The 57,671-nt window shown below is 65.7% G+C and carries 46 protein-coding genes (1 of these 46 running past the window's edge); 25 read left to right on the top strand and 21 right to left on the bottom strand.

Annotated elements, in window-relative coordinates; translation table 11 throughout:
• A protein-coding gene (locus I6F38_RS27515; RefSeq protein ID WP_225162543.1) for a DUF6502 family protein crosses the window boundary here: on the bottom strand, positions 1-761 show its 5' portion. Its footprint begins 115 nt before the window's first position; the window shows 761 of its 876 coding nt (coding positions 1-761); it begins with the start codon at positions 759-761; its stop codon lies beyond the left edge, outside the window.
• 162 nt (positions 762-923) lie between these two features.
• On the opposite strand from I6F38_RS27515, the gene I6F38_RS27510 reads away from it, so the two are divergent.
• The 6 genes from I6F38_RS27510 to I6F38_RS27485 all read left to right on the top strand — a co-directional run bounded on the left by I6F38_RS27510 (position 924) and on the right by I6F38_RS27485 (position 7,281).
• Positions 924-1,355, top strand: a complete 432-nt coding sequence (locus I6F38_RS27510; protein ID WP_225162542.1) for a hypothetical protein — start codon at positions 924-926, stop codon at positions 1,353-1,355.
• Between the two features lie 294 nt (positions 1,356-1,649).
• Positions 1,650-1,862 carry a hypothetical protein gene (locus tag I6F38_RS27505; RefSeq protein ID WP_225162541.1) on the top strand — a complete coding sequence of 71 codons (213 nt, stop codon included), beginning with the start codon at positions 1,650-1,652 and terminating at the stop codon, positions 1,860-1,862.
• 17 nt (positions 1,863-1,879) lie between these two features.
• Positions 1,880-3,820 carry a glycosyltransferase gene (locus I6F38_RS27500; protein ID WP_225162540.1) on the top strand — a complete coding sequence of 647 codons (1,941 nt, stop codon included), beginning with the start codon at positions 1,880-1,882 and terminating at the stop codon, positions 3,818-3,820.
• Between the two features lie 3 nt (positions 3,821-3,823).
• Complete coding sequence (locus I6F38_RS27495) at positions 3,824-4,564, top strand: ABC transporter ATP-binding protein (RefSeq protein WP_225162539.1); 741 nt, start codon at positions 3,824-3,826, stop codon at positions 4,562-4,564.
• On the top strand, positions 4,561-5,988 hold the full coding sequence (locus I6F38_RS27490; RefSeq protein ID WP_225162538.1) for a glycosyltransferase family 1 protein: 1,428 nt from the start codon (positions 4,561-4,563) through the stop codon (positions 5,986-5,988). Before I6F38_RS27495 ends, I6F38_RS27490 begins: the two co-directional genes overlap by 4 nt.
• A gap of 6 nt (positions 5,989-5,994) precedes the next feature.
• Complete coding sequence (locus tag I6F38_RS27485) at positions 5,995-7,281, top strand: O-antigen ligase family protein (protein WP_225162537.1); 1,287 nt, start codon at positions 5,995-5,997, stop codon at positions 7,279-7,281.
• Between the two features lie 218 nt (positions 7,282-7,499).
• On the opposite strand, the gene I6F38_RS27480 is transcribed toward I6F38_RS27485, so the two are convergent.
• On the bottom strand, positions 7,500-8,735 hold the full coding sequence (locus I6F38_RS27480; protein ID WP_225162536.1) for an ABC transporter substrate-binding protein: 1,236 nt from the start codon (positions 8,733-8,735) through the stop codon (positions 7,500-7,502).
• A gap of 160 nt (positions 8,736-8,895) precedes the next feature.
• Between I6F38_RS27480 and I6F38_RS27475 the strand changes: the two genes are divergently transcribed.
• The gene (locus tag I6F38_RS27475; RefSeq protein ID WP_225162535.1) at positions 8,896-11,049 is read left to right on the top strand and encodes a carbamoyltransferase C-terminal domain-containing protein; all 2,154 of its coding nucleotides are present in this window, start codon (positions 8,896-8,898) and stop codon (positions 11,047-11,049) included.
• On the opposite strand, the gene I6F38_RS27470 is transcribed toward I6F38_RS27475, so the two are convergent.
• The 6 genes from I6F38_RS27470 to I6F38_RS44270 all read right to left on the bottom strand — a co-directional run bounded on the left by I6F38_RS27470 (position 11,009) and on the right by I6F38_RS44270 (position 19,532).
• The gene (locus tag I6F38_RS27470) at positions 11,009-11,944 is read right to left on the bottom strand and encodes a DMT family transporter (RefSeq protein ID WP_225162534.1); all 936 of its coding nucleotides are present in this window, start codon (positions 11,942-11,944) and stop codon (positions 11,009-11,011) included. The genes I6F38_RS27475 and I6F38_RS27470 overlap by 41 nt on opposite strands.
• An 84-nt stretch (positions 11,945-12,028) precedes the next feature.
• Positions 12,029-12,898 (bottom strand): NAD(P)-dependent oxidoreductase, encoded by an 870-nt coding sequence (locus I6F38_RS27465; protein WP_225162533.1) that lies wholly within the window; start codon positions 12,896-12,898, stop codon positions 12,029-12,031.
• A gap of 3 nt (positions 12,899-12,901) precedes the next feature.
• Positions 12,902-14,033, bottom strand: a protein-coding gene (gene prfB / locus I6F38_RS27460; protein WP_143029616.1) for a peptide chain release factor 2 whose coding sequence is annotated in 2 segments (ribosomal slippage) — positions 12,902-13,963 and positions 13,965-14,033 — 1,131 coding nt in all. Because the reading frame shifts where the segments join, the coding sequence is not laid out codon by codon here.
• 106 nt (positions 14,034-14,139) lie between these two features.
• Positions 14,140-16,641 (bottom strand): penicillin-binding protein 1A, encoded by a 2,502-nt coding sequence (locus I6F38_RS27455; protein WP_137483477.1) that lies wholly within the window; start codon positions 16,639-16,641, stop codon positions 14,140-14,142.
• Between the two features lie 236 nt (positions 16,642-16,877).
• Positions 16,878-18,191 (bottom strand): N-acetylmuramoyl-L-alanine amidase, encoded by a 1,314-nt coding sequence (locus I6F38_RS27450; RefSeq protein ID WP_225162532.1) that lies wholly within the window; start codon positions 18,189-18,191, stop codon positions 16,878-16,880.
• A gap of 615 nt (positions 18,192-18,806) precedes the next feature.
• On the bottom strand, positions 18,807-19,532 hold the full coding sequence (locus I6F38_RS44270) for a hypothetical protein (protein WP_346657135.1): 726 nt from the start codon (positions 19,530-19,532) through the stop codon (positions 18,807-18,809).
• A gap of 69 nt (positions 19,533-19,601) precedes the next feature.
• Between I6F38_RS44270 and I6F38_RS27445 the strand changes: the two genes are divergently transcribed.
• Positions 19,602-22,082 (top strand): ribonuclease E/G, encoded by a 2,481-nt coding sequence (locus tag I6F38_RS27445; protein ID WP_346657137.1) that lies wholly within the window; start codon positions 19,602-19,604, stop codon positions 22,080-22,082.
• A 106-nt stretch (positions 22,083-22,188) separates the two neighbouring features.
• Positions 22,189-23,421, top strand: a complete 1,233-nt coding sequence (locus I6F38_RS27440) for an FAD-dependent oxidoreductase (RefSeq protein ID WP_225162530.1) — start codon at positions 22,189-22,191, stop codon at positions 23,419-23,421.
• A 10-nt stretch (positions 23,422-23,431) separates the two neighbouring features.
• Here the strand turns inward: I6F38_RS27440 and I6F38_RS27435 are convergent, their stop codons facing one another.
• The gene (locus I6F38_RS27435) at positions 23,432-24,766 is read right to left on the bottom strand and encodes a dicarboxylate/amino acid:cation symporter (protein WP_225162529.1); all 1,335 of its coding nucleotides are present in this window, start codon (positions 24,764-24,766) and stop codon (positions 23,432-23,434) included.
• Between the two features lie 219 nt (positions 24,767-24,985).
• Positions 24,986-26,173, bottom strand: coding sequence for an aminotransferase class I/II-fold pyridoxal phosphate-dependent enzyme (locus I6F38_RS27430; RefSeq protein WP_225162528.1), 1,188 nt, complete (start codon positions 26,171-26,173; stop codon positions 24,986-24,988).
• Positions 26,174-26,400: 227 nt separating this feature from the next.
• Here I6F38_RS27430 and I6F38_RS27425 point away from each other — a divergent pair, with 227 nt between their 5' ends.
• The 10 genes from I6F38_RS27425 to I6F38_RS27380 all read left to right on the top strand — a co-directional run bounded on the left by I6F38_RS27425 (position 26,401) and on the right by I6F38_RS27380 (position 36,608).
• Positions 26,401-27,807, top strand: a complete 1,407-nt coding sequence (locus tag I6F38_RS27425; protein ID WP_225162527.1) for a M48 family metalloprotease — start codon at positions 26,401-26,403, stop codon at positions 27,805-27,807.
• An 87-nt stretch (positions 27,808-27,894) separates the two neighbouring features.
• Positions 27,895-28,662 (top strand): DsbA family protein, encoded by a 768-nt coding sequence (locus I6F38_RS27420; RefSeq protein WP_016840097.1) that lies wholly within the window; start codon positions 27,895-27,897, stop codon positions 28,660-28,662.
• Between the two features lie 391 nt (positions 28,663-29,053).
• Positions 29,054-29,872, top strand: a complete 819-nt coding sequence (locus tag I6F38_RS27415; protein ID WP_225162526.1) for a DUF1236 domain-containing protein — start codon at positions 29,054-29,056, stop codon at positions 29,870-29,872.
• Between the two features lie 336 nt (positions 29,873-30,208).
• Positions 30,209-30,682, top strand: coding sequence for a type II 3-dehydroquinate dehydratase (aroQ, locus tag I6F38_RS27410; RefSeq protein ID WP_225162525.1), 474 nt, complete (start codon positions 30,209-30,211; stop codon positions 30,680-30,682).
• 52 nt (positions 30,683-30,734) lie between these two features.
• On the top strand, positions 30,735-31,232 hold the full coding sequence (gene accB, locus I6F38_RS27405; RefSeq protein ID WP_057019993.1) for an acetyl-CoA carboxylase biotin carboxyl carrier protein: 498 nt from the start codon (positions 30,735-30,737) through the stop codon (positions 31,230-31,232).
• A 24-nt stretch (positions 31,233-31,256) separates the two neighbouring features.
• Positions 31,257-32,615, top strand: a complete 1,359-nt coding sequence (accC, locus tag I6F38_RS27400) for an acetyl-CoA carboxylase biotin carboxylase subunit (RefSeq protein WP_225162524.1) — start codon at positions 31,257-31,259, stop codon at positions 32,613-32,615.
• 99 nt (positions 32,616-32,714) lie between these two features.
• Positions 32,715-34,244, top strand: a complete 1,530-nt coding sequence (locus I6F38_RS27395; protein WP_225162523.1) for a CHASE3 domain-containing protein — start codon at positions 32,715-32,717, stop codon at positions 34,242-34,244.
• Complete coding sequence (locus tag I6F38_RS27390) at positions 34,241-34,681, top strand: response regulator (protein ID WP_092084305.1); 441 nt, start codon at positions 34,241-34,243, stop codon at positions 34,679-34,681. Before I6F38_RS27395 ends, I6F38_RS27390 begins: the two co-directional genes overlap by 4 nt.
• Positions 34,678-35,769: a response regulator gene (locus I6F38_RS27385; RefSeq protein WP_225162522.1), complete on the top strand. Its 1,092-nt coding sequence runs from the start codon at positions 34,678-34,680 to the stop codon at positions 35,767-35,769. The genes I6F38_RS27390 and I6F38_RS27385 overlap by 4 nt, the downstream gene beginning before the upstream one ends.
• 203 nt (positions 35,770-35,972) lie before the next feature.
• A complete protein-coding gene (locus I6F38_RS27380) occupies positions 35,973-36,608 on the top strand; it encodes a hypothetical protein (RefSeq protein WP_225162521.1) in 636 nt (211 codons plus the stop codon).
• A gap of 25 nt (positions 36,609-36,633) precedes the next feature.
• Here I6F38_RS27380 and I6F38_RS27375 read toward each other — a convergent pair whose 3' ends face one another.
• The 7 genes from I6F38_RS27375 to I6F38_RS27345 form a co-directional block, all read right to left on the bottom strand.
• A complete protein-coding gene (locus I6F38_RS27375) occupies positions 36,634-36,960 on the bottom strand; it encodes a BA14K family protein (protein ID WP_225162520.1) in 327 nt (108 codons plus the stop codon).
• A gap of 11 nt (positions 36,961-36,971) precedes the next feature.
• The gene (locus tag I6F38_RS27370) at positions 36,972-37,280 is read right to left on the bottom strand and encodes a hypothetical protein (protein WP_225162519.1); all 309 of its coding nucleotides are present in this window, start codon (positions 37,278-37,280) and stop codon (positions 36,972-36,974) included.
• Positions 37,281-37,288: 8 nt separating this feature from the next.
• Positions 37,289-38,761, bottom strand: coding sequence for an efflux transporter outer membrane subunit (locus I6F38_RS27365; RefSeq protein WP_225162518.1), 1,473 nt, complete (start codon positions 38,759-38,761; stop codon positions 37,289-37,291).
• Positions 38,762-42,046 carry an efflux RND transporter permease subunit gene (locus I6F38_RS27360; protein WP_225162517.1) on the bottom strand — a complete coding sequence of 1,095 codons (3,285 nt, stop codon included), beginning with the start codon at positions 42,044-42,046 and terminating at the stop codon, positions 38,762-38,764.
• 3 nt (positions 42,047-42,049) lie between these two features.
• A complete protein-coding gene (locus tag I6F38_RS27355; protein ID WP_225162516.1) occupies positions 42,050-45,157 on the bottom strand; it encodes an MdtB/MuxB family multidrug efflux RND transporter permease subunit in 3,108 nt (1,035 codons plus the stop codon).
• On the bottom strand, positions 45,154-46,371 hold the full coding sequence (locus tag I6F38_RS27350) for an MdtA/MuxA family multidrug efflux RND transporter periplasmic adaptor subunit (protein WP_225162554.1): 1,218 nt from the start codon (positions 46,369-46,371) through the stop codon (positions 45,154-45,156). Before I6F38_RS27350 ends, I6F38_RS27355 begins: the two co-directional genes overlap by 4 nt.
• A 277-nt stretch (positions 46,372-46,648) precedes the next feature.
• Positions 46,649-48,094, bottom strand: coding sequence for a DASS family sodium-coupled anion symporter (locus I6F38_RS27345; protein WP_225162515.1), 1,446 nt, complete (start codon positions 48,092-48,094; stop codon positions 46,649-46,651).
• 223 nt (positions 48,095-48,317) lie between these two features.
• Here I6F38_RS27345 and aat point away from each other — a divergent pair, with 223 nt between their 5' ends.
• The gene (aat, locus tag I6F38_RS27340; RefSeq protein ID WP_225162514.1) at positions 48,318-48,998 is read left to right on the top strand and encodes a leucyl/phenylalanyl-tRNA--protein transferase; all 681 of its coding nucleotides are present in this window, start codon (positions 48,318-48,320) and stop codon (positions 48,996-48,998) included.
• A gap of 101 nt (positions 48,999-49,099) precedes the next feature.
• Here the strand turns inward: aat and I6F38_RS27335 are convergent, their stop codons facing one another.
• A complete protein-coding gene (locus I6F38_RS27335; RefSeq protein WP_225162513.1) occupies positions 49,100-50,101 on the bottom strand; it encodes a DUF2155 domain-containing protein in 1,002 nt (333 codons plus the stop codon).
• Between the two features lie 246 nt (positions 50,102-50,347).
• On the opposite strand from I6F38_RS27335, the gene I6F38_RS27330 reads away from it, so the two are divergent.
• The 4 genes from I6F38_RS27330 to I6F38_RS27315 all read left to right on the top strand — a co-directional run bounded on the left by I6F38_RS27330 (position 50,348) and on the right by I6F38_RS27315 (position 54,116).
• Positions 50,348-51,127, top strand: a complete 780-nt coding sequence (locus I6F38_RS27330) for an SDR family oxidoreductase (protein WP_225162512.1) — start codon at positions 50,348-50,350, stop codon at positions 51,125-51,127.
• Positions 51,128-51,238: 111 nt separating this feature from the next.
• Entirely contained in the window at positions 51,239-52,180 is a 942-nt protein-coding gene (locus I6F38_RS27325; RefSeq protein ID WP_225162511.1) for an alpha/beta hydrolase, read from the top strand.
• A 163-nt stretch (positions 52,181-52,343) separates the two neighbouring features.
• Positions 52,344-53,567, top strand: coding sequence for an SLC13 family permease (locus I6F38_RS27320; RefSeq protein ID WP_225162510.1), 1,224 nt, complete (start codon positions 52,344-52,346; stop codon positions 53,565-53,567).
• A gap of 9 nt (positions 53,568-53,576) precedes the next feature.
• Entirely contained in the window at positions 53,577-54,116 is a 540-nt protein-coding gene (locus tag I6F38_RS27315) for a hypothetical protein (RefSeq protein ID WP_225162509.1), read from the top strand.
• Positions 54,117-54,362: 246 nt separating this feature from the next.
• On the opposite strand, the gene I6F38_RS27310 is transcribed toward I6F38_RS27315, so the two are convergent.
• Entirely contained in the window at positions 54,363-54,581 is a 219-nt protein-coding gene (locus tag I6F38_RS27310; protein ID WP_016844520.1) for a hypothetical protein, read from the bottom strand.
• 122 nt (positions 54,582-54,703) lie between these two features.
• Positions 54,704-55,642 (bottom strand): GlxA family transcriptional regulator, encoded by a 939-nt coding sequence (locus I6F38_RS27305; RefSeq protein WP_225162508.1) that lies wholly within the window; start codon positions 55,640-55,642, stop codon positions 54,704-54,706.
• 155 nt (positions 55,643-55,797) lie between these two features.
• Here I6F38_RS27305 and I6F38_RS27300 point away from each other — a divergent pair, with 155 nt between their 5' ends.
• Positions 55,798-56,484, top strand: coding sequence for a DJ-1/PfpI family protein (locus I6F38_RS27300; protein ID WP_225162507.1), 687 nt, complete (start codon positions 55,798-55,800; stop codon positions 56,482-56,484).
• Between the two features lie 371 nt (positions 56,485-56,855).
• Here I6F38_RS27300 and I6F38_RS27295 read toward each other — a convergent pair whose 3' ends face one another.
• Positions 56,856-57,266 carry an NADH:ubiquinone oxidoreductase subunit NDUFA12 gene (locus tag I6F38_RS27295; protein WP_225162506.1) on the bottom strand — a complete coding sequence of 137 codons (411 nt, stop codon included), beginning with the start codon at positions 57,264-57,266 and terminating at the stop codon, positions 56,856-56,858.
• Positions 57,267-57,671 lie beyond the last annotated feature (405 nt).

Below are 57,671 nucleotides of genomic sequence, written 5' to 3'. Positions count from 1 at the left end.
CGGTTGGCCTCGCGGTTGGCGACCTTGAGCGCCTCCATCGCCAGTTCGCGCGAGCGGCCTTCGAGCCGCTTGGCGAGCTTTGCCGACAGGCCGTCGTAATGCACCGCGCGTTCGAGGAAGCGCGGCGCGGCCGAGGATACGTTGAGCTCGGCGGCCGCGACATGGTCGTGCAGGTTGCGGCCGAGATAGTGCCATTTGCGGTCGTCGTCACCATGCGGCACGAAGGCCTCCTCGACCAGCATGATCTCGTCGTCGTCATTGATGGTGACGAGCTTGCGGTCGAGCCATTCGTCCAGCACGGCGCGCGGCCGCACATCCTTGGTGATCGATTCGACCAGCGTCTCGAACGACGGGGCGCCTCCGTCCGCGGTGCGCGGCAGCGGCAGCGGATCGCCCTTGGCATCGGTGAACTCGGGCGCCGCCAGCCAGCGCGCGATGATCGCGCTGGTGCGCGACAGCGTCGCCGGCACCGCATTGACCGGCGCGCCGGCGCCGCGCAGTCGCGCCACCTCCTTGCGGTGGATGCCGGTCAGCAGGCTGACGCGGCTGTCGGTCTGCTCCTTGCCCTCGAGCGCGAAGTCGTGCTCGGCGACGTTGACATAGAGCTCGCGCAGCAGCTGGGTCAGCGCCGGAAACGTCATGCCGCCGCGGATGCAGAGCCGCACCAGCGGACGCAGCATCCGCGCCAGCGGCGCATGCAGCTTCGCTGCGGCGATCGGCGCGGACGATCCCACCTTCGACTTCGGGCCCTTGGCATTCATGCCTAACTTTTAGCCGTCCGCGCCGTGGGACACAATCCCACCTCACTTGACGTGTGACATTTTCCCACTTATGGGAAACAAAATCACCTCCGGACACAGCTCGCGCGCTCGCCAGCGGGTGTCACGGAGTCCGGCACTGCCGCCATCGCCACGGACCGCTCCATGACGTCTGCCCGATTCGACCTAGCGATCGCGGAAGCCTGCCGGATCGCCCAGGTTCCCTTTGAGGAGTTCGTGTCGACGGTGATGGCGGGCGGCTATCCCTGTCTGCCGGGCGTTGCGCCCGGATCGCCGCGCCGCTTCGACGAAACCGACCTCCTCGCGCTCTACATCTACGGCCGCCTGCTCGCCTTCGGCTTCGGCGGTCTGCGCGCCGGCGAATATGCCTGCCGCGCACATGCCGGCCTCCGCGCCGAGCCACGCGCGCAATCGATCTCGATTGCGCTGACCTCCGACGGCGGCAAGCGCGTCGTGATCGAGCAGGATCTGCAGCGCCCGGCAGCGGCAATGCTGCCCGAGCGGATTCATTTCGACATCGCCGCGATCAGGCGCCAGATGCAGCCGATCGAACGCAGCACCGCCGAGCCGGCCTGACGCTCCCGCTAGAGCACGCATCTGACGATGCGTTCCGACCTCTCCCCGCACGCGGGGCGAGGTGAAGCGGAGGCCGTTGCTCGATCCACAAGTAGGCTCATGGCGCTTTAGATACGCCCGCATTCGCTCGCCCGCGCCGTCGCGGCGCGATCGCACCGTCATGCGTTCCGCCGCCGTCCGCAAAAAGTTGTCCACCGCCATACGTGGGACATAATCCCACATTTTAGTCCGCCGCCATTGACGTGTGAAATTTTCCCACGTATCCAGAATTCATCCAAAAGGGAATCCGACCCAATGTCTCTTCGTTCGGCCCGCGAAACCTGTTCGTTTCACGAACCCGGTCGGTTCGCCGCCACCGCACTCCGTTTCACGCCGCAGGCGCCATTCTGTTTCACGCCGCAGGTGCCTTGCGGCCCGATCGAGCCGGTGTTTCCGGCGCTGCTGCGCTCGCTGGTGTTCGCCGCCGCGCTGGCGCTGCCGTTCATCGTCGCCCTGTTCGTCGCATGATCCGGATCGAGCCGCCCATGATCGTCGTCAACGAGCCGGCCCGGCGTCCGTCGGTGCTCCACATCTTCAAGGTCTACTATCCCGACCTGTTCGGCGGCACGCTGACGGTGATCCGTGATATCTGCGCCGGACTGAAGGACACGTTCAACGCCGCCGTGCTGGTCTGCTCGCGCTCCGGCGGCGAACGGCAGATCGTGGTCAATGACGTTGCGGTCGAGCGCGTGCACTCGTTCGGCGACGTGCTCTCGCTGCCGGCGGCGCCGACCTATCCGTGGCGGCTGTGGCGCCGCATCGCCGAGCACGATCTGCTGGCGCTGCACGCCCCCTTCCCGCTCGCCGACCTCGTCTTCGCATTCGGGCTCGGCCGCACCCGCCCGTTGGTCGTGCACTGGCACGCCGACATCGTCTCGCACGCGGCCTTGCGCTTCCTCGTCGAGCCGATGATGCGGCGAACCCTGCGCCGGGCCGCCGCGATCATCGTCTCCGATCCGGTGCTGATCGAAACCACGCCGCTGCTGCAGGAATTTTCCGACAAGTGCCACGCCGTTCCGTTCGGCGTCGATGTCGCCAAATATGACCGGCCGGCCGCACAGGCCGACGACGTCAACGCCCGCGGCCGTCTCGTGCTCGCCTGCGGACGCCTCGTTCCGTACAAGGGCTTCGACGTGCTGGTGCGCGCCGCGCATGCCCGCAATTTCGAGGTCTGGATCGTCGGCGAGGGCCGCGAGCGCGACAACCTCGAGCAGCTGATCCGCGACTATGGCTTGCAGGACCGCGTCCGCCTGCTCGGCTCGGTGTCCGAGAGCGAACGCGTCAAGCTGATGCGCATCGCCGATGTGTTCGTGATGCCGTCGGTGACCAATGCGGAGACCTTCGGGCTGGCGCAGCTCGAGGCGATGGCCGCAAGCCGGCCCGTCGTCAACACCGCGCTCGACACCGGCGTTCCGCATGTCGCCCGCGACGGCCTCGAGGCCATCACGGTGCCGCCCGGCGATCCCGCCGCGCTCGCCGACGCCGTCGAAACGCTGATCAACGATCCCGAGCGGCGCCGCCGCATGGGTCAGGCCGCGCGCCATCGCGCGCTGACGAAATACTCAACCGCAGCCTTCAAGGAGGGAGTCGAGACGGTGTATCGCAAGGTCGTTACCGAGGAGGCCGCCGCAAGGGACGCGGGGTCGTCAGCCCCAGCCCTGCGTCCCCGAACGGCAGGTTTCGTCGGCGCGATCCAGATCGCGGCAACACTGGCCTGGTCCGACGTGCGCCATCGCTACGTCCGCTCCCTCCTTGGACCCTTCTGGATGTCGATCCAGATGGCGATCATGGTGGCCGTGCTCGGCTCGGTCATCGGCCATCTCTCCAACGCCAGCGCAGTGGCGCGGCTGCCGATGCTGGCGGCGAGCCTCACCGCCTGGACCTTCCTCAACGGCGTGGTGCTCGACGCCACCACCGCGCTGCAGGGCTCGGCCAGCCTGATCAAGGATCGCGCGCTGCCGCCGGTGATCTTCCTGCTGCAATGTACCTTCCGGCAGGCGCTGTTCGCGGCCCATAACGCGATCGTGCCGCTGCTCCTGTGGCTCGTGCTGACGCCGCGCGATGTCGGCGGCGCCATTGCCGCCCTCCCCGGCCTCGCCCTGTTCGTGGTCTGCACGCTGGGGCTGAGCCTCGTGCTCGGCGCGCTGGCGACGCGTTACCGCGACATCAAGCCGATCATCGAGTCCTCGCTGACGCTGGCCTTCCTGGCCTCGCCGATCATCTGGACATCCGAGATGATCGATCGCGGCTCGACCGTGATGCGGCTCAATCCGCTGACGCATCTGTTCGCGATCTGGCGCGACCCGCTGGCGACCGGTCATGTCGCAACGGCAAGCGTGATCTACGTGCTGGCGTGCCTGGCCGCGCTCGCAGTCGCCGCGACCATCACCGTCGCCCATCTGCGCAAAGCGGCATTCTGGATCTAGGGCATGGCAAGCATCCACCTCCGCGACGTCTGCCTGGATTATCCGCTGTACGGTGCTTACGACTTCTCGCTGAAGCGCCGCCTGCTCGGCCGCCTGTTCCGCCAGGCCAGCGAGATGCGCACCATCCGCGCGGTCGACAGCATCTCGATCGAGGCGAAAGCCGGCGCCCGCATCGGCCTCGCCGGCCCGAACGGCTCCGGCAAGTCCACCCTGCTGCGGCTGATCGCCGGCGTGTTCCCGGCGACCAGCGGCCGCGTCGAGATATCAGGCAACATCGTGCCGCTGCTCGGCCTCGGCGCCGGCGTCAATCTCGATTTCGTCGCCGCCGACAATATCAACCTGCTGCTGCGGATATCGGGGCGCAAGCCGACGCCGGCGATCCTGGACGAGATCTGGGCGTTCACGGAACTGGAGGAGCGCATGCGGCGGCTGCCGCTGCGCATGTTCTCGTCAGGCATGCTGATGCGCGTGCTGTTCGCGACCGCGACCGCGTTTCCCGCCGATATCCTGCTGCTCGACGAGTGGCTCAGCGTGGTCGACGAGAATTTCTCGGCCAAGGCCGAGCAGCGGCTGCGCAAGATGGTCGAGACCGCGGCGATCGTGATCATCGCCTCGCACGACCACGCCCTGCTGCGCCGGACCTGCAACAGCATCATCAATCTCGATCACGGCCGCATCGCCAGCACCGTCGCGCTGGATGCGCCCGCCCCGCATCACCTCGAGCTCAGAGAAATCAGCGCATGACAAAGATCCTGGTCGTCAGCGAGGCGCTTGGCGAGCCCAACCACAAGCGCGGCATCTTCCATTTTACCCGTGAATTGATCCGCTCGCTGGCCGGCGACGGACATGCCCTGACCCTCGTCGTGGAGACCACGCGCCGGTACCGGAAGCTGCGCCGCAGGCAGCAGCGGACGCGCCTGCTGCCCGAGGACTCCCGGCTGATCGAGCTGCTCGCGCTCTATCGTTACCTCGATGAAACCGACATGAACTCGCCGATCATGCGCGGCGGCCTGCGCCGCACCGTCAACTGGTTCAAGCACAAGCTCGACGCGGCGACCTCGCTCGAATTCATCATCGCCTTCCTGCGCTCGATTCGTCTGCTGCCGACCAGCGTCAAGCTGATCGAGAACCGGACCGAAGGCCTCGAATACATTCCGACCGATTTGCGCCATCTCGAATTGTTCGGCGATTTCCTGCTCGAGCCCGGCTTCTACAGCTATCAGGACACGTCGGCCCTGACCCGGTTGCCGCCGCCGCGGGTCGATGCGCGCGACTACGACGTCATTCTCGTCGACACCCCGACCCGGGTTGCGATCCAGCGCCGCCCGGGCGCAAAGGTGATTTGCGTCGTGCACGACCTGTTGCCGATCACCGATCTCAAGCTGGACGACATCGCAACACGCCTGTTCCTGTCGCGCCTTTTCACCAGCGTGAATCAGGCTGACGAGCTCGCTTTCGTCTCGAACTACAGCATGAACCGCTTCCGCGCCCTGCTCCCGCAATATGCGCACATTCCGGCGCGGGTGGTCTATCCGCGGACCCGTTTCGACGTCGCGGAAGCGCCGCTTGCGGCGGTGCCAACCGCCGTCCCGGCACGGCCGAGCTTCGTCGTCATTGTCTCGAACGAGCCCCGCAAGAACCTCGCGGCCGTCATCCGCGCCTTCCGCAAGCTGCCGGAGGCCGATCTCGTCGTGATCGGCTATGCCGGCGGCGCCAACCAGGCGCGCAACCTGCCGAAGAACGTCCGTTTCTCCGGCTATGTCGACGAGCACGAGAAGGCGGCACTGATCGCGGACGCGCACGGCCTGATCATGCCGAGCCTCGCCGAAGGCTTTGGCGTCCCGACCATCGAGGCATTCGCGGCCAACACACCCGTGCTGTGCTCCGATATTGCCGTGTTCCGCGAGGTCGCGGGCGAGCTTGCCGACTATTTCGATCCGTTCTCGACCGACTCGATCTGCGCCTCGGTGCGACGCCTGCTGGCGCAGCAGGAGCAATGGCGCGACCGGATCCGTGCGCGGCGGGTCGAACTTGCAGAGCGCTTCGGCCACCACACCCAGGCGCGCGACCTGCTGTCGCATCGGGCTGCCCCGGACGTCGCGGCCGCCGCCGAGGCGCTCACCGCCGCGATGGCGACCTTCAACGGTGCAACCGCGCACGGCGTGTAACCGGTCATGAGCACCGATTCCGACGCCATTGGTCTCGCAATCGAACCGCCAGCACGATGGCGCGATCGCGTCCGCACCTGGTCCGGCTCAGTCCCCTATGTCCGCGCCACCGATACCCTGATCGTCTTGGCCGCGGCGTCGCTACCCTGGTCGACCACGGCACTCGCCGTCTTCATGCTGCTGTGGCTTGTCGCCGTGATCCCGACCATCGACTGGGAGCAGTTCATTCTCGACCTCGCGCAACCGGCCTTTGCCTTGCCGATCGCGCTGGTCGCACTCGCGGTGATCGGCGTGGCGTGGTCGGAGACGAGCTGGGCCGAACGGCTGCAAGGCATCAAGCCGCTCAGCAAGCTGCTGCTGCTGCCGTTCCTGCTCGGCTATTTCCAGCGCTCACAGCGCGGGCTCTGGGTATTCGTAGCCTTCCTGGTATCGTGCACGCTGCTGATGATCCTGTCCTGGATCGCGCTGGCGGTGCCGCAGCTCAAGCTCGCGCACACCGCCTCCGACGGCGTGCCGGTCAAGAACTACCTCGACCAGAGCCAGGAGTTCGCGCTCTGCGCGTTCGCGCTGGCGCTGCCGGCATTGACGGCGCTGCGGGCCCGGCAATGGCGCTTCGCGGCCGGCGCCATCGCGCTGATGCTGCTGTTCGTCGCCAACATGCTCTACGTCGTCTCGGCGCGGACCGCGCTGGTCTACATGCCGGTGCTGTTGATCCTGTTCGCCTCGCTGCATCTGTCGCGGCGGGCCACGCGGCTGCTGTTCGCCGGCGTCGCGGTCACCAGCCTTGTGGTCTGGACCACGTCCCCCTACCTCCGCCAACGCATCGCCGACGTCGGCATCGAGTATCGCGCCCACGACACCTCGGGCATCGCCTCGACCGCGCAGCGCCTGACCTATTGGCGGAAGTCGGTGAAGTTCATCGCCGAGGCGCCTTGGCTCGGCCACGGCACCGGCTCGATCAGGCACATGTTCACGCAGGATGCCGTCGGACAAGCCGGCCTTGAGGCCGAGGTGATCAACAACCCGCACAACCAGACCCTCAATGTCGGGGTCCAGTGGGGGCTGATCGGCATCCTGCTGCTCTACACGATGTGGATCAGCCACGTCAGGCTGTTCGCCGGCCGCGATCTCGTGAGCTGGATCGGACTCGCCGTGGTCGTGCAGAACATCACAAGCTCGCTGCTCAATTCGCATCTGTCCGATTTTCACGAGGGCTGGATGTACGTGATCGGCGTCGGCGTCGCCGGCGGCATGGCGCTCCGCGCCCGCCGGCTGGAGAAGATTTTGGCGTAGATTTGTGCCTCACGCCGCGCAGCACATTCGGTGTCGTCCCTGCCTAGTGCGCAATTGCGCACGGGAGCAGGGACCCATAACCACAAATGCTGATTGTTGCGCGACGCTGGAACGACGAGTCCCTTCAACAACGTCCGCCGCGGAGTATGAGTCCCGGCTTCCGCCGGGACGACGGCGGTGTTTGCGGCGCCAGCAACGCCCTTCTAACAACCGGCCGCCTACCGCGACGCCTCGTGCCCGACCTCGCCGGTGATGACGTCACCGAACAGCTCCCATGCCTCGCCGTTGAAGCGCATCAGCTGCATCTGCTCGATCGGGAAGTAGTCGTCGGGGGAGGTGTTGACCATGACTCCCGGGAGCATCAGGTCGGAGTGGAAGTTCTTCAGGCTGGCGGCCTGCTTCATCACGTTCTCGCGCGTGAGATTGTCGCCGCATTGCTTCAGCACCTGCATCATCGCCTCGGCCTGGACATAGCCATAGAGGTTGTTGGCGTTGGCCTTGTCGCCGTCGGGATAATACTTGTCCATGAAGGCGCGCCAGCTTTGCACCGCCGGATCCTTGTCCCAGGTCGGATCCGTCGGGTCCTTCAGATAGGCGGTCGAGATGATGCCCTTGGAGAACTCGAGTCCGGCCGGCTTCAGCACCGAGGCGACCGAGGTCGCGGTGTTGGCGAGAAAGAATTTCGGCTTCCAGCCGAGCTCGCCCACCTTCCGGATCGCCTGCGCCGAGCCCTTCGGCGCCGCCCAGGAGAAGAAGATGTCGGCGCCGGAATCGTGCAGCGCGACGATCTGCGAATCGATCGAGGGATCGGAGACCTCGTACGACTTGTCGGCGATGATCATGCCGACCTTGTCGCCGAGCCCGTCCTTCAGGCCCTTGAACTGATCCTTGCCGGCATCGTCATTCTGCCAGAACACCGCGATCTTGCTGTCGGGGAATTTGTCGCGAATGTACTTTGCGTAGATGCGGCCCTCGCTCTGGTAGTTGGGCTGGAAGCCCATCGTCCAGGGAAAGTTCTTGGGATCACCGAACTTGGTGCCGCCGGAGGCGACGAACAATTGCGGCACCTTCTTGGCATTCATGTATTTCATGATTGCCGAATTGGACGGCGTGCCGAGCGGCTGGAAGATCAGCAGCACCTCGTCGCTCTCGACCAGCTTGCGCGCCTGCTCGATCGCCTTCGGAGGCGAATAGGCGTCGTCGTAGCTGATGAAGTTGATCTTGCGGCCGTTGATGCCACCCTGCTCGTTGGTCATCTTGAAGAACGCGGCCTCGGTCTTGCCGATCACCCCATAGGACGACGCCGGGCCGCTGTATGGCATGATGTTGCCAATCTTGATTTCGCCATCACTCGCGCCGGGATCGTATTTCCTCTGCGCGGTGGCCGAGGTCGCGATCAGTGCGGCACTTGCGAACGCCGCGATTGCGCCAATATATCCGAAACGAGCCGGCATCGTTTTCTCCCAATTTTTGTCGTTGGTTTTGGCGGCAAGTCTCGCAAGAGACGCATGTGCTGGCAAGCGCTGGGTTTTTCCGTTGGGCGAAACGGCATTGTTGCCTGGCGCTATTTATGATTGAAGGTCAATCTGGGGATCACGAGTCGAGGCGTTCTGATTGCGTAAACCGGACATCCGTACCGGTCCGCGGCATCCGCATCTTGCGGCCGCGGGCTATGAGATCACGCGCCGCCTCAGCGAGTCTGCGCTGGCGAAGCGTGGCCTGCACAAGGCCAATGGCGCGTTCGCGCAGCGCACGATCGCCTCGATCCGCGAAAAACTGCAACGCGGCGAGACCGTCTACATCGCCGGCCTCGCCTGCCCCGGCACGCACAATACCGGCGTCGCGCTGGTCGAGATCACCCAGAAGGACGGACCGCGCCTGATCGTCAACAACGAGGAAGAGCGCTTCTCCGGCAACAAGCACACCAACGAGTTCCCGCAATACGCACTCGACGACATGCGCAAGGTGTTACAGCGGATGGGCCGCGACATCGGCGATATCGCCGCCTTCGTCACGACATGGGACTATCCGGCGTTGCTGGCGATGCTGATCCGCACCTCGCTCGAGGAAGCACCGGCCAGCCTCAAATTACTGCGCGCCCCGATCGCACCGGCAATCAATCTGCGCCAGCTGGATCAGGTGCGACGGCTGTCGCGCCGGCTCGGCCGGATGTACGGGCTCGACAAGCAATTGCCGCTGATCTGCATGCCGCACCACGACAATCACGCCTGGTACTCGTTCACGGCCTCGCCGTTCGCCGATACGCGCGAGCGTGTCGCGATCGCGGTGCTCGACGGCACCGGCGACGTCGGCTCGATCTCGCTCTATGTCGCCGAGAACGGCGAGATGAAGCAGCTCTATTGCAATGAGAGCCTGTTCGACTCGCTCGGTGCTTTCTACACGGTGATCTCATCCAGCCAGGGCGGCTGGACCTGGCTGTCCAGCGAGGGCCGTTACATGGGCGCCGCCGCCTGGGGCGACATGAACCGCGCCACCAATCCGTATTATCAGCGCCTGAAGGCGGTGCTGCAGCTCGGGCCCAACGGCAGCGTGCAGCTCAATCGCGCGATGGCCAATTGGTACGCCGATCCCGCCGACAATCCCTATCATCAACCGCTGATCGACATTCTCGGTCCGCCGCTGCGCCCCGACCAGCTCTGGAATCCCGACGCCGTGCTGCGCGTCGAGGACATCAATCACCGCCCCGACACCAAGGACCGCGTCGACAAGGCGGCCGCGACGCAACTGGTGTTCGAGGACGCGATGATCCATGTCATCGACCATCTCTTGCGCACCACCGGCACCGACCGCCTGGTGCTGACCGGGGGCGTCGCGCTGAACGCGCTCGGCAACATGCGGCTGCTCGAGCATTTCGACGAGGCGTGGTTTGAGCGGGCGCAGCAGCGCAAGACGCGGCTGCATATGTGGGTGCCGCCGGTGCCCGGCGATCCCGGCGTGCCGATCGGCGCCGCCTGGCTGTTCGCGCATAGGGCGGGCGCGCCGCGCGGCGCGCCGCTGTCGCACGCATTCTATTGCGGCCTGCCGCCCTCGAACGCCGACATCACCGCGGCGCTGCAAGCCGACGACATCGCCTCGACCGAGATCGGCAATGTGGCGACTTCAGAAGGGCGCGACGCGGTTGCCGACCTGATGGCGTCCATGGTCGCGCAAGGCGGTGTGATCGCGATCTATCAGGGCGCCGCCGAAACCGGCCCGCGCGCGCTCGGCCATCGCTCGATCCTCGCCAATCCCTGCGATCCCGAGGTGCGCGAGCGGCTCAACGAGCGCGTCAAGTATCGCGAGGCGATCCGGCCGCTGGCGCCGATGGCGACGCTGCAAGCTGCGCGCGATTATTTCGAGCTGGAAGACGGCGCCTCCGACGCCGACTACAACGCCTACAACTACATGGTGCTCACGGCGCATTCGAAGCCCGAGGCGCGCGCGAAGATTCCGGCGGTGGTGCATGCCGACGGCACCGGCCGCATCCAGATCGTGCGCGAGGCCGACGATCCCCTCACCCATGCCTATCTGAAGGCGCTCGGCCGTCATATCGGCATCGAGATGTCGGTCAACACCTCGTTCAATGTCGCGGGTCCGATCGCGCAGACGCCGGCGCAGGCGATGGACACGCTGCGCCGCTCCAAGGGGCTAGATGCCGTGGTGCTGGTCGCCGACGACGGCACCGCCTTTGCCGCCTGGCACGGCGGCGAGCGCGACAGCGGACGCTTCAGCGGATGGTATGCGGCGTGGAAGCAGGCGCGCGGCTGAACCAGGCCAGCACGCGGCCGTCGATCAAGAGCAGCGCGCTCGCGATCACCAGCGCGCCGATCACCTCGCGCAGCGCGATCGGCTCGCCGAGCACGAGATATCCGAGCAGCATCGCGGTGACCGGAATCAGCAGCGTCACCAGCATCACATTGGTCGCGCCGGAGCGCTGCAGGATCTGGAAGAACACGATATAGGCCAGCGCCGTCGACAGCGCCGCGAGCCCGAGCACGGCGAGCCATGTCGCGGGATGCGGCATCGGCAACAGCCACGGCCGATCGACGACGGCGGCGATGGGCGCCATCAGCACCGCCGAGGCCATCATCTGGAACGTCGCGGTCCCCAGCGGCGGCACCCGCTGCGGCAGCCGCCGCCCGACCAGCGCCGCGATGCCGTAGCTGAAGGCGCCGGCGAGGCACAGCAGGATGCCGATGCCCTGCCGGCTCTCGAAGCCGAGTGCATCGCCATGCAGGATCGCAACCCCGATCAGCCCGACCAGGACGCCCGCCACGCGGCGCGCCTGCAGCCGCTCCTCGCCGGCCGCCGCCATCACGACCACCGCGAACAGCGGCGTCGTCGCGTTGAGGATCGAGGCCAGCCCGCTCGGAATATAGGTCTGCCCGAACACGATCAGCGCAAACGGCAGCACATTGTTGAACAGCCCCATCGCAACGAATGGCGCCCAGCCGGACAGGCCGCGCGGGAATTCGATTCTGGCGGCCCGCAGCAGCGGCAGCAGGATGATCGTGCCGAGCACGACGCGCAGCAGCACCAGGGTCAGCGGCGGCAATTCGCGCAGGATCACGCCGTTGAAGAAGAACGAGCCGCCCCAGAGTACCGACAGCAGGACAAGCAGACCCCAGTCGCGACGATCGATGCGGTTGACGGCGGAAGGCATATCGGGCGCTCACCTGCAGTCGGACAGGTGACTAGCGCGGCGCCGCGAATATTCCCACCCGATTTCCGAGAATGGCGGCCCCGCCTATTTCGGCCGCGACACGATCTCGATCATCTGGCCCTCGTCGGCGTCGGGCGCATGGGCCTTCGCCTTGTCGTAGGCGGCGAGCGCGGCGCGGCTCACGGGCACGCCGGGCAGCAAGGTCTCGGCGAGCCGCACGGCGTAGTCGGCATCCTTGTGGCGCAGCGCCGCGGTGAACGATGCGCCGGAGAAGTTGCGGTCGATCATCCGCTTGGAGTGGCGGATCACCTGCGGGCTCGCCACCGCGCCGGTCGCCAGCGCCTCGGCCACCAATTGCATGTCGAGGCCCGCCTGCTCGGCGATCGCCACGCCCTCGGCGAGGCTTGCGATCTGCACCGCGCCGATCAGGTTGTTGATCAACTTGAACACAGTGCCGGTGCCAACCGCGCCGAAATGGCGGATCGTGCTGCCGATCGGCGCTAGGAACGGCCGCGCCCGATCGAGATCGGCGGGATCAGCGCCCACCAGCAGCGTCAGCTTGCCGGCCGCCGCCGCCTCCGGCAGGCCGGTGACCGGGCAATCGATGTAGACCAAGCCACGGCTCTGCAGTTCGCGCGCCATCTCGACCGTGTGCTGGTACGAGACCGTGGAGCATTCGATCGCGAGCGTACCGGCCTTCATGTTGGCGGCGGCGCCGTCCTTGGTCAGCCAGACCGCGCGTGAGGCTTCGTCGTCGGCGACCATGGTCACGACAGCATCGGCGTCGATCGCGGCATCCTCCGGCGAGGTCGCCCACAGCGCGCCGCGGGCGATCAGGTCCGCGGCCTTGGCCTTGCTCCGGTTCCACACGGCGACCGTGAAGCCGGCATCGAGGTAACGGCCGGCCATGCCATGACCCATGCGTCCCAATCCGATGAAAGCGACGCGCGGCATGGGCTAATCCACATCCTCGACGGAGCCGGGCCCGGTGCCGAAGGCACGCTGCGCCAAGGTCGCCGCCATGAATTCATCGAGGTCGCCATCGAGCACCCCCGACGTGTCGGAGGTCTGCACACCGGTGCGCAGGTCCTTCACCATCTGATAGGGCTGCAGCACGTAGGAGCGGATCTGGTGACCCCAGCCGATGTCGGTCTTGGCGGCCTGATCGGCAGCAGCCTGCTCCTCGCGCTTCTTCAGCTCGATCTCATAGAGCCGCGCGCGCAGCATGTCCCAGGCCTGCGCCCGGTTCTTGTGCTGGGAGCGGCCGGCTTGGCAGACCACCGCGATGCCGGTCGGGATGTGCGTCAGGCGCACCGCCGACTCGGTCTTGTTGACGTGCTGACCGCCGGCGCCGCCCGACCGCATGGTATCGGTGCGGACATCAGACTCCTTGATCTCGATCTTGATGCTGTCGTCGATCACGGGGAAGATCTGCACCGACGAGAACGAGGTGTGCCGCCGCGCGTTGGAATCGAACGGCGAGATGCGCACCAGGCGATGCACGCCGGCCTCGGTCTTCAGCCAGCCATAGGCGTTGTGGCCGCTGATCTGGATGGTGGCGGACTTGATGCCGGCCTCTTCACCCTGGGATTCTTCGAGGAACTCGATCTTGAAGCCGTGCTTCTCCGCCCAGCGCGTGTACATGCGCAGCAGCATCTGCGCCCAGTCCTGGCTCTCGGTGCCGCCGGCGCCGGCATGGACTTCGAGATAGGAATCGAACTTGTCGGCCTCGCCCGACAGCAGCGCCTCCAGCTCGCGCCGGGCGACCTCCTTCTTGAGGTCCTTGAGCGCCTTCTCGGCCTCGGTGACCACGCCCTCATCGTTCTCGGCCTCGCCAAGCTCGATCATGCCGATATTGTCCTCGAGCTCGCGCTCGACCTTGCCGATGCCTGAGAGCGCGTCCTCCAGTGAGGTACGCTCCTGCATCAGCCGCTGGGCCTTCTGGGGATCGTTCCAGAGATTGGGGTCTTCTGCGAGCTTGTTCAGCTCAGCGAGGCGTGCCGTCGATTGTTCGACGTCAAAGATGCCTCCTCAGCAGCCCGACTGACTGCTTGATCTCTTCAACAAGGCGTTCGATTTCCGCGCGCATGGTCTTTCAGGTGTTGGCTAAAAAGGTTCCGGGGGATGTAGCGACCGGCGCGGCAAAGCGCAATCGACTTGGCCGCACTATCCCGGCGATTTGGCCGGATCGACCCTTAGTAAAGCCCCCCGGTTCCCGGACGCATGAAGAAGCCGCCGTCCGGCTGTGCCCCATTCTGTGACGGCTGCGGGCCAGGTGCTGGGCCGCGCCCGTCGGCATCGGCGACGCCGATGACCGAATAGTTCTCCGGCGGCGCGGTGCCCGGCTTGAAGGCTTCGAGGATGGTGTTGCCGCCGTCGCCGGGGCCGGCGCGCATGCCGGACTTGGCGTCGACGCGGATCAGCTTGATGCCGGCCGGAACCTTGAACGGTGTCGGCGGCTTGTCGGCGAGCGCAAGCTTGAGGAAGTCGCGGGCGATCGGCGCTGCGACGTGACCGCCGGTGGCGGCGCGGCCGAGATTGCGCGGCTTGTCGTAGCCCATGTAGACGCCGACTGCGAGATCGGGCGAGAAGCCGACGAACCAGACGTCCTTCTCGTCGTTGGTGGTGCCGGTCTTGCCGGCGATCGGCTTGCCGACCTCCTTCACGACGGTTGCGGTGCCGCGCTGGACCACGCCTTCCATCATCTCGGTGATCTGGTAGGCGGTCATCGGATCGAGCACCTGTTCGCGGCGGTCGACCAGCTGCGGCTCCGGCTGGCTCTTCCATCCCCCCGGCGCGTCGCAGCCGCGGCATTCGCGGGTGTCGTGCTTGAAGATGGTATGGCCGTAGCGATCCTGGATGCGATCGATCAGCGTCGGCTTCACCCGGCGGCCGCCATTGGCGAACATCGAATAGGCCGTGACCATGCGCATCACGGTCGTTTCGCCGGCACCGAGCGCATATGACAGATAGTTCGGCAATTCGTCATAGACGCCGAAGCGCTTGGCGTATTCGCCGACCAGCGGCATGCCGATATCCTGCGCGAGGCGCACCGTCACGGTGTTGAGCGAGCGCTGCAACGCGTTGCGCAGCGTGGTCGGGCCGTAATATTTGCCGGTCGAATAGTTTTCCGGACGCCAGACGCCGGCGCCCTGCCCTTGATCGATCTCGATCGGCGCGTCGATCACGGTGGTCGACGGCGTATAGCCGTTGTCCAGCGCCGACGAGTACACGATCGGCTTGAACGACGAACCCGGCTGCCGGTAGGCCTGCGTCGCGCGGTTGAACTGGCTCTGGTCGAACGAGAAGCCGCCGACCATCGCGAGCACGCGGCCGGTCCACGGATCCATCGCCACCATGGCGCCGGACACTTCAGGCAATTGCCGCAGGCGATACTGGCCTTCGACCGCGTTGCCGTCCTTGGTCACCAGCGGATCGGCGTAGATCACGTCGCCCGGCTGCAGCACCTGCGAAACCGCGCTCGGCGCCTTGCCCTTGGTCTTGGCCCAGCGCACGCCGTCCATCGTGATGATGCCGGTCTGCCGTTCCTTGCTGACCGCGCCGCCGAGCTCGCGGCCCGGCTGGAAGCCGATCCGCGCCGACTGATCGCTGGTCTCGAGCACGACGGCCATCCGCCACGGCGAGATGTCGGACAGCGACTTCACATCGGCAAGCTTGACGCCCCAGTCACCGGAAATGTCGAGCTTGTGCAGCGCCCCCCGCCAACCCTGCGCCTCGTCGTAATTGACGAGACCTGCGACCATGGTCTTGCGCGCCATCACCTGGATCTTGGGATCGAGCGTGGTGCGCACCGACAGGCCGCCCTCGTAGAGCTTCTTTTCGCCGTAACGCTCGAAGATGTCGCGGCGGACTTCCTCGGCGAAATATTCGCCGGCGAAGATGTGCGCGCCGTTCGAGCGGCTGGTGACGTTGAGCGGGTCCTTGCGCGCCTTGTCGGCGTCGGCCTGCTTGATCCAGCCGTTCTCCAGCAGACGGTCGATCACATAGTTGCGGCGCTCGATCGCGCGGTCGCGATTGCGCACCGGATGCAGCGCCGCCGGCGCTTTCGGCAGCGCGGCGAGATAGGACGCTTCCGCGATCGTCAGCTCGTTGACCGACTTGTCGAAATAGACCAGCGACGCCGCCGCGATGCCGTAGGCGCCGAGGCCGAGATAGATTTCGTTCAGGTAGAGCTCGAGGATGCGGTCCTTGGAATAGGCGCGCTCGATGCGCATCGCGAGCAACGCTTCCTTGATCTTGCGGCTGAACGAGACCTCGTTGGTGAGCAGGAAGTTTTTCGCGACCTGCTGGGTGATGGTCGAGGCGCCCTGCGGGCGACGGTTCGAGCCGTAGTTCTGCGCATAAAGGATCGCAGCGCGCGCCATGCCCTGATAGTCGATGCCGCCGTGCTCGTAGAAGTTCTTGTCTTCGGCGGCGAGAAAGGCGTTGATCACGAGCTTCGGCACCGCCTGGATCGGCAGATAGAGCCGGCGCTCCTTGGAGTATTCGCCAAGCAGCGCGCCGTCGGCGGCATGCACGCGGGTCATCACCGGCGGCTCATAGTCCTGCAGCTGCGAGTAGTCGGGCAGATCCTTGGAGAAATGCCAGATGGCGCCAGCGACGGCGGCGACACCGACCAGGAACACGACGGTTCCGGCGGCGAACAAGAAACCCATAAACCGCACGAGCAGGCGCATTATCGACGTTCCGTTCCTACCCTCCGGCGCTCAGTCGTCAGAAGCGCCTGTCCAAAAGTGCGAAAGCCTCACACAACGAAGCTTTGGCCCAGCGAGCCACTTGCGCACGCGAATATACAAGAGCCGCCGGACAATGTGGTCGATTCTGCGGACCTGCGGTCCATTGTCTATACCGTCGCGGCTGTGGCCAAACTAGGGCTTCGGCGCAACGGCCCCGGCTTTTCAGCGGGCCGATTTCACTTTGCCGACCCGGCAGTTGCCAGCCGTTTGGCGAAGAACGTGTCGATCGCCTGGACCATCGAGCCGACCGCCTTGTTCCGCCAGCTCTCCGAGACCAGGTGCTCGAGGTCCCCCTTGTTGGAGACGTAGCCGATCTCGACCAGCACGGACGGCACGTCGGGCGCCTTCAGCACCCGGAAGCCGGCCGATTTGAGCGGATGCTTGTGCATCCGCACCGTGGTCTTCATCTCGTCCATCAGAAGACGGGCGAAGCGGTTGGAGAACGTCTTGGTTTCACGCTGCGCGAGGTCGATCAGGATGTCGGCGACCTCGGTCGGCTCGTCGGTCAGGTTCACGCCGGCGATGGCGTCGGCCTTGTTTTCGGCCTCCGCCAGCCGTTCAGCCTCGGCGTCGGAGGCCTTGTCCGACACCGTGTAGATCGTGGCGCCCTGGGCATCGCCCTCGCGGCGCGGCAGGGCGTCGGCGTGGATCGAGACGAACAGCGCCGCGGACTGGGAGCGCGCGATCTTCACCCGGTCGTTGAGTGGGATGAAGGTGTCGTCGGACCGCGTCATGACCACCCGATACTTGCCCGACTTCTCGATCCGGTCGCGCAGGGCAAGGCCAAAGCCCAGCACCAGGTTCTTCTCGGTCTGGTCGCCGGATTGCGTGCCGTTGTCGATGCCGCCGTGACCGGGATCGATCACGATCAGCGGGCGCGCGTCGGTGACCGCGACCGGCGGCAGCGCCGCCGAGGTGACGGCCGGAATGATCGCCGTGGTGGATTCGGAAATCGCCGGTTTCGATTCTGGCCGGCTCGCGGGCGCCAGCGACTGCACGAAGCTGGTGCGGTCGACCTCCTCGAAGTCCAGCACCAGCCGCGGCGGCTGACCGTTGGCGGCGTCGAGCACGTAAGAATTGGCGATCTTCACCGGTCCGGTCAGGTCGAACACGATCCGCGAGCCGCCGGGCATCACGAGGCCATAGCGGAACGCCTTCACCAGGCCCCGCCCCGCCGAGCCGGTGCCGGCCGCGAGCTGGAAATCGACCTGCGGGATATCGACCACGACACGGTAGGGGTCCGCCAGCGGGAAGGCGCGAAACTCGATCTTGCGGTCGAGGTCGAGGATGAATCGGGTCTGCTTGGCGTCGCCGGCGAGCCTGGCGCCGGATGCGACCGGGAAATTCGGGGCGCTCGCGGCCGGTGGTGCCGGCGGGCCGTTCTGCGGGCCCTCAGCGGCGCTCGGGGCGCCGGCAACGGCAAACACCGATGTTGCGGCGCAAAATAGCCCGCATCCCAGAAAAACAAGGTGTTTTGCGCGGTTCGCCACCCGATTCGTAGCCTCCCAGCTGCTTCTTACCGCATTAGAACCACACGGTTAATCGCCCCCTAATGACGCCCCGGCGAAAAGAACCGAGTGTTGCGGCGGCGTGACGCTTCCCTTGCACGCGGCGGTCAATCCACGTATGTACGAGGTGCTGACGGCTAGTACTCCCGGTTGTGTCGCGTTCAGCCTCCCGGTGCAGCGGTGGAACCTTCCTGATCGAAGATCCCGCCGTGTTTTTCCGGTCCCTCCCCAGCCAGCGCCGCGCGCGGCTGACACGGAGTGGCGGATTCAAGCCCGAGCGGCGTCCGGTCCCAGGCACACTCCCTCGCCAGAGGGACGGTTTGAGACAAGGCATAACCGATTATCCGGTCCCTTGGGGCCTCGATATGCGATGGCCGGCAGGCGCTTCGGCGCCAGACGGGGCTTTCAGCAAAAGATACGGCGGTATTTTTCGCCGCCAACATGTTTAGACGGGCCGACGCTTAATGCGCCAGACTGCATTGCCGACCAGGATCCCCCGAATGATCGCGCTGACGCGAGGTGAAAACTTCGCCCGTCGCATCATCCCGGTGAGTTCCCGTCCGGCGCTGCGCCGCGAGATGCGTTTCGGCCTTCCCCTCACCCCCGAATCAGGTGGACCGTCGCGTCACCGGGCGGCGCAGTTTGCGCGCGCCATGATCCGCGCCCGCCGCCGTCAAGAGCTCCAAAATGCCCAACAAGATGTTGATCGATGCCACCCACCCGGAAGAGACCCGGGTCGTCGTGGTCCGTGGCAATCGCGTCGAAGAGTTTGATTTCGAGACCGCCCAGCGCAAACAGCTGCGCGGCAACATTTATCTCGCCAAGGTTACGCGCGTAGAGCCGTCGCTGCAGGCCGCCTTCATCGAGTATGGCGGCAACCGGCATGGCTTCCTGGCCTTCAGCGAAATCCATCCCGACTATTATCAGATCCCGGTCGCCGACCGTCAGGCGCTGATCGAGGCCGACGAGCGCGCCCATCGCGAGGCCGAGGAAGAGCACGAGAACCGCGGCCATCGCCGCCGGTCGCGCCATCGCAACGCCCGTCGCCGCGGCCATGGCGAGCGCGTCCAGAGCGAGGTGATCGAGGGTGCGAACGACACGCAGGCGCTGCCCACCATCGAGGCTCACGAACATCCCGTCGATGCCGAGCATCATGAACATGACGCCGGGCACCACGATCACGGCGTGATCGCCCACGAAGGCCATGAACATGAGGCGCATGATCATGCGCATCACGAGGACTATGAGCATCACCATGATCATGGCCAGGATGATCATGACCACGACGATCATGGTCACGACGACCACCACGATCATGCGCATGATCACGACCACGCCCCCGAGGTGAGCGAGGCGGCGGCTGCCGACGCCCCGTCCGACCCCGTCGTTGCGGTGGTCGAAGCCTCCGCTGCGTCAGCCGCGCCCGAGACCGTCGAGGCGATCGAAGTCAATCATGAGCCCGAGCGGGTCCATGAGGAGCAGATCGAGGAAAACGCCGCGCATGCCGACGACGCGCCGCATGTGGCTTCCGACGAGGTTCACGCCGCCGCCGATGAGCACGCGGTCGCCGAATATGGCGCGCTCGCCGAGGTGGTCGCGCCCGAGACCGGGCCTGGCGACGAGGTCGGCGAAGATGACGAAGAGGATGACGGCGAGGAAGGCGAGGAAGAGGACGTCGTCGAGTCGGTCGGCGGCGACGACGTGCTCGAGGAGGTTCCGGAGCGCCCGTTCCGCCCGCGCCGCCAGTACAAGATCCAGGAAGTGATCAAGCGCCGGCAGGTGATGCTGGTGCAGGTCGTCAAGGAAGAGCGCGGCAACAAGGGCGCCGCGCTGACCACCTATCTGTCGCTCGCCGGCCGCTACGCCGTGCTGATGCCCAACACCGCGCGCGGCGGCGGCATCAGCCGCAAGATCACCTCCGCCCAGGACCGTTCGCGGCTGAAGGAAGTGGTGCAGGATCTCGACGTGCCCGAGGGCATGGGGATCATCCTGCGCACCGCCGGCGCCTCCCGCAGCAAGCCGGAGATCAAGCGCGACTTCGAATATCTGATCCGGATGTGGGAAACGGTGCGCGACCTGACGCTGAAGTCGCAGGCGCCGACGCTGGTTTACGAGGAAGGCTCGCTGATCAAGCGCTCGCTGCGCGACCTCTACAACAAGGAGATCGACGAGATCCAGGTGGCGGGCGAAGCCGGCTACCGCGAAGCGCGCGACTTCATGAAGATGCTGATGCCGGCCAATGTGCGGGCGGTGAAGCAATATCGCGACGGCCAGCCGCTGTTCTCGCGCATGGGCGTCGAAAGCCAGCTCGACGCGATGTTCTCGCCAACCGTGCAGTTGCGCTCCGGCGGCTACATCGTGATCAACCAGACCGAGGCGCTGGTCTCGATCGACGTCAACTCCGGCCGCGCCACGCGCGAGCACCATATCGAGGACACCGCGCTCAAGACCAATCTGGAAGCGGCGGAAGAAGTCGCGCGCCAATTGCGCCTGCGTGACCTCGCCGGCTTGATCGTCATCGACTTCATCGACATGGACGAGAAGCGCAACAACCGCGCGGTCGAGCGCAAGCTGTCCGACTGCCTGCGCCAGGACCGCGCGCGGATCCAGGTCGGCCGCATCTCGCATTTCGGCCTGCTGGAAATGTCGCGCCAGCGCATCCGCGCCAGCGTGCTCGAAAGCTCGACGGAGCCCTGCCCGCAATGCGGCGGAAGCGGTCACGTCCGCTCGGTCTCGTCGGTAGCGCTGCAGCTGCTGCGCGGCATCGAGGAAATCCTGATGAAGGGCGCGACCCACAACCTGGTGGTCCGCACCCGCACCGACGTCGCGCTCTACGTGCTCAATCACAAGCGCGGCCATCTGCGCGACCTCGAAGACTCCTTCCGGGTTTCGCTGTCGATCGTCGCGGACGCCACGGTGCATGGTCAGCAGTCCTACATCATCGACCGCGGCGAGCAGGTGCATACGCTCGAAGCCGCCAAGGCGCTGCTCGCTGCGCAGGCTGCCGCTGCGCCGGCCCAGGCCGAAGAGGCCGATGACGAGGAAGAACTGTTCGAATACGAGGCCGAGATCGAGACCGACGAGACCGAGGGTCTCGCCGACGAGCGGGCGGCCGGTGATGAATCGGGCTCCGCCGAGGGCGAAGGCGACGGTCAGCGCCGCAAGCGGCGCCGCCGGCGCCGCGGCCGCGGCGGCAGCGAGGCGCGTGAAGGCGCCCAGCAGCCGCGCGAGGACGGCGATCTCATGCATGTCCTGCCCGAAGGCACCGAGGCGGTTGCCGCCGCCGATGCCGAAGGTGATGAGGACGAAGGCGACGAGCAGCAGAGCGCTGCCCGCGACGACCAGGCCGGCAATGGCGATCGCCGTCCGCGGCGCCGTGGACGCCGTGGCGGCCGCCGCCGGCGCGGCAGTGGCGGGCCGGATGACGGTCTCGCCGGATCGATCTCCGATGAGTTGAGCCCGGCGGCGACGTCGGAGGCCTCCGACGCAGTCGCCGATTTCGATAGTCATGACGCGGAGCCGGCTCCCTCGCTGGCGCAGCCCGAACTGGTGGCCGAGCCGCCGGAGTGGCAGCCGACCGAGGTCGCCCCCGTCGAGCCGGTCGCGGCACCCGAGCCCGAAACCGCCGCGGCGTCTGCCGCCGAGGACACTGCCGAAGGCGACCGCGCCCAGCGTCGCCGCTCGACGGTGCGCGAAAAGGTCAACTTCGCATCGAGCCCACAGCCCGAGGCATCAGCGGCGCTGGTTCAAAGCCCGGCGGAGGAAGCTGCCCCTGAGCCGGCCGCGGCTGCTCCAGAGCCGGCACCGGCCGCTGCGGCCGAGGCTCCGGCCCGCAAGGGCTGGTGGTCGCGCCGCTTCGGTGGCGGCAACTAGCACCACCTGCAAGTCAAAACGCCCGGTTCACGCCGGGCGTTTTTATTGAACAGGCAATCCGTTCGTCAGACGCCGGCGTAACGGAGCCTGACGGAGACGGATCCCAATGCAAAGCGCGATCGTTCTTGGCGGCGGCATGGTGGGCGTCAGCACGGCGCTCCATCTGCAGCGCCGCGGCTGGTCGGTGACGCTGGTCGACCGCAAGGAACCCGGCCGCGAAACCAGCTACGGCAATGCCGGCATCATTCAGAGCGAGGCGGTGCGGCCCTACCCGATGCCGCGCGATCCCGCCACGCTCGCCAGGATCGCGATGGGACGCACCAACGATGTGCGCTATCGCCTGGCGTCGCTGCCGCAGCACGCCGGCCCACTGCTGCGCTATTGGTGGAACTCGACGCCCGAGCGGCACCGCGAAGCCACCCTCGCTTGGGCGCGCTTGATCGGCTACGCCACCGCGGAGCACGACACGCTGATCCGCGACGCCCATGCCGACAATCTGATCCGCCGCGCCGGCTATCGCCTGCTGCATCGCGACCCGGCCGTGCTCGAACAGGCCATTGCAATCGCCGAAGAGAACCAGCGCGATTTCGGCGTGACGTTTCGCGTGCTCGATGGCCGCGAGCTCGCCAAGGCGGAGCCGCTGCTGCGCGATGACCTGCCCGGCGCCATTCATTGGCTTGGGCCCTGGACCGTGTCGGACCCCGGCGGGCTTGTTTCCGCCTATGCCGGATTGTTCGAGCGTCTCGGCGGCACGCTGCTGCGCGGCGATGCGCAGACGCTGACGGAGACGACGTCCGGCTGGTCGGTCGACACTGCCAGCGGCCGGATCGATGCCGCCCATGTCGTGGTCACGCTCGGGCCGTGGTCACCGCAATTGCTGCGCAAGTTCGGCTACCGGATCCCGCTGGTGCGCAAGCGCGGCTACCACATGCACTACCAGGGCGGCCGCTCGCTCGACCTGCCGCTGGTCGACACCGCGAACGGCTACGCGATGGCGCCGATGGCCAAGGGCATCCGCATCACCACCGGCGCGGAGCTGACCAGTCCCGACGCACCGGCGACGCCGATCCAGCTCGGCTACGCCGAAGCGGCCGCACGCGAGCTGATCGAGATCGGCAGCCGCGTCGAGCCCGAGCCCTGGTTCGGCACCCGCCCCTGCACGACCGACATGCTGCCGGTGCTTGGGCCGGTGCCGCGCCATCGCGGGCTGTGGGTGAATTTCGGCCACGGCCATCAGGGCTTCACGCTCGGCCCGGCGACCGCGCGCGTGCTGGCCGAAACGATGAACGGCGAGGCATCCGCAGTGGACACCTCGCCGTATCGGCTGGACCGGTTCTGACGAAGGAGAACTAGTCCGTCGTCAACGCGGTCTCCATGTCGGTCGGGTCGACCTGCTTGGCGAGATTGGCGTTGAGCTTGTCGCGGTCGAGCTCGCCCTCCCACCAGGCGACGATCACGCAGGCCACGCCGTTGCCGCACAGATTGGTCAGCGCGCGGCACTCGCTCATGAACTTGTCGATGCCGAGCACGATCGCCATGCCCGGCACCAGCCGCGGATCGACCACCGCAAGCGTCGCCGCCAGCGTGATGAAGCCGGCGCCGGTGATGCCGGAGGCACCCTTCGAGGTCAGCATCGCCACGATCAGGATCGTGAGCTGCTGGCTGAAGGAGAGATCGAAGCCCAGCGCCTGCGCGATGAACAGGGTCGCCAGCGTCATGTAGATGTTGGTGCCGTCGAGGTTGAACGAGTAACCCGTGGGCACCACGAGGCCGACCACCGATTTCGAGCAGCCGAGCCGTTCGAGCTTTTCCATCAATGACGGCAGCGCGCTCTCGGAGGACGAGGTGCCGAGCACGATCAGGAGCTCGTCCTTGATGTAGGCCAGGAACTTGAAGATCGAGAACCCCGCGATCCGCGCGATGATGCCGAGCACCACGAACACGAACAGCGCGGCGGTCAGATAGAACGTCGCGATCAGCCCCATCAGGTTGAGGATCGCGCCGGTGCCGAACTTGCCGATGGTGAAGGCCATCGCGCCGAACGCGCCGATCGGCGCCGCCCGCATCACGATCGAGATGACGCCGAACACCGCGTGCGCGGCGTCGTCGATGAACGAGCGGATGGTGTGGCCGCGCTCGCCGAGGCCCATGATCGCGAAGCCGAACAGCACCGAGAACAGCAGCACCTGCAGGATCTCGCCCTGCGCGAATGCGCCGACCACGGTGTCGGGAATGATGTGCAGCACGAAGTCGACGCTCTTCTGCGCCTCCGCCTGCTTGGCATAGCCGGCAACCGCCTGCGCATTCGCCGCCGCATTGCCGAAGCCGGCACCGGGCCTGATCAGATTGCCGACGAGCAATCCAATCACCAGCGCGAAGGTCGAGACGACCTCGAAATACACCAGCGCCTTGACGCCGATGCGGCCGACCTTCTTGGCATCTTGTATATGGGCGATGCCCGACACCACGGTGCAGAAGATGATCGGCGCGATCACCATCTTGATCAGCTTGATGAAGCCGTCGCCGAGCGCCTTGATCCACTCGTTGGTGGCAAGGCCCGGCCACAACCAGCCGACCAATGCGCCGAGCACGATCGCGATCAGGACCTGGACATAGAGAACTTTATACCACGGCTTGCTGCCGGCGCTCGCCGGCGCAGCCGTGACAACGGTTGCCGTTGCCATGTGTCACTCCCCCTCAGAAATGGCGGAAACAGCCAAGATCAACTTGGCGGTTCAAGTCAAATGGAACTGTGTGGGCCCTGCCGCTTATCCGCGAAGATCCGCCTGCCACAGCGCCGGCGAAACCACGGCACTGCGCTGCGAAACCGATCCGAAAGGCAAAGCGAACGCCGGAAGGCTCTTGATGGCTCTTGGAGTTTGAAGGCTCCTGGAGTTCGCGGGCTATTTAAGCCAATGCGCGATCCGTGCAACTGCTTCCTGCATCTCCGCGGCCGAGCGTGCATAGGAAAAACGGATGAAGGCGCGGCCATGGATCGGATCGAAATCGACGCCGGGGGTCGCCGCGACATGCGCCTTCCCGAGCATCTCGCTGGCGAAGGCGAAGCTGTCGGAGGTGAAGTCGGAGACGTCGGCATAGAGGTAGAACGCGCCGTCAGCCGGGAGGAATTTGGTCAGGCCGGCCTTCGGCAGGCCTTCGATCAGGATGCGGCGGTTCTCCTGATAGCCGCGCTTGATCGCCTCCATCTCCTCGCGGCCTTCGAACGCCGCTTCGGCCGCGATCTGCGACAGGGTCGGCACCGAGATCGACAGGTTCTGCTGCAGCCGCTCGATCGGCCGCACCAGCACGTCGGGCACCACCATCCAGCCGACACGCCAGCCGGTCATGCAGAAGTACTTCGAGAACGAGTTGATCACGAGCGCGTTCGGCGACAGCTCTGCGGCCGTCACCGCAGGAAACGCATAGTCGAGCCCGTGATAGATCTCGTCGGAGATGAAGCGGATGCCGGCGCTGTCGGCGGCTGCCATCAGGGTCGACAGCGCCTCGCGCGACATCATGGTGCCGGTCGGGTTGGCGGGGCTGCCGACCAGCACGCCCTTCAGCGGCGCCTTGCGATGGGCGGCGAGCAGCGCCTCGCCGGTCAGGGCATGGCGGGTGTCGCCGGAGGTTTCGATCAGCACCGGCTCGCAGCCCAGCGCGGTCAGGATATGCCGGTACGGCGGATAGCCTGGCACGGTGACGGCGACCCGGTCGCCCGGCTCGAACATCGCAAGGAACGCCAGGATGAACCCACCCGACGAGCCGGTCGTGACGATGATGCGCTCCGCGTCAACCGCGCAACCATACGTGTCGCGATAGTGCCGGGCGATGCGCGCGCGCAGCGAGGGAATGCCGAGCGCCGAGGTGTAGTCGATCCGCCCGTCCGCAAGCGCGGCCTGCGCGGCCGCGATCGCCGGCTTCGGCGCGCCTGCGGCAGGCTGCCCCACCTCCATATGGATGACATGGCCGCCGGCGGCCTCGATTCGCGCGGCGGCCGCCATCACGTCCATCACCATGAACGGCGGAACATCGCTCCGTCCGGACGCTGTCAACAGGCTGCTTACACGGTCTCTCGGTGTCGCTTCACGCATGGATTTCTGCTATTGCACGGCCGCTGCCGAATTCGGGTTCCCGTTACCGGCTGCCGCCCCAGACTGGCCGCATTCGGTGGCTCCTTATAACGCTTTCAGGCCAAGTGAATACCCGGTTCGCGTGAAGAAGAACTGCAAAAACAACAGACTGCGCCACGCGCCCGATCCGGTCGGGCCCGGAACACGGACTTGTGCCGGCGCGGCCAGTCATCGCCGATAGATCGCCCATGCTGTTCCGCCTCGCGCTCCGCACCAGGACCTTCAAGCTCACCGCGTTCATGACTGCGGTTGCGCTCGCGGTCGGCCCCGTGGTCCCTGCGCGAGCCCAGCAAAAAGGCCCGCCGGTGCTGCGCGACACCGAGTCCGAGCAGCTGTTGCGCGAATACACAAGGCCGATCCTGCGCGCCGCCGGTCTGGAGAAGCAGAACATCCAGATCGTGATCATCAACGACGGCTCGTTCAACGCCTTCGTCGCCGACGGCCGGCGCATCTTCGTCAATTACGGCGCGCTGCTGCAATCGGAGACGCCGAACCAGATCATCGGCGTGCTGGCGCACGAGACCGGCCACCTCGCCGGCGGCCATCTCGCCAAGATGCGCGAGCAGTTGGCGCAAGCCCAGACCCAGATGATCATCGCGATGCTGCTCGGCGTCGGCGCGCTTGCCGCGGGTGCGGGCGGCCGCGGCGGCGGCAATGGTCTCTCCAGCGCCGGCGCCGCGGCGATCTCGGCGCCGCAAGCGGTCATTCAGCGCACGCTATTGTCCTATCAACGCCAGCAGGAAGAGAACGCCGACCGCGCCGGCGTCAAGTTCCTGAATGCGACCGGACAATCTGCCAAGGGCATGTACGAGACGTTCAAGCGCTTCACCGACGAGAGCCTGTTCGCCTCGCGCGGGGCTGACCCTTATCTGCAGTCGCATCCGATGCCGGTCGATCGCGTCTCCGCGCTGCAGGAACTGGCGCGCTCCAGCCCCTATTGGGACAAGAAGGACGATCCGGCGCTGCAGCTGCGCCACGACATGATGCGCGCCAAGATCTCGGGCTTCATGGAGCGGCAGGACACGGTCTACCGCCGCTATCCGCTGTCCAACACCAGCCTGCCGGCGCGCTATGCACGCGCGATCACGACCTATCTGCACGGCGATCTGCGCTCGGCGATCGCGCAGATCGACGGCTTGATCCAGGTGCAGCCCAACAATCCCTATTTCCATGAATTGCGCGGCCAGGCGCTGCTCGAAGGCGGCCGGCCGGCCGAAGCCATCGCGCCGCTGCGCCGCGCGGTGCAGCTCTCCAGCAATTCGCCCTTGATCGAGATGCTGCTCGGCCAGGCGCTGGTCGCCTCCGACAACAAGGCCTACACCGACGAGGCGATCAACATGCTGCGCGCCGCGGTGGCGCGCGAGCCCGAGGCGCCGCTCGGCTATACCCAGCTCGCGATGGCCTATGGCCGCAAGGGCGACTATGCCCAGGCCGACCTCGCCTCGGCGCAGGCCGCCTATCTCCGCGGCGACACCAAGACCGCCCGCGACCTTGCGTCACGCGCCAAGACGCGGTTCGCGATCGGCACGCCCGGCTGGGTCAAAGCTGACGACATTGTGAGCGCCAAGCCCATGCCGGGTCAGAAAAACAACTAGAAATAAACCGTAGTTCCATACAACGATCACCGAAACCGGCTCACGGCCCCGCCGTTTTTTTGAGCCACCGCGAACAAGGATTTTGTCATGCCAGCGCTTCGTTTTCTTGCCCCTGCCCTGCTCGCGCTCGGCGTTTGCGCCGCGCCGCTTCCGGCGTCCGCGCAGAGCTTCACGGATACCCAGCGCGGCGACATCGAGACCATCGTGCGCAACTATCTGATCGCGCACCCGGAGGTGCTCGAGGAGGCGATGAACGAGCTGAGCAAGCGGCAGGCCGCCGCCGAAGCCGAGAAGCATGAGCAGAGCGTCGCCAAGAACGCCGACACCATCTTCAATTCGCCGCGCGGCGTCATGCTCGGCAACAAGGACGGCGACGTCACCTTCGTCGAGTTCTTCGATTACAATTGCGGCTACTGCAAGCGCGCGATGTCCGACATGCTCGATTTGATGAAGGCGGATCCGAAGCTGAAGGTCGTGCTGAAGGAATTCCCGGTGCTGAGCCAGGGCTCGGTCGAGGCCGCGCAGGTCGCGGTCGCCGTGCGCATGCAGGATCCGACCGGCAAGAAGTATCTCGATTTCCACCAGAAGCTGCTCGGCGGCCGCGGCGCCGCCGACAAGGCGCGCGCGCTGGCGGTCGCCAAGGAGGTCGGTCTCGACATGGCGAAACTCGAGAAGGATATGGCGAGCCCCGAGGTGAAGGCGACCATCGAGGAGAACTTCCGCCTCGCCGAATCCATGGGCATGAACGGCACGCCGAGCTACGTGATCGGCAAGCAGGTCGTGATCGGCGCCGTCGGCGTCGACAACCTCAAGGAAAAGATCGGCATCGCCCGCTGCGGCAAGGCGACCTGCTGATCGCCGCTCCGACAGCGCGCATCGCGTACAAAATCCGGCTGCGATGCAGCCGGATTTTTTGTTGCCGCCACCGAACCGATTCCGCGCGGGTCGCAACCAAGGGCCGTCACCAACGACGCAAGTCGCGCGAAGCCGAAAATATAGCGCGACCTAATCTCGAGATCGAAGAGCATTTCGGCGGCTTCAATTTCGGCGGCGGCAACGGCCAGCTCGATCATGCGGGCACGGAGTTCGACTGGGCCTGCGGTTGAAGCAGCCGCGCATTCATCTCGCGCGTTCATCGCGCATTCACCTCAAGAACAAACCGCAAGGAACCGCAAATCAACAGGAACATCGCACATGCTCTCCCGTTGTCGGCGCGGGCAATGCTGAAAAACGAGGAGGAATTACGATGTCTAACCGCTTTCTGATTTCGGTCGCGGCGGCGGCTTTGATCGCCGGCACCGGTTTCGCGAACGCACAGGGCGCCGGCGGCGCCAACAAGGAAACCGGGGCCGGTGGTGGTGCGACCACGCAGCAGTCTGCACCGTCCGGTGGCGCGTCATCGGGCACCATGCAGCATGACAAGAGCGGCATGAAGGGTTCCGAGCATTCGACGACAGGTGAGTCGAGCACCAAGGGAGCTGAGTCCGACAAGTCCGGCACGGCCACCAAGGGTGCGCAGGACAGTACCCAAAAGTCGAAGGGCATGAGCTCGGAGAACGAAGCGACCAAGGGCTCCAAGGAGGGCTCGAAGGACATGAAGGCCGAGGGTCGCGACAAGACCGGCAACATGAAAGCCGAGGAGCGTGACAAGAGCGGCAAGATGAACGCCGAGAGCCGCGACAAGAGCGGTGCCGGTGCCACGACCAACCAGAACGCTCAGACCAAGAGCCCGGCCGACCCCAACCGCGCGCAGACCAATGACACGAGCCGCACGCAGACCACGACCGGCAACGCGGCAACGTCGGCCACCGCGGCTCCGCCGCCCGAGAAGCGCACCCAGATCACGACCGCGATCAAGTCGGAGCACGTGACCGAAGCCACCAACGTGAACTTCAATGTGGCGGTCGGCACCCGCGTTCCGGCTGACATTCACTTCTACCCGGTGCCGGAGCGGGTCGTGACGATCTACCCGCAGTGGCGCGGCTATCAGTTCATCCTGGTCAAGGGCCGCTACGTGATCGTGCAGCCTGAGACCCATGAGATCGTCTACATCATCGAGGGCTAAACCGGCCTCGGTGCGAGGGCGCCCAAACGGGCCCTCGCCTTCATCTCGACCCCGCCCCCTTCGGGGCGGGGTCCTGCTTTCGGCCGCACCCCGCATCACGCAGTGGATGGCGGGCCGGAGCGCCCGCCGAGGGCGGCTTCCGCAAGATTTGGTTAATCAGCATTTTCCGCAGGTTAGGACAGTCATCTAACAGGGTGGAGGAAGTTGTTGAAGACGTTCTGATTTCACCTAAAGACTTCCCCTTCGGCCGGTTGTTACCTATAACCCGGCCCACTCCACCCCTTGTCGGACCCCCTTCGGAACCTTTGGCCGGAACCCTTGGCAGGAAACTCTGGAATGGCTGCTGCCGGAACGATTTATGTGCTGAACGGCCCGAACCTCAATCTGCTGGGCACGCGCGAGCCGGAGACCTACGGCCATGCCACCCTCGCCGATGTCGAGAAGCTGTGCGCGGACACCGCGCGCCAGTTCGGGCTGAGCGCCGACTGCCGGCAGTCCAACCGCGAGGGTGAACTGATCGACTTCATCCATGAGGCCCACGCCAAGAAGGCGGTCGGCATCATCATCAACGCCGGTGGCTACTCTCATACCTCGATCGCGCTGCATGACGCGCTGGTCGCGGTCAAGATCCCCGCGGTCGAAGTTCACGTCAGCAACATCCACGCCCGCGAAAGCTTCCGACACCACTCGTTCACTGCTAAAGCCGCCTTCGCGTCACTTTGCGGCTTCGGCATCGACGGCTACCGGCTTGCGATCATCGGCCTCGCCACCAGGATCGGCGTCAAGATCGACGCCAAGCCAAAGACTTAATCGTCAATCCTGACGTTCCCCGTCACCAGACAAAGATTTTGGATCACAGAGCATGGCGCGCCAGCCAGACGACAAATCAACCGCAAAAAAGAACGACTCCAAGAGCGACGACAGCGCCCTCATTCGCGAACTCGCGCTGCTGCTTGCGGAAACCAATCTGACCGAGATCGAGATCGAGCGTGCCGGCCTGCGTGTCCGCGTCGCGCGCAACATCAGCATCGCGGCCTCGGTGCCCGCCGCCTCCGTGGCGGGCGTTGCCGCACCGGCCGCCATTGCCGTCCCGGTGGCTGCGGCTGCGACCGATCTCGCCAAGCACCCGGGCGCCGTGCCGTCGCCGATGGTCGGCACCGCCTATTGGGCGCCCGAGCCGGGCGCCAAGCCGTTCATTGAAGTCGGCACCAAGGTCTCCGCCGGCCAGACGCTTCTGATCATCGAGGCGATGAAGACGATGAACCAGATCCCGTCGCCGCGCGCGGGCACCGTGACGCAGATTCTCGTCGAGGACGGCCAGCCGGTCGAATTCGGCGAGCCGCTCGTCATCATTGAATAGCTTCCGTCAACACCAGGCGCTGCGATGTTCGACAAGATCCTCATAGCCAATCGCGGCGAGATCGCGCTTCGCGTGCTGCGCGCCTGCAAGGAGCTCGGCATCTCGACCGTCGCGGTGCATTCCACCGCCGACGCCGACGCCATGCATGTGCGGCTCGCCGACGAGAGCGTGTGCATCGGCCCGCCGCCGTCGAAGGATTCCTATCTCAACGTGCCGGCGCTGCTCGCGGCCTGCGAGATCACCGGCGCCGACGCGGTGCATCCCGGCTACGGCTTCCTGTCCGAGAACGCGCGCTTCGCCGAGATCCTCGCCGACCACAATCTGGGCTTCATCGGACCGAAGGCCGAGCACATCCGCCTGATGGGCGACAAGATCGAGGCCAAGAAGACCGCCAAGCGCCTCGGCATTCCCGTGGTGCCCGGCTCGGACGGTGCGGTGACCTCGGAGACTGACGCGCTCGCGATCGGCAGGGACATCGGATTCCCGGTGCTGGTGAAGGCGGCGGCCGGCGGCGGTGGCCGCGGCATGAAGGTCGCCCATACCGAGGCTGACCTCGCGCTCGCGCTCTCGACCGCGGCCAACGAGGCCAAGTCGGCATTCGGCGACGCCGCGGTCTACCTGGAAAAATACCTGCAGAAGCCGCGCCACATCGAGATCCAGATTCTCGGCGACGGCCGCGGCGGCGCCATCCATCTCGGCGAGCGCGACTGCTCGCTGCAGCGCCGTCACCAGAAGGTCTGGGAAGAAGGCCCCTCGCCCGTGCTCGCGGCGGCGGCGCGCGCCAGGATCGGCGAGACCTGCGCCAAGGCGATGCGGGACATGAAATATCTCGGCGTCGGCACCATCGAATTCCTCTACGAGGACGGCGAGTTCTATTTCATCGAAATGAACACGCGCATCCAGGTCGAGCATCCCGTCACCGAAAGCATCACCGATATCGATCTGGTGCTGGAGCAGATCCGGATCGCCGCCGGCGGCGACCTTCCGGCCAAGCAGGACGACATCGCGATCATCGGCCACGCCATCGAGTGCCGCATCAATGCGGAGAACCCGCAGACCTTCCGTCCCTCGCCCGGACGCATCACGCAATTCCATCCGCCCGGCGGCCTCGGCGTGCGGATCGATTCCGCCGTCTATCAGGGCTATGTGATCCCGCCCTATTACGACTCGCTGGTCGGCAAGCTGATCGTGCACGGCAAGACCCGCGGCGAGTGCCTGATGCGGCTGCGCCGGGCGCTGGACGAGATGGTGGTCGACGGCATCGAGACGACGCTGCCGCTGTTCCGCGCGCTGGTGCGCGAGCCCGACATCATCGAGGGCGACTACCACATTCACTGGCTGGAGCAGTACCTCGCCGGCCAGCCATCCGACGCCGCAAAATAGTTCGGAACTCCGTGGAACCCAGCCCTTCCTCAAACGTACTATAGGGTTATTGGCTTTCCACGGGGACGCGTTGAATCCCACTCCCATAGCGAGATCGTCGTGACGGTCGTTTCACGACGCCGATCGACGTTACAGATCCTCCTGCTGTCGGCGGGATTTTTCGTGCTGGTCGCGGTCAGCGTGGCGTCCGTCCTGCTGGTCAACAAGGCGCGCGAGGACAACGCCTGGGTGATTCACACCGTCGAGACCGACAGCCAGATTGCCAACCTGCTGCTCGACGTCAGGCGCGCCGAAAGCGCGACCAGGGCGTATCTGCTGACATCAGCACCACAATACCTGTCCGAGTACCAGTCCGCGGCAGCGGGAGTCCCTGCCGCGCTCAACCATCTTCAGATGATGACCGTGGACAATCCGGCGCAGGTCGCCAATGCCGCGAAGCTCAAGGCCGCCGTCGAGCAGCGGCTGGCCGAGTTCGCGCTCAGCATCGAGCGCGTCAAGAACAACGACACGGCGACCAGCATCGACGTCCTGCGCAAGACCACATCGACCGATGCGGTGGAGGCGATCGTCCGGATCGCCCGCGACATCCGCACCGAGGAGGATCGTCTGCTGGCGCTGCGCACCGCGACGGCGGACAAGACCCAGGTGCTGGCCTCCTCCGTCACGATCGCCGGCTCCTGCATGGTGCTGGCGCTCGCCGCTCTCTCGGTGGTGCTGCTGCGGCGATCGTCGCGGGCGCGCGACGAGGCCGAGGCCAGGTTGCGCGACAGCAACGTCAATCTCGAAACCATCGTCGACGAGCGCACCTCCGACCTGCGCGAGGCCAACGAGGAAATCCAGCGCTTCGCCTATATCGTCAGCCACGATCTGCGCTCGCCGCTGGTCAACATCATGGGCTTCACCAGCGAGCTCGAGGAACTGCGCGGCGACATCTTCAAGCGGATCGCCACGCTCAATCGCGCCGCCTCGCTGGCGCCGGCGATGCCGGAAGACGCGACCGATGTGGCCGAGCCCGAGCTCGAAGGCTCCGACAAGCAGCTATCCGACGACTTCAACGAATCGCTCGGCTTCATCAAATCGTCGATCGCCAAGATGGATCGCCTGATCAGTGCGATCCTCAATCTCACCCGCGAGGGCCGCCGCGAGTTCAAGCCCGAACGCATCGATCTGCGCGAGCTGATCGACGGCATCGTCAAGACGATGGCTCACCAGGCCGTCGAGGCCAATGCGACCGTCGAGGTCGGCGCGCTGCCCAATATCGTCAGCGACCGTCTCGCGCTGGAGCAGATCTTCTCCAATCTGGTCGACAACGCACTCAAGTACCTCAGGAACGGCGTTCCCGGCGAGATTTCGATCGAGGGCCGCACCAAGCTCGGCTTCGCGATCTTCGAAGTCACCGACAACGGCCGCGGCATCGATCCGAAGGACCACCAGCGCATCTTCGATTTGTTCCGTCGGGCCGGAACCCAGGACAAGCCCGGTCAGGGCATCGGGCTTGCCCATGTCCGCGCACTTGTGCGCAGACTGGGCGGCACCATGTCGGTAGCATCGGAACTTCACAACGGCAGCACCTTCACGATCACGCTGCCTATCAATTGGTCAGGCAAGAACCGGGACAAAGTGACATGAGTGATCCAGTCACCATCATCATGATCGAGGACGACGAGGGCCATGCCCGCCTGATTGAGCGGAATATCCGGCGCTCGGGTGTCAACAATGAGATCATCCCGTTCACCAACGGTACAGAGGCGGTCAACTACCTGTTCGGCAAGGATGGCAGCGCCGTCGAGCGCAAGGGCCAGGCCCTGCTGATCCTGCTCGATCTCAATCTGCCCGACATGACCGGCATCGATATTCTGAGGCGGGTCAAGGAGAACAAATATCTCAAGTCGACGCCGGTGGTCGTGCTGACCACGACCGACGACTCCCAGGAGATCAAGCGTTGCTACGAGCTGGGTTGCAACGTCTACATCACCAAGCCGGTGAACTACGAAAGCTTCGCCAACGCCATTCGTCAGCTTGGCTTGTTCTTTTCCGTGATTCAGGTGCCGCCGGCTTCCGTATGACCAGCGCAACGCCGACACTGCTCTACATCGACGACGACGCGGCGCTGGCGCGCCTCGTCGAACGCGGGCTGACGCGCGCGGGCTACAAGGTCGTGCACGCCGCTAGCGGCCAGGAAGGCCTCGACCGGCTCGCCCAGGGCGGCATCGACGTCGTCGCGCTCGACCAGTACATGCCCGGCCTCGACGGGCTGGAGACGCTGGAGCAGATCCTCAAGATACCGGACGCTCCGCCGGTGGTGTTCGTCACCGCCTCGCAGGATTCGGCGATCGCCGTCACCGCACTGAAGGCCGGCGCGGCGGACTATCTGGTCAAGGACGTCAGGGGCGAATTCATCCCCCTGCTCCAGGTCGCGGTGAACGGCGCGATCCGGCAGGCCGCGCTCCAGAAGGCGCGCGACGAGGCCGAGGCCGAGGTGCACGCCTCGCGCGACCGCTACGCCGCGCTCGCCGCAGAGCGTGAGGTTCTGCTCCGCGAGGTCAATCATCGCGTCGGCAATTCGCTGCAGATCATTGCCTCGTTGCTGCATCTGCAGGCCAACTCCGCGACCCAACAGGATGTGAAGGCCGCGCTCACCAACGCGATGGGGCGCGTCGCGGCCGTTGCACAGGTGCACCGCCGCCTCTACACCTCGCACGACTTCAAGACGGTGATGCTCAACCAGTATCTCGAGGCGCTGCTCGAGGATCTCCGGCGATCGGCCGAAGGCAACAAGATGTCGCGGCTGACCTTGAAGGCCGACCCGATCGAGATCGATCCCGACCGCGCGGTCGCGATCGGCATCATCGTCAACGAGCTGGTGATGAACGCCGTGAAATACGCCTATCCCGACGGCGCCGGCCCGATCCATGTCGAGCTGAAGCCGCAAGGCGACGATCTGCAGCTCGCGATCAGCGACGACGGGGTCGGCTTTTCCGACAAGACCGATCCGCGCGGCACCGGCATGGGCCAGCGGATCGTCAGCGCGATGGCAGCCAAGCTCGATGCCAGCGTCGAGCGCGACCCCGGCCACAAGGGCACCCGCTTCGTGGTGCGGTTCGCCCGCGTCAGCCCGGCGCTCGACAAATCGACAAGCGCCGCCGCCAGCTAATGTCGCCAATTTCGGCAAATTCGATTGACTTGTCCGGTTCGCTTTAACGACTGCGTCATGCTGTTGATGAATCGCGGCGCGCCAGGCCTGACCGATTAAGGAAGTTCTGGGCGTCCCTTGCGATGCTTGTGCCAACTGCTTGGCAGGAGCGGCACGCGATGTTCGGGCGCAGGCCAGTTTTTGGAAAGAAGCAAGAGACGACCTTGGGCGAGCTCAAGGAGACCGTGCGTCCGGCGCCGGGCGCCGACGGAGCGACGCCCGCTTTTCACAAGCAGCAGTGGGATCACCCGCTGATCGGGTCGATGCTGCGCGATGCAGGCTTCGCGCCTGACGACGAAGCCAGCATCGTGCCAACGGCAGACAATCGCCTTGCCGTGTTCGCTGCGGCCAACAAGCGATTGCAGGACCGTACCGAGACCTTCAACCGCGACATGACGGCGCGGCACGGCCATTGCCACGCGGTGCCGTTCCTGGTCATCGACCAGAAAATCTGGGATGGACCGCATGGCGCGTTTCTCTACGCGCAGATGAGGCTGATCGGCTACGACGAGTGGAACGTGATCATGCTGGCAGGAGACCCGCAGACCACGGCGTCATGCGGCCTGGCAGGCCATCCCGGCTTCCTTCCATCAGTGACGCAAGTCATGACCGAGCATGTGATCGCGTGGAAGGCGCGGCACAACGCCCTGCTCGAGACGTACGGAATTACCGCGACCGGTGGCCGGGATATCTCGCACGAACAATACGAGATGGAAAAGGACATGCTGCGCAACGAAATCATCGACAAGGCCGGCTGGATGAAGCCGCGTATCATCGACGAGCTCTTGCGCAAGGTCTAGAGGCATCAAGCCTCTGCGAAGCGCCTCACTCGTGCCTGCCGCGCTGCCGGCGCGCGCGGTGCGGACGGCAGTCCTGACACGGTGCGCCAAACACCACCTGCGACGGATAGGGCCGCGCGGAATGCCACGGCGTCGAGCCGAACAGGCCGGCCGCACCGAACCCCGCGCTGAAGGGATCGGCCGCGAAATTGCCAGGGAAATAGCCGTTGCTGCGAAAATCGCGATCGTCGTCCCTGCCGTCGAAATACGCGCCGCCGGTGCTGCCGTAGCGCAGCGGCCGCTGCTGGGCCGATGCCGCGGCTACGCTCAGCGCGATGGCGGCGCAGGCGATCAGTCCTCTCATTGCAATCATGGCCAAACCTCTCATTGCGGAAGGGTGCCCCAGTCGCCCTTCCAGGCGATCAGGCGTCCCTTGCCGAATTGCAGATAGAGCCCGTCGCTGCGCCTCGACAGCACGCTGCCCCTGACATTGGGCAGCGCGACGAACAATTCATTGCCCGGCGTGCCGCGCACGTAATTCAGGGGAACGCCGAGCGACTGGCTGGCCTGGTCGGCGCTCATGCCGAACGCGAGCGGAACGCTGTTCGGTGGCCGCTGCTGCGCGCGGGACGCGCCGGTCGATGCGCCTAGCGCGATGGCGAGGACAACGAGGAGTGTCGCGAAACGCAGCATGGCTGACCTCATGGCACCGCCGCCGCCAGCGTACCGGCGGGCGTCCAGCCGCCGCCGAGCGCCTGGAACAGGCTGCTCGCCGCCAGCAGCTTGTTGAGCCGGACCGTAACCAGATTGTTTTCTGCCGTGAACAGCGTCTGCTGCGCCTGCAGCACCGTGATCAGGTTGACCGTGCCGCCGCGCAGCTGCGTCTCGGCGACCTCGAACGCCTTGCGCGAGGCGGCGACGACGTCGGACTGCAGGCGCTCCTGCAACGTGTACTTCTGCAACGCGATCAGCGCCTTCTCGACATCGGCGAAGGCCGACAGCACCGCCTTGCGATAGGCCTGCAGGTTTTGCAGCTGCTGGCCCTTGGCGAGCTTGAGCTGGCTCTCCAGCAGGAAGCCGTCGAACAGCGGCTGGGTCAGCCCGGCGGCGAGCGTGTAGTACCAGGCGCCGGGCGCGAACAGCGCGGCAAGCGCCGCGCTCTGGAAGCCGGTGGTGCCGGTCAGCTGGATCTGCGGAAAGAATGCCGCGCGCGCCGCGTCGACGCTGAAATTGGACGACGCCAGCTGCGCCTCGGCCTCGCGGACGTCAGGCCGCTGGTAGAGCAGTTCCGACGGCAGTCCCGGCGTGACGCGCGGCACCGCGATCTGCGTGGTGGAGCCGCCGCGCACCTTGAAATCGGCCGGCGCGCGCGCCACCAGCACGGCGAGCGCCGCGGTGTTCTGCCCGACCGTCACCTCGAGCGGCGGGATCGCCGCGCGCTGCGTGGCGACCAGCGCCTCCTGCTGCGACAGATCGAGCTGCGAAGCGGTGCCGCCGGCGAATTGCGACTTGATCAGCGCAAGGATGCGCTCGGCCGCCGCGAGGTTGCGGCGGGTGACCTTGATCTGGTCCTGCGCCGCCAGCAGCTGGAAATAGGTATTGGCGACCGTCGCCATCATGGTCAGCGCGACTACCTCGCGATTGTAGCGCGCGACGGTCGCGCTCTCCTCCGAGGCCGACAGCGTCGCGCGGTTCTTGCCCCAGAAATCGACGATGTAGCTGGCGCTTAGCCCCAGGCTGTACTGCGAGAAGGTGCCGCTGGTGCCGAACGACGAACTGGATCCCGTTGCCACACGCTGACGCTCGGCATTCGCCGATCCGGAGATCGACGGCAGCAGCGCGGCGCCGGACACGCCGACCTGGGCGTCGGCCTGCACGATCTGGGCGATCGCCACCGCGATGTCGAGATTGTAGAGCTGCGCGGACTCCATCAGCCCGGTCAGCTCGGGCGAGCGGAAGCCGCGCCACCAGGCAAGCGCCGGAACAGCCGCGTCGGCATCGCCTTTGGCCGCAGTCTTGTAGCTCGCCGGCACTTCGAGGCTGAGCTCCGGCTTCTCCGCCCCGGGAATACAGCCGGACAGACCGAGGCTGAGGCCGCCGAACGCCGCCACGCGCAGAAACCGGATCGGCTTGCGCATCAACTGAAGATTTCGCAACGCTGTACCTGTCGGCATTTACTCGCCCGGTTGAAGTGAGGAGCCCGGCGTCCGCATCGCGCCGCCGCGGCGCACGCGCTGGGCCCACAGGCGGAACCGGTCGAGATAGAGGTAGATGACCGGCGTCGTGTAGAGCGTGAGGACCTGGCTCAAGATCAGGCCCCCGACGATGGCGATGCCGAGCGGCTGCCGCAGCTCGCCGCCGTCGCCCATGCCGATCGCCAGCGGCACCGCCCCGAGCAACGCGGCCATCGTCGTCATCATGATGGGGCGGAAGCGCAGCAGGCAGGCCTCCCGGATCGCCTCGAGCGGCTCCAGCCCGCGCCTGCGTTCCGCCTCCAGCGCAAAGTCGATCATCATGATGGCGTTCTTCTTCACAATGCCGATCAGCAGGATGACGCCGATCAGCGCCATGATACTGAACTCGGTCTTGAATGCCATCAGCGCCAGCAAGGCGCCCACACCCGCCGAGGGCAATGTGGACAAGATGGTCAGCGGATGGATGTAGCTTTCGTAGAGCACGCCCAGCACGATATAGATCGTCACCAGCGCCGCCAGGATCAGGAACGGCTGGTTGCTCAGCGAGTCCTGGAACGCCTTGGCGGTCCCCTGGAAGGTGCCGCGGATCGTGGCCGGGACCCCGATCCGGTTCATCGTCGCCTCGATGCTGCCGACCGCCGTGCTCAGCGACACGTTCGGCGGCAGGTTGAACGAGATGGTGTTGGCGACCAACAGGCCCTGGTGATTGACAGCAAGCGGCGTCGCGCCCTGCTTGAATGCTGCAACTTCCGACAGCGGGATCATGGTCTCGCTGCTGGTGGAGACGGCCGATCCGGTCGAGGCAACGCCCTTCCCGGTCGAACCGATCGAATTAGTTGCCTGGTTGCGCGCGGCCTGGGCGTTGGCCGCACTGGCCGCACTCGAGCTGCCTGGGGTGACGACCGTGCCTGCCACCGCGTTGGTCGATTGCGACCCGCCGACCGATCCGCCGGACGTGCTGATAAAGACGTCCTTCAGCGTCTCCGGATTCTGCCAGTAGCGCGGCGCGACCTCCATGATGACGTGATACTGGTTGCGCGCGACATAGATCGTCGACACCTGCCGCTGGCCGAAGGCGTCGTAGAGCGTGTTGTCGATCTGGCTCACCGTGATGCCGAGCCGGGCCGCGGCGTCGCGATCGATCACGAGATCGGATTCCAGGCCCTTGTTCTGCTGGTCGCTGTTGACGTCGGCGAGATCAGGATCGCGCTGCAAGGCCGCCGCGATCTTCGGCGTCCATTCATTGAGCTCCTCCAGCGTCGATCCCTGCAGCGTGTACTGATACTGCGCGTTCGAGGCCCTGCCCCCAACCCGGATGTCCTGCACCGCCTGCAGGAACAGGCTCGCACCCGGCACCACCGACATCTCGCGGCGCAGCCGCGCGATCACGGCGTCGGCGCCGATCTTGCGCTCATCGAGCGGACGCAGCGAGACGAACACGAAGCCGGAATTGGTCTGCCCGCCGCCGGTGAAGCCGACCGCCGTCTCCACCGCCGGATCGCGCTTGATGATGCCGACGAACTGCGCGAGCTTCTGCTGCATCAGCTGGAACGACACGCTCTGGTCGGCCTGGATCGAGCCGACCAGCCGGCCGGTGTCCTGCTGCGGGAAGAAGCCCTTCGGGATCACGTCGTAGAGATAGAAGTTGAGGCCGAACACCGCCGCCAGGATCAGCATCACCGACAGCGGATGCGCCAGCGCCGCGGTCAGCGTTCTGCGGTAGAAGTTCAGCATCGCCTCGAAGAAGCGCTCGCTCGCCCAATAGAGCCGGCCATGGCCGCCGGCGTCCGGCTTGAGCAGCACGGCGCACATCATCGGCGTGGTCGCCAGCGAGACCGCGAGCGAGATCAGGATCGAGATCGAGATCACCATCGCGAACTCGCGGAACAGCCGCCCGACGATGCCGGCCATCAGCAGGATCGGGATGAACACCGCGATCAGCGAGATGCTCATCGACAGCACGGTAAAGCCGACCTCGTTGGCGCCCTTCAGCGCCGCCTCGAGCGGGCTCAGGCCGTCCTCGATGCAACGGGTGACGTTCTCCAGCACCACGATGGCGTCGTCGACCACGAAGCCGGTCGCGACCGTCAGCGCCATCAGGGAGAGATTGTCGAGGCTGTAGCCGAACAGGTACATCGCCCCGAAGGTCGCGACCAGCGACACCGAGACCGCCACCACCGGAATGAAGGTGGCGCGCGCATTGCGCAGGAACGCGAACACCACGATGATGACCAGCAGCACCGCCAGAACGAGGGTTCGTTCGACGTCCCGGAGCGAGGTGCGGATGGTGGTCGAACGGTCGACCGCAAAGCCGATATCGATCGCCGGCGAGACCGATGCCTGCAGCTGCGGCATCAGCCCCTTCACGAGGTCGACGGTACTGATGATATTGGCGTTCGGCTGCCGGTAGAGGATGATCAGCACCGCCGGCTTGCCGTTGGCGAGCCCGGCATTGCGCAAATTCTCGACGCCATCGGCCACCTCGCCGACGTCGGAGAGATGAACCGGCGCGCCGTTGCGGTAGGCCACGATCAGCGACTTGTAGTCGTCGGCCTTGTTGGCCTGGTCGTTGGCATAGACCTGGTAGCGCTGGTCGCCGACGTCGATGCCGCCCTTGGGGCTGTGGGCGTTGGCGCTCGACAGCGCCGCGCGGACGTCTTCCAGGCCGATGCCGTATTTGTAGAGCGCCTGCGGGATCAGATCGACGCGCACGGCCGGCAGCGAGCTGCCGCCGACCACGACCTCGCCGATGCCCTCGACCTGCGACAGCTTCTGCGCCAGCACCGTGGAGGCGGCGTCGTAGAGATCGCCGCGCGTCAGCGTATCCGACGTCAGCGTCAGGATCAGGATCGGCGCGTCGGCCGGGTTGACCTTGCGGTAGGTCGGATTGCTGCGCAGGCTGGTCGGCAGGTCGGCCCGCGCCGCATTGATCGCGGCCTGCACGTCGCGCGCCGCACCGTTGATGTCGCGATTCAGCCCGAACTGCAGCGTGATGCGGGTCGCGCCCACCGAGCTCGACGACGTCATCTCGGTGACATCGGCGATCTGGCCGAGATGGCGCTCGAGCGGACTGGCGACCGTGGTCGCGACATCCTGCGGGCTGGCGCCGGGCAGCGTCGCCTGCACCGAGATGGTCGGGAAATCCACCTGCGGCAGCGGCGACACCGGCAGCTTGAAGAACGCGACGATGCCGGCCGCCGCAAGCCCGAACGTCAACAGCGTGGTCGCGACCGGCCTACGAATGAAGGGCGTTGACGGATCCATGACTCAACGCGACCCACTCGCCTCGCCGATCTCGTCCGCCCGCCCGGCAAACCGCAGCGCGAGACGATCGAACCAGAGGTAGATCACCGGTGTCGTGAACAGGGTCAGCAGCTGGCTCACCAGCAGGCCGCCGACGATCGAAATGCCGAGCGGATTCCGCAGCTCGGACCCCGCGCCGCTGCCGAGCATCAGCGGCAGCGCGCCGAGCACGGCAGCCATCGTCGTCATGATGATCGGCCGGAACCGCAGCAGGCAGGCCTGGTAGATCGCCTCCCGCGGCGGCTTGCCCTCGTTGCGCTCGGCATCGAGCGCGAAGTCGATCATCATGATCGCATTCTTCTTCACGATGCCGATCAGGAGGATGATGCCGATGATCGCGATGATCGTGAGATCCTGTCCGGCCATCATCAGCGCCAGCAGCGCGCCGATCCCGGCCGAGGGCAGCGTCGAGAGGATGGTTAAAGGATGGATGAAGCTCTCATAGAGCACGCCGAGCACGATATAGACCGTGATGATCGCGGCGAGGATCAGGAACAGCTGGTTGGACAGCGAGGACTGGAACGCCAGCGCCGCACCCTGGAAGCTCGTGATCATGCCGAGCGGCTGGTTGATGTCGGCCTGGGCCTGCTTGATCGCCGTCACCGCCCCGCCGAGCGAGGCGCCGGGCGCGAGATTGAACGAGACGGTCGCCGACGGGAACTGGCCGAGATGCGAGATCTGCAGCGGCGCGGTCTCCACCCGTATCTTGGCCATCACCGACAGCGGCACCGGCGTCGAGCCCACCGATGACGGCAGATAGATCGACGACAGCGAATCCAGCGACGTCTGCAGCGACGGATCGGCCTCGAGGATCACGCGGTACTGGTTCGAATTGGTGAAGACGGTCGAGACGATGCGCTGGCCGTAGGAATCGTACAGCGCGTTGTCGATCGTCGCCGGCGTGATGCCGAACCGCGCCGCCTGGTCGCGGTCGATGTCGACGAATACCGAGAGCCCCTGCGCGGAGATGTCGCTGGTGACGTCGCTGAGCTGGGGCAATTCCCGGAGCTTGTCGACCAGCTTCGGCGTCCATTCCGCAAGCTCGTTCGGATCGGCATCCTGCAAGATGAACTGGTACTGCGTCCGGCTCACCGTGCCTTCGATGGTGAGGTCCTGGACCGGCTGCATGTAGAGCGTGATCCCGGTCAGCGCCGCCGTGCTGGCCTTGATCCGGTCCATGATCGTCGAGACATTGGCCTTGCGCTGCTCATGCGGCTTCAGATTGATCAGGATGCGGCCGCTGTTCAGCGTGGTGTTGGTGCCGTCGACGCCGATGAACGAGGACAGGCTCTGCACGTCCGGATCCTTCAGGATCGCGCTGGCGAGCCGCTGCTGCCGCTCGGCCATCGCCGCATAGGACACCGATTGCGGCGCCTCGGAGATCGCCTGGATCACGCCGGTGTCCTGCACCGGAAAGAAGCCCTTGGGGATAACGACATAGAGCAGCGCCGTGAGACCAAAGGTGGCGAGCGCGATCAGCAGCACGAAGGTTTGGCGATCCAGCACCCAGTTGAGCATCCGGGCGTAGATCGCGATTACGGCATCGAAGCCTTCGCGGCTCAGCCGCTGGAAGGTGTTTTCCCGCGCCATGGCCTCCGGCTTCAGCAGCTTCGCGCAGGCCATCGGCACCAGGGTCAGCGACACCACGGCGGAGATCAGGATCGTCACCGACAGCGTGATGGCGAATTCGCGGAACAGGCGGCCGACGACGTCACCCATGAACAGCAGCGGGATCAGCACCGCGATCAGCGACACCGTCAGCGAGATGATGGTGAAGCCGATCTGCTCGGACCCGCGCAGCGCGGCCTCGAGCGGCGACTCGCCTTCCTCGATGTAGCGCGAGATGTTCTCGATCACGACGATGGCGTCGTCGACCACGAAGCCGGTCGCGATCGTCAGCGCCATCAGCGACAGATTGTTCAGGCTGAAGCCGAACAGATACATCGCGCCCAGCGTGCCGACCAGCGAGAGCGGCACCGACAGGCTCGGGATCAGCGTGGCGCGGGTCGAGCGCAGGAACACGAAGATCACAAGCACGACCAGGATCACGGCGAGCGACAGCTCGTATTCGACGTCGCGGACCGAGGCCCGGATCGTGACGGTGCGGTCGGTCAGAATGTTGAGGTCGATCGCGGCCGGCAGCGTGGCCTGCAGCTGAGGCAGCAGGTCCTTGATGCCCTGCACCACCGAGATGACGTTGGCGCCGGGCTGGCGCTGGATGTTGAGGATGATCGCCGGCGTCTCGTTCATCCAGGCGCCGAGCTTGTCGTTCTGCGCGCCGTCGACGACGTTGCCGACGTCGCTGAGGCGGACCGGCGAGCCGTTCTTGTAGGCGATGATCAGCGAGCGGTAGTCGCTGGCATTGCGGATCTGATCGTTGGCGTTGATGGTGTAGGCACGCATCGCGCCGTCGAAATTGCCCTTCGGCGTGTTGACATTGGCGTTGCCGAGCGTGGTGCGGAGATCGTCGATGTTGAGGCCATAGGCCGCGAGCTTGCGGATGTCAGCCTGGATGCGCACCGCGGGCCGCTGGCCGCCGCTGATGCTGACGAGGCCGACGCCGGGCAGTTGCGAGATCTTCTGCGCCAGCCGCGTATCGACGAAATCCTGCACCTGGGTCAGCGGCATGGTCTTCGAGGTCAGGCCGAGGGTCAGGATCGGCGCGTCAGCCGGATTGACCTTGGCGTAGATCGGCGGCGCCGGGAGGTCCGACGGCAAGAGATTGCCCGCGGCATTGATCGCGGCCTGCACCTCCTGCTCGGCGACGTCGAGCGAGATCGACAGGCCGAATTGCAGCGTGATCACAGACGAGCCCGCCGAGCTCACCGAGCTCATCTGGGTCAGATTCGGCATCTGGCCGAGCTGCACCTCGAGCGGCGCCGTCACCGACGAGGTCATCACGTCGGGGCTCGCGCCCGGATAGAAGGTCTGCACCTGGATGGTCGGGTAGTCGACCTCCGGCAGCGCCGCGACCGGGAGAAATCTGAACGCCAGCATGCCCGACAGCATGATGGCGATCATCATCAGGGTCGTCGCTACCGGCCGCAGGATGAATGGCCGCGACGGGTTCATTTCTTCCCGTCCTCGGACCGCTTGTGGTGGCCGCCTCCGGGATCAGCGCCGTCCTTACTATCTCCCTTGCCGTCTCCCTTCGCGGCCCCGTTCGCCGCCCCCTTGGCCGCAGCGGCAGGGTTCGCGGCGTCAGTGGCGGAGCGCACGACCACCTTCGCACCCTCGCGCAGCTTGTCGGCGCCGTCGATCACGATGCGATCGCCGGCCACGAGCCCGGACAGCACCTCGACCCGGTCGCCGTCGGTGACGCCGAGCTTGACCGGCCGAACCGAGACCGTGCTGTCGGCGTTGACGAGATAGACGAAGGTGCCGGGGACACCGCGCTGGATGCCGGCGGTCGACATCGTCGTCGCATCCTTGTGGGTATCGAGCAGCAGGCGGACGTTGACGAACTGGTTCGGATAGAGCGTGCGCTTGTCGTTCTCGAACTGCGCGCGCAGCTTGATGGTGCCGGTGGTCGCATCGATCTGGCTGTCGAAGGTCTGCAACGATCCCTCGGCGAGCTTGTTGGCGCCGCTGCGGTCATAGGCCGCCGTCGGCAGCACCGCGCCCTCCCTCAACCGCTTCGCGACCGCCTGCAGATTGTCCTCCGGCAGCGTGAACAGCACGCTGATCGGCTCGAGCTGCGTGATCACGACGAGGCCGTTGGTGTCGCCGGGCGTCACATAGTTGCCGAGATCGACCTGGCGCAGTCCGACGCGCCCGTTGATCGGCGACACGATGCGACAATATTGCAAATTCACCTCGGCCGACTTCACCGAGGCGCGATCGGCTTCTACCGTGCCCTGGTACTGCGCGACGAGCGCGACCTGGGTGTCGAGCGTCTGATGCGGCACGGCGTTCTGCGCGGCGAGGTTCTGGTAGCGGGTGAGATCGACCTGGGCGCCCTTCAGCTGCGCCTCGTCGCGGGCGAGCTGTCCCTTGGCCTGCGCCAGCGTCGCCTCGTAGGGGCGCGAATCGATCTCGGCGATCAGGTCCCCTTTTTTGACCTCATCGCCCTCCTTGAAATCGATCTTCATCAGATAGCCGCTGATCTGGCTCCTGATCGTCACCGTCGCGAGCGACGTCACCGTGCCGAGCGCATTCAGGCTGACGCCGATATCGCCCTTGCCGATCGTCTCCGGTACGATCGACATCGGTCCGGCGTTGCGCCCGCCACCGGCCTGCGGCGGCGCGGCCTGCTGCCGCGTCCACCAGACGATGCCTGCCAGCACCGCCAATACGAGACATCCCGTCAGAAACCCCCGCCAACGCGACCCTCGCCTGGTCCGCTTGGGCGCCACAATCGACGGGTCTTTGATCTGCTGGTCCATAACCTGCCCACGAAGAAACACGAATGAGCTCGCGCGGCTCTATGTGTCCCCTGAACTCCGCGCGCGCCACATCCGACGAAGCATTTTGAAGGCTTCTGCCGGACAAAGCGCGTTAAGAATTGTAAAGGATAGCGGCTCTTCCCGGTCGGCCGCTGTTTCTCGCTGGATTGTGGCTATTTTACCCGATCATTTGTAACCAGGGCAACACGATCAGCAACAATCCGGCAAAGTAGATCAGGCCGAAGATCAGCCCGAATTTCCAGAAGTCGCCTTTGCCGATATAGCCGCTGCCGTAATACATCGGCGCCGGTCCCGTGGCATAGGGCGAGATCACGCCCATCAGGCCCAGCGAATAGACGCAGAGCAGCATCAGGGTCTGCACCGACAGGCCGGGAATGCTGGAGCCGACGGCGAGCACCACCGGCAGCACCGCGGCGGTATGCGAGGTGATGCTCGAGAAGAAATAGTGGATCCAGAAGAAGAAGGTGACGAGCAGGATCATCCCGACCATCGGCGACGTGCCGGAAAGCGGCTTGGCATAGCCCTCGGCCACCCATTTGATGAAGCCGATCTCGTTGAGGCCCGACGACAGCGTGAGAAGCGAGGTGAAATAGAAGAATACCTCCCACGCGCTCTTCTCCGCGACGATGTCCTCGAACGCGATCACGCCGGTCAGCAGCATCAGCGAGATCACGACGAACACGACCGTGGTCGCGTTGATGAAATTCGAGCCGAGCAGCGGCACGCTGATGTTGGGGTTGGAGCCGCAGATCCACAGGAACATCGCGAGCACCACCAGCACCGCCATGATCCATTCGTGCCGCGACGGCGGCCCCATCTTGGCGAGCTCGCCCTCGCTCCAGGTCACGATCTCGGGGCTCTCCTTGATCTCGGGCCGGCAGACCAGATAGCTGAGCAGCGGCACCAGCAGCAGCAAGAGGATCCCGAGCGGCGCGAAGCCGATGAACCATTGCGACCAGCCGACCTCGATGTTGACGAGCTTCTTGGCGATCGAGAGCGCGGCGGCGTTCGGCGCCAGCGCGGTCAGGAACAGCGAGCTGGTGACGGCCGTGGTCGCGAACGCGGTCCACATCACGAAGGTGCCGATCTTGCCCGCGGTCGGGCCGGGCTCGGAGCCGTAGATGCGCGGGATATTGCTGACGATCGGATAGATGGTGCCGCCCGAGCGCGCGGTGTTGGATGGCGTCGCCGGCGCCAGCACGAGATCGGAGAACGCCACCGCGTAGCCGAGCCCGATGGTGCGGCGGCCGAGGCCGCGCACCAAGAGCAGCGCCAGCCGGCGGCCGAGCCCGCTCTTGCGATAGCCGATCGAGAACACGAAGGCGCCGACGATCAGCCACACCGTGCTCTCGGAAAAGCCGCCGAGCATCCAGCGCAGCGATTTGTTCGGGTCGTGCTCGACATAGCCGCCGATGCCGGCGACCGTCAGGCCGATCAGACCGACCGCGCCGACCGGCATCGATTCCAGGATCAGCCCGGTGATCACGGCGGCGAACACCGCGAAATAGTGCCACTGATTGGCGTTCAGCCCCGAAGGCACCGGGACCAGATAGATCACCAGCCAGACCAGCAGCGGCGCAAACGTCCGCCATGACCATTTCATGCAGCGTCCCCCTCACCTGTGTCGATTGTCGGGCGCGCAAGCCGCCGTGTCCCGGCAGCGCCGCCATGTTTTTGTTGCAATCTAGCACGACCGCGCAGTCCGTCTCGGGAAACTGCGGCGGAACGGCGCGGCTTGTGGAGGAACCGGCGCGTTTCGTCAACACGTAGCGTCCGGGTGGCAGCCCCCATCGCAAGACCGCCCGCGCTTTGCTATCCTTGGCGGCATGACGTCACGCGACTCCGCCTCCTCCGAGATCACGCCCGAGGTGCTGCTGCGCGCCTATGCCTGCGGCATCTTCCCGATGGCGGAGAGTGCCGACGATCCGACCCTGTTCTGGGTCGAGCCGGAATTGCGCGGCGTGATTCCGTTCGACGGCTTCCGTGTCGCCTCCCGCTTGGCGCGCACCGTGCGCTCGGATGCCTTCACGGTCACCGTCGATACCGCGTTCAAGGCCGTGATCGCCGGCTGCGCGGCGCCGCAGCCCGGCCGCGACGACACCTGGATCAACAGGCGCATCCGCGATCTCTATGTCGGGCTGTATGCGTCGGGCCATTGCCACAGCGTCGAGGTCTGGCAGGACGACAATCTGGTCGGCGGGCTCTACGGCGTCAGCCTCGGCCGCGCCTTCTTCGGCGAAAGCATGTTTCACACCACGCGCGATGCATCGAAGGTCGCGCTGGTGCATCTGGTGGCGCGGCTGATCGCGGGCGGGTTCGAGCTGCTCGACACGCAATATGTGACGGAGCACCTGAGGACGTTCGGCGCGATCGAGATCTCGCGGCGCCGCTATCGCACGCTGCTCGACAAGGCGATCACGGGCGCGCCGGCGGATTTCCGCAAGCTCGACGCCACCCAGCCGGTCAAAGGTACCGATGCGCTGGCGATCATCGCCGAGCGCAATTGATCTCGTAGCCCGGATGCAGCGAAGCGCAATCCGGGACAAGTCTCTCCGCGGAAAGAAAACCCGGATTTCGCTTTCGCTCCATCCGGGCTACGCAGTGTCGCCTAATTCCCGAACAATCCGCCGAACAACCCGCCCGGCCGCTGCTGTTGCTGGGGCGGCGGAGGCGGCTGCTGCTGGTATTGCGGCTGCGGCTGCGGCGGCGGACGCGGCGCGGCCTGCTTCGGCGGCGCGCGCTTCTGGGCCGGCGGCGGCGGAGGCGTCGGCGCCTTCGGCGGATCGGGCGCGGCGGTCACGATGGTCTGGTCCGGCCCTTTGCAGTCGGTCAGCCAGATGTCGTAGATCGGATGCTCGACGCCGTGCAGGCCGGGGCTCGCCGCGAACATCCAGCCCGAGAAGATCCGCTTCACCTCGCCCTGGAGCGTGATCTCGTCGACCTCGACAAAGGCGTCGGTGTTGGCGGCTTCCGTCGATGGCCTCGTGTAACAGGCATCGGTCTTCACCCGCAGCGCGCCGAACTGCACGGTCTCTCCGATATCCTCGTCGAAATTGATGATGCGCCCAGTGATCTTGTCGAGACCTGAGAAGCTCGCCTTCTTGTTGGTGATCTTGGTCGACGGCGGCTCCTGCACGACCTCGTCGCCCGGCTGCAACGTGGCAGGCGTCTGCGGCGGGGTGCCTTGGGGCGTGCCCTTGGGACGCTGCCCCGGCGGCAGCGGGTTGGCACCGGGCGGCGTATTGGCAACGGCGGGACCGCCGGGTTGCGGCGGCTGCACGGCGACGCCGGGCTGGGTGTCCTGCGGAGCCACCGTCGAGCCCGGCGGCGGCGCCAGCGGCTGCGACTGCACGCTGCCGGGCGGCGGCACCGCCTGGCCTGGCGGCAGCGCCCGCGGCTGCGTCGGCAACAGACGGCCGCGCGGCAATTCCGGCACTTCCTCGTCGTCGTCGCTGGGAGGAGCCGGCTGACCACGCGGGATCGAACCGGGCGGACGCGGCGCGGGATCGGAGAAAATCGTTCCGATCTGCGCGCGCGCGGGCGGCGCAAGCGAGATGGTTGAGGCGGCAACCAGGGCCGCAAAGCCAGTCAGGGCAACGGTTCGAAGCATCTCGCGCGGCTTTAAAGGGCGAATCGGGCTCGCGACAGTCTACCTTGATATCGGCCGCTCGCAGGGCACCGGTTAACACGCCGAATACGGCGGGGAAAGGGCACCCGGCCACCTCTCCCCGGTCCACTGGGCAGCCTCTGGTCACTCCTGGGAACACGTGTGATAGTCCTCACGCTGAAGGCACGCGGCCACGCGTCAAAACCAGGAAAATCCGGATCGAACCGGACCAGCCAGAGGAAACCCACCATGCCCGATCGCATCAGGCTCGACGGCCGGGTCGCCGTCGTCACCGGAGCTGCCGGCGTCATCGGAACCGCCTCGCTCCAACTGCTCGCCGAACGGGGTGCGCGGATTGTCGCAGTCGACCGCAAGGGCGCCGATCTCAAAGCCGCCATCAGGGACCTGCCCGCCTCGGCCGAGGCCCTCGCAATCGAAGCCGACGTCACCGACGAGAACGAGGTCAAGGACTATGTCCGCGCCGCCGTCGACCGCTTCGGCACCATCGATGCCTTCTACAACAACGCCGGCGTCGAGGGCGACATCAGGCCGATCCCTGAATATTCGCTGGAGAGCTTTCGCCGGGTGCTCGATGTCAATGTCGTCGGCGTCTTCCTCGGCATGAAGCATGTGCTGCCTGTCATGCTGAAGCAGAACAAGGGCAGCATCATCAACACCGCCTCGATCGCCGGCCTCGTGGGATCACCGATGATCGCGGTCTACAGCGCGAGCAAGCACGCGGTGATCGGGCTGACCAAGAGCGCGGCCTGGGAATGCACCGGCACCGGCGTGCGGGTCAATTGCGTCTGCCCCGGCATGATCGAGAGCCGGATGCTGAGCACGATCCTGCAGGGCCGCTCCGGCGGCAACGCGCCGCCGCCGATCGAGAAGATCGTCGACCGCATCCCGGCGCGCCGGCTCGGTCTCGCGAGCGAGGTTGCCTCCATCGTCGCTTTTCTTGCCTCCGACGAGGCGAGCTACGTCTCCGGCTCCGCCTACACCGTCGACGGCGGCCGCACCGCCGCCTGACACGACCGTCATTCCGGGATGGTGCGCAAGCACCAGACCCGGAATCTCGAGATTCCGGGTTCGATGCTTCGCATCGCCCCGGAATGACATCACCAAAAGAAGGTCCCCCCAATGCCCGTCGTTCTCGATCCCGATGCCGCTGCCGTCTACAAGGCGTTCCAGGAGGCCGGCCGTCCCGCCTATGAGACGCTGACCGCGCCGGAAGCGCGCGACTATTACCGAGCCGCCCGCGTCGTCTCCAATCCCGAGCCGCCCGCGCTGCAATCGAGCAAGCCGCTCGCGATCCCGGCGCCGCACGGCACGATCCCTGCCCGCATCTACACGCCGAACACGCTGCGCAAGAAAGACGGGCTCGCACCCTGCCTGGTGTTCTTCCACGGCGGCGGCTGGGTGATCGGCGACCTCGATACCCATGAGGTGGTTTGCCAGAAGCTTGCCCATGAGGGCGAGCTGATCGTGATCTCGATCGATTATCGCCTCGCGCCCGAGCATCGTTTCCCTGCTGCGGTGGACGACGCCGTCACCGCGACCCGATGGGTCGCCGCCAATGCCAGGGATCTCGGCATCGACGCCGCGCGCCTGATCGTCGGCGGCGACAGCGCCGGCGGCAACCTCGCGGCGGTGGTTGCCCTGACCGCCCGCGACGGCGGGCCGAAGCTCGCGGCCCAGCTGCTGATCTATCCCGCGACCGATTTCTCGCGGAAGCATCCCTCGCATCGCGAGCCCGAGACCAGCATCCTCCTGACGCACTCGGTGATCGGCTGGTTCGCCAACCATTATCTCGGCGACGCCGACAACAACGACTGGCGTGCCTCGCCGGCGCGCGCGAAGGACTTTGCCGGATTGCCGCCGGCCTATGTGCTGACCGCCGGCGCCGATCCGCTCCGCGACGAAGGCGACGAGTATGCGAAATTCCTCAAGGACGCCGGCGTGCCGGTGACCTACCGGCATTTCCCCGGCCAGTTCCACGGCTTCTTCACCATGGGCAAGCTGCTCAATCAGGCCAATATCGCGGTGACCGAGATCAGCGCCTGGCTGAAGACGCTGGGCTAAGCAATCGGACCCGCGGCGACGTGGCTGGCGTCGTCCCGATCAAGGCTCGCGAGCGCATCGCGAGCCTGTTGCGGCGTTAGCGCGCCTTGAAGTTCCCCACGCCGCGCGATAGTGCCGCCGTCAGCGCTTCACGCCGTCGGGCACTCCAGCCATCGAGATCGTCTTGCTCACGCCACTCCTCATCTACGGTATCCCGCTCGATTTCATCCTGTTCGCGCTGACGCTGCTCGGCGTTGCGATCTTCCATCACCACACGCTCGCGGTGGCGCTGACGGGCCTTGCCGCGATCGTCGCCTACAAGCTGCTGTTCGCGGGCTTTGCGAAATTCGGCGCCGGCCTGCCCGGTCTTGCGCATCACATGGAGCATGAGTGGGTCACGCTCGCCAACCTGTTCCTGCTCCTGATGGGCTTTGCGCTGCTGTCGCGCCATTTCGAGGAGAGCCGCATTCCCGACGAGATGCCGGCGCTGCTGCCCGATGACTGGAAGGGCGGACTGATCCTGCTGGTCATCGTGTTCGTGCTGTCGGGCTTCCTCGACAATATCGCGGCCGCGCTGATCGGCGGCACCGTGGCCCGCCACGTGTTCCGTGGCCGCGTCCATATCGGCTATCTCGCGGCCATCGTCGCCGCATCGAATGCCGGCGGCGCCGGCAGCGTCGTCGGCGACACCACGACGACGATGATGTGGATCGACGGCATCAGCCCGCTCACGGTCGTGGAGGCATATGTCGCAGCCATCGTCGCGATGCTGGTGTTTGCGGTGCCGGCCTCGCTGCAACAGCACCGCTTTTCCCCGATCGTGAAGGATGCACCGTCCGGCCTCAGAATCGACTGGGCGCGGGTTGCGATCGTGGCCGTGATCCTGCTCGCCGCGCTGACGGCCAATGTGACGGCCAATCTGAAGTTCCCCGCGCTGCTCGATACGCTGCCCGTGCTCGGGCTCGCCGTCTGGGCCGCGATCCTGGTCACCTCGGTGCTGCGGCGGCCGGACTGGTCGGTGATGCCCGAGACGCTGAAGGGCACCGTCTTCCTGCTCGCGCTGGTGACGGCGGCCTCGATGATGCCGGTCGAAAAATTGCCTGCCGCATCGTGGCAGACCGCGCTCGGGCTCGGCTTCGTCTCGGCGGTGTTCGACAATATTCCCCTGACCGCGCTGGCGCTGAAGCAAGGCGGCTATGACTGGGGCTTCCTCGCCTACGCGGTCGGCTTTGGCGGGTCGATGGTCTGGTTCGGCTCGTCGGCGGGCGTTGCGGTGTCCAACATGTACCCGGAAGCCAAATCGGTGGTCCGGTGGATCACCCAGGGCTGGCCGATCATGGCGGCCTATGTCGTCGGCTTCTTTGTGATGCTCGCACTGCTTGGCTGGCACCCCGACGCGCCACATTGACGCAACACAATGCTGCAGCGCACAATTGCGCTTGCCTCAAAACTGTGGAAAATCGAGACAATTCCGTTGACATTGCTAAACTCCATTCGCCGTAACAAGTTATGGAGAGTTCGCATGAGTGTTAGTGCAGAAGTCCTCGCCCGCGCTCCGTCGGAGCAGATGGAGGACGAAATCAACACGGTGACTTCGCATCGACCACGCAGCAACATCCGGCCCCTCTCGCCGATGCCGGACTATGTCGAGCATCGCAACGGCGTCAACGAGGTGGGCAAGCTGTCGGCCGAGGCGGTGGTACGCGAATATGAAGCGGCGGTGAAAGAGATCGAGGCCCTTGGATCGGAACTGCAATTGGCCGCCAAGAACTGCGAGGTCATGGTCGCAGGCGTTCATGACATGATCGCGGAGATCAAGGAGTTCGCTGCCGGTTACCGCGATCAGGGCAAGCGTTTCTTCCTGCAGATCGAAGCCGTCTCGTTGATGACCGCGGAGGTCAGGGATACCTGCGAAGCACTCAAGAAGAAGATCGCAACCGATACATTGGGCCAGTGATTTTTCGGTTGAAGCCCGTTTCGTGATCAGAGCATCCGTGGATCTCTGCGATCGTGGGCTGATCCTGTATTGGTGAATGACTGCGCTATTCCGGCGCGGCGGAACCGTTAGTTCTATTCAAGACCAAATCGCTCAACACTAAGTCGTTCAACATCTTGCCCCGCTTCGGCGGGGCTTTTTTGTTGCGAGACGCGTGATCTCAGCACGGGTCGCGTGCTCGAACGGGCCGGACCTTTGTCCATGACCTCAGCGCGCGTCAGCGGCACGCCCGGTCATGTCCGTCGCCGGAGGCAAATCGGATATCGCGGACCAGCGGTCGCTGAAATCCTTGGCCGGGAGCGAGTCCGTGCCGGCGACGGCAATGCCGTCGGTCCGGGGCGCGTGCGACTTGATGGTCGCGGCGGTCGCGGTGACAGCCAGCAGGGCGACAGCCACGAACCCGGTAATCGTTCGATGCTTTGTCATTAGAACCTCCTCGGGTCCCCAATGCCCACTTAACGTGGGTCACGGGAACCCTCGTCAGGTTCATCACTGCAAAGCCGACATGGATCGGGTGAAATCGGACAACGAGCTTGTCCCAAACGGGCCTACCCGGCCCGCGCCGCACGCCGCAACGATTGCGGCGGCTGGCCGAAGGCGCGGATGAAGGCGCGGCGCATCCGCTCGGGATCGCGGAAGCCGGTGATCTCGGCGACGCGCTCGATCGCCTCGCCCGACGATTGCACGCGCTGCCGCGCGACTTCGATCCTGAGCCGCTCGACCGCTTTCGATGGCGTCGTGCCGGTCTCCGCGACGAAGGCGCGGGTGAAATGCCGCGAACTCATCCCGGCCTTGTCGGCGAGGTCCTCGACCGTCAGCGGCGCATCGAGATGCTCGCGCGCCCAGGCGAGCAGCGGCCCGAACCGGCCGTTCGGCGTCTTCAATTCCAGCAGCGAGGAAAACTGCGACTGCCCGCCGCTGCGCCGATGATACAGCACGAGTTGCCGCGCGGTGTTCTGCGCGACCTCGTCGCCATAGTCCTCGGTGATCATCGCGAGCGCGAGGTCGATGCCGGCGGTGATGCCGGCCGAACTCCAGATATTGCCGTCACGCACGAAGATCTGGTCCGGCTCGAGCTTGATCTTGGGATAGGTCTTCACGAAATGCGGCGTGCGCTGCCAGTGCGTGGTGGCGCGGCGGCCGTCGAGCAGGCCCGCCTCGGCCAGCACATAGGCGCCCGAGCAGACGCTGGCGACGCGAATGCCGCGGCCGGCCATCCGCCGCACGAATGACAGCGTGGCTGGACAGGTCGCCGGCGTGCGTACGCCGTTGCCGCCCGCAATGATCAGCGTCGTGATCGCCGTCGCTGGCTTGAGGCCGCGCGCGAGCATCTCCACACCGGACGAAGAGCGCACCGGTCCAGCCTTCACCGCAAGCGTCCTGATCGCCGGCGCGTTGTTGGCGAAGCGCGCCGCGATCTCGAAGGCCGCGATCGGCCCGGCCGCGTCGAGCAGCTGGAAGTCGGGAAAGATCAGGATGCCGATCATCGCCAAATCCTCGCAGGTGACGTTACTTTCTTGGCGATCCTCTCTCGGGAGCCTTGCTTCAGGAGACCTGCGTCCGAAAATGAGGGAAATACGCCATTTTGGACGAGAGGCCATCATGACATCGTGGTTCCGTCAAGCGCTATTTGGAGCCCCCGATGACCGAACCCCTGCAGATTGGATTGCTCGTCTTCCCGAAGGTGACCCAGCTCGACCTGACCGGTCCGCTGCAGGTGTTCTCCTCGGTCCCCGGCGCCAAGGTGCATCTGATCTGGAAACGCATCGAACCCGTTACGACCGATTCCGTCATGGTCCTGACGCCGACCACGACCTTTGCCGATTGCCCGCAGCTCGACGTGATCTGCGTGCCCGGCGGCTTCGGCACCGACGACATGGTCGGCGACGAGGAGATGCTGGCCTTCCTGCGCAAGCAGGCCGAGGGTGCGAAATACGTCACGTCGGTCTGCACGGGATCGCTGGTGCTCGGCGCTGCCGGCCTGCTCAAGGGCTATCGCGCCACCACGCATTGGAGCTCGATTGATTTCCTGTCGAGCTTCGGGGCCATTCCGACCAGGACGCGCGTCTGCGTCGACCGCAACCGCTTCACCGGCGGCGGCGTCACCGCGGGCATCGACTTCGCGCTGACGCTGGTGTCGGAGGTCGTCGACCGCAAGACCGCGGAAGCGATCCAGCTCAGGCTCGAATACAACCCGGCCCCGCCGTTCAACGCGGGCTCGCCGGATACCGCCCCGGCCGAGATCCTCGCTTTCATGAAAGAGCGGATCGCGCCGTCGCAGGCGCGCCGCGCCGACTTGATGGGCCGTGCCGCGGCACGGCTGTCCTGACCTGATCACCGCAAAGAAAAAGGCCGCCCGGTTTCCCGAGCGGCCCTTCCTGTCTCACGGTAGCCTCACATTTGCGGGCGATTTCAGGACGTCTGTACCGGGGGCCTATCTCCCGGCCGCATCCAACTCGGAGGCCGCTGCATATCGGGACAGTCGCGATCTGGAGCCCGATCCGACGCGATGGTTTCCCATCTCCGTAAGATGGCCCTATTGAGCCGCGAACCCGCGCCCGGCGCAAGCGGACAGCATCGGCTGCGGCCGATCTGTCCCCGCTGTTACCGTTGTTCACAGGCGCGCGTTTGCGCTGCCGAGCGTGTGCGATGCACGCGCGTCGTTACGCACCTGCACGTCAGAACAACAATGCGTGAAAGTCAGCTTCCCGGCGTCCAGGCGTGATAGTCGCCGGTCGCCTTGGGGCGGCGGCCGCTCGCCAGCGTCGAGCCGGACGGGCGGTAAGCCTGTGCGGTGCCGGTCAGGTTCGGCAGATGCGGCTTCTCCCATTCGCGCGCCTGGTAGCCCTCCTCGGTCGGCGGCACATCGACGGTGTGATGCAGCCAGCCGTGCCAGCCGGCCGGAATGCGGGAGGCTTCGGCGTAACCGTTGTAGACCACCCAGCGACGCTCGAAATGCAGCGTCGGATCGATCTCACCGCCCTTGGTGCGGTAATAGCGGTTGCCCTGCTCGTCCTCGCCGACCAGTTCGCCGAATCGCGAGGTCCACAATTGCGTGCCAAAGGTCTGGCCATTCCACCAGGTGAAGAATTTCAGCAGGAATTGTTTCATGCGTGGCCGGTCGTCGGTTCGAGACTATGCGGCTCTGATGCCACCTCATTCCCCAAATGTCCAGCCGCCGCCAAGGTAGCCCCGCACCCCTCGGACAGCCCCCGGTTTATGCACCCATTTGGCGACCAAATGACGCGCTCACGAGGAGTTTTGTTCAGCTGCCATACATGAGCCGCCGGCTACGCGAAGATGACCCACAATCAATGTGGAGCACGGGAACGTCCGACCACAGAGATGGTTAGACATTCACCGTTTTGATGGAGTCCAAAATGATCAATATGAAGGTTCTGAGCACCGCCGCGGCTCTGGCGCTTGCGCTGCCGTTGGCTGTGTCGCCGACCGTTTCGTTCGCCCAGTCTGCCGCACAGATGGGTGCGATGGGCGGCGGCTGTCTCTTATCCACAT

Source organism: Bradyrhizobium sp. BRP56, from assembly GCF_020194035.1.
GTDB lineage: Bacteria > Pseudomonadota > Alphaproteobacteria > Rhizobiales > Xanthobacteraceae > Bradyrhizobium > Bradyrhizobium australafricanum.
The sequence above is the reverse complement of the archived record's forward strand: the minus strand, read 5'-3'. Positions and strand labels throughout refer to the sequence as shown.

Excerpts from the sequence above, each read along its gene's own strand:
- accC (WP_225162524.1), top strand. The coding sequence starts at position 31,257 with ATGTTCGACAAGATCCTCATAGCCAATCGCGGCGAGATCGCGCTTCGC.
- I6F38_RS27315 (WP_225162509.1), top strand. The coding sequence starts at position 53,577 with ATGCTGCAGCGCACAATTGCGCTTGCCTCAAAACTGTGGAAAATCGAG.
- I6F38_RS44270 (WP_346657135.1), bottom strand. The coding sequence starts at position 19,532 with ATGCGCATGATCGTGGTGGTCGTCGTGACCATGATCGTCGTGGTCATG.
- I6F38_RS27325 (WP_225162511.1), top strand. The coding sequence starts at position 51,239 with ATGCCCGTCGTTCTCGATCCCGATGCCGCTGCCGTCTACAAGGCGTTC.
- I6F38_RS27480 (WP_225162536.1), bottom strand. The coding sequence starts at position 8,735 with ATGCCGGCTCGTTTCGGATATATTGGCGCAATCGCGGCGTTCGCAAGT.
- I6F38_RS27440 (WP_225162530.1), top strand. The coding sequence starts at position 22,189 with ATGCAAAGCGCGATCGTTCTTGGCGGCGGCATGGTGGGCGTCAGCACG.
- I6F38_RS27485 (WP_225162537.1), top strand. The coding sequence starts at position 5,995 with ATGAGCACCGATTCCGACGCCATTGGTCTCGCAATCGAACCGCCAGCA.
- I6F38_RS27385 (WP_225162522.1), top strand. The coding sequence starts at position 34,678 with ATGACCAGCGCAACGCCGACACTGCTCTACATCGACGACGACGCGGCG.
- I6F38_RS27455 (WP_137483477.1), bottom strand. The coding sequence starts at position 16,641 with ATGCGCCTGCTCGTGCGGTTTATGGGTTTCTTGTTCGCCGCCGGAACC.
- I6F38_RS27305 (WP_225162508.1), bottom strand. The coding sequence starts at position 55,642 with ATGATCGGCATCCTGATCTTTCCCGACTTCCAGCTGCTCGACGCGGCC.
- I6F38_RS27510 (WP_225162542.1), top strand. The coding sequence starts at position 924 with ATGACGTCTGCCCGATTCGACCTAGCGATCGCGGAAGCCTGCCGGATC.
- I6F38_RS27300 (WP_225162507.1), top strand. The coding sequence starts at position 55,798 with ATGACCGAACCCCTGCAGATTGGATTGCTCGTCTTCCCGAAGGTGACC.
- I6F38_RS27335 (WP_225162513.1), bottom strand. The coding sequence starts at position 50,101 with ATGCTTCGAACCGTTGCCCTGACTGGCTTTGCGGCCCTGGTTGCCGCC.
- I6F38_RS27345 (WP_225162515.1), bottom strand. The coding sequence starts at position 48,094 with ATGAAATGGTCATGGCGGACGTTTGCGCCGCTGCTGGTCTGGCTGGTG.
- I6F38_RS27470 (WP_225162534.1), bottom strand. The coding sequence starts at position 11,944 with ATGCCTTCCGCCGTCAACCGCATCGATCGTCGCGACTGGGGTCTGCTT.
- I6F38_RS27355 (WP_225162516.1), bottom strand. The coding sequence starts at position 45,157 with ATGAACCCGTCGCGGCCATTCATCCTGCGGCCGGTAGCGACGACCCTG.
- I6F38_RS27390 (WP_092084305.1), top strand. The coding sequence starts at position 34,241 with ATGAGTGATCCAGTCACCATCATCATGATCGAGGACGACGAGGGCCAT.
- I6F38_RS27330 (WP_225162512.1), top strand. The coding sequence starts at position 50,348 with ATGCCCGATCGCATCAGGCTCGACGGCCGGGTCGCCGTCGTCACCGGA.
- I6F38_RS27435 (WP_225162529.1), bottom strand. The coding sequence starts at position 24,766 with ATGGCAACGGCAACCGTTGTCACGGCTGCGCCGGCGAGCGCCGGCAGC.
- I6F38_RS27375 (WP_225162520.1), bottom strand. The coding sequence starts at position 36,960 with ATGATTGCAATGAGAGGACTGATCGCCTGCGCCGCCATCGCGCTGAGC.
- I6F38_RS27360 (WP_225162517.1), bottom strand. The coding sequence starts at position 42,046 with ATGGATCCGTCAACGCCCTTCATTCGTAGGCCGGTCGCGACCACGCTG.
- I6F38_RS27295 (WP_225162506.1), bottom strand. The coding sequence starts at position 57,266 with ATGAAACAATTCCTGCTGAAATTCTTCACCTGGTGGAATGGCCAGACC.
- I6F38_RS27495 (WP_225162539.1), top strand. The coding sequence starts at position 3,824 with ATGGCAAGCATCCACCTCCGCGACGTCTGCCTGGATTATCCGCTGTAC.
- I6F38_RS27425 (WP_225162527.1), top strand. The coding sequence starts at position 26,401 with ATGCTGTTCCGCCTCGCGCTCCGCACCAGGACCTTCAAGCTCACCGCG.
- I6F38_RS27500 (WP_225162540.1), top strand. The coding sequence starts at position 1,880 with ATGATCGTCGTCAACGAGCCGGCCCGGCGTCCGTCGGTGCTCCACATC.
- I6F38_RS27370 (WP_225162519.1), bottom strand. The coding sequence starts at position 37,280 with ATGCTGCGTTTCGCGACACTCCTCGTTGTCCTCGCCATCGCGCTAGGC.
- I6F38_RS27505 (WP_225162541.1), top strand. The coding sequence starts at position 1,650 with ATGTCTCTTCGTTCGGCCCGCGAAACCTGTTCGTTTCACGAACCCGGT.
- aat (WP_225162514.1), top strand. The coding sequence starts at position 48,318 with ATGACGTCACGCGACTCCGCCTCCTCCGAGATCACGCCCGAGGTGCTG.
- I6F38_RS27310 (WP_016844520.1), bottom strand. The coding sequence starts at position 54,581 with ATGACAAAGCATCGAACGATTACCGGGTTCGTGGCTGTCGCCCTGCTG.
- accB (WP_057019993.1), top strand. The coding sequence starts at position 30,735 with ATGGCGCGCCAGCCAGACGACAAATCAACCGCAAAAAAGAACGACTCC.
- I6F38_RS27365 (WP_225162518.1), bottom strand. The coding sequence starts at position 38,761 with ATGCCGACAGGTACAGCGTTGCGAAATCTTCAGTTGATGCGCAAGCCG.
- I6F38_RS27430 (WP_225162528.1), bottom strand. The coding sequence starts at position 26,173 with ATGCGTGAAGCGACACCGAGAGACCGTGTAAGCAGCCTGTTGACAGCG.
- aroQ (WP_225162525.1), top strand. The coding sequence starts at position 30,209 with ATGGCTGCTGCCGGAACGATTTATGTGCTGAACGGCCCGAACCTCAAT.
- I6F38_RS27415 (WP_225162526.1), top strand. The coding sequence starts at position 29,054 with ATGTCTAACCGCTTTCTGATTTCGGTCGCGGCGGCGGCTTTGATCGCC.
- I6F38_RS27465 (WP_225162533.1), bottom strand. The coding sequence starts at position 12,898 with ATGCCGCGCGTCGCTTTCATCGGATTGGGACGCATGGGTCATGGCATG.
- I6F38_RS27490 (WP_225162538.1), top strand. The coding sequence starts at position 4,561 with ATGACAAAGATCCTGGTCGTCAGCGAGGCGCTTGGCGAGCCCAACCAC.
- I6F38_RS27420 (WP_016840097.1), top strand. The coding sequence starts at position 27,895 with ATGCCAGCGCTTCGTTTTCTTGCCCCTGCCCTGCTCGCGCTCGGCGTT.